General features: G+C 43.1%; 55 protein-coding genes (2 of these 55 running past the window's edge). 27 read left to right on the forward strand and 28 right to left on the reverse strand.

Annotated elements, in window-relative coordinates:
* Positions 1-257, forward strand: partial view of a LysE family translocator gene (locus F902_RS05425; protein ID WP_005201661.1) — the 3' end only. The gene continues 349 nt to the left of window position 1, outside the view; 257 of the gene's 606 nt are visible here — the last part of the coding sequence; the start codon falls outside the window, past its left edge; the stop codon is at positions 255-257.
* Here the strand turns inward: F902_RS05425 and F902_RS05430 are convergent.
* From F902_RS05430 to F902_RS05455, 6 genes are all read right to left on the reverse strand, one after another.
* On the reverse strand, positions 238-1134 hold the full coding sequence (locus F902_RS05430) for a LysR family transcriptional regulator (RefSeq protein ID WP_005201662.1): 897 nt from the start codon (positions 1132-1134) through the stop codon (positions 238-240). The two genes, F902_RS05425 and F902_RS05430, sit on opposite strands and share 20 nt — an antisense overlap.
* 357 nt (positions 1135-1491) lie before the next feature.
* The gene (gene asd, locus F902_RS05435) at positions 1492-2343 is read right to left on the reverse strand and encodes an archaetidylserine decarboxylase (RefSeq protein WP_005201664.1); all 852 of its coding nucleotides are present in this window, start codon (positions 2341-2343) and stop codon (positions 1492-1494) included.
* Positions 2340-3188, reverse strand: a complete 849-nt coding sequence (locus tag F902_RS05440; protein WP_005201665.1) for a sulfurtransferase — start codon at positions 3186-3188, stop codon at positions 2340-2342. The genes asd and F902_RS05440 overlap by 4 nt, the downstream gene beginning before the upstream one ends.
* 373 nt (positions 3189-3561) lie before the next feature.
* Positions 3562-4779, reverse strand: coding sequence for a nicotinate phosphoribosyltransferase (gene pncB / locus F902_RS05445; RefSeq protein WP_005201666.1), 1218 nt, complete (start codon positions 4777-4779; stop codon positions 3562-3564).
* A 125-nt stretch (positions 4780-4904) separates the two neighbouring features.
* Complete coding sequence (locus F902_RS05450; RefSeq protein ID WP_005201667.1) at positions 4905-5390, reverse strand: ankyrin repeat domain-containing protein; 486 nt, start codon at positions 5388-5390, stop codon at positions 4905-4907.
* 125 nt (positions 5391-5515) lie between these two features.
* A complete protein-coding gene (locus F902_RS05455; protein ID WP_005201668.1) occupies positions 5516-7039 on the reverse strand; it encodes a catalase in 1524 nt (507 codons plus the stop codon).
* Positions 7040-7236: 197 nt separating this feature from the next.
* Here F902_RS05455 and dtd point away from each other — a divergent pair, with 197 nt between their 5' ends.
* Positions 7237-7677 carry a D-aminoacyl-tRNA deacylase gene (gene dtd, locus F902_RS05460; protein WP_005201670.1) on the forward strand — a complete coding sequence of 147 codons (441 nt, stop codon included), beginning with the start codon at positions 7237-7239 and terminating at the stop codon, positions 7675-7677.
* A 46-nt stretch (positions 7678-7723) separates the two neighbouring features.
* Here the strand turns inward: dtd and F902_RS05465 are convergent, their stop codons facing one another.
* From F902_RS05465 to serB, 3 genes are all read right to left on the reverse strand, one after another.
* Positions 7724-8203 (reverse strand): hypothetical protein, encoded by a 480-nt coding sequence (locus F902_RS05465; protein ID WP_004657026.1) that lies wholly within the window; start codon positions 8201-8203, stop codon positions 7724-7726.
* Between the two features lie 148 nt (positions 8204-8351).
* A complete protein-coding gene (gene aciT, locus F902_RS05470; RefSeq protein ID WP_004803470.1) occupies positions 8352-8687 on the reverse strand; it encodes a ciprofloxacin tolerance protein AciT in 336 nt (111 codons plus the stop codon).
* Between the two features lie 405 nt (positions 8688-9092).
* Positions 9093-10313, reverse strand: coding sequence for a phosphoserine phosphatase SerB (serB, locus tag F902_RS05475; protein WP_004803468.1), 1221 nt, complete (start codon positions 10311-10313; stop codon positions 9093-9095).
* A gap of 61 nt (positions 10314-10374) precedes the next feature.
* Between serB and F902_RS05480 the strand changes: the two genes are divergently transcribed.
* From F902_RS05480 to glmS, 8 genes are all read left to right on the forward strand, one after another.
* A complete protein-coding gene (locus tag F902_RS05480; protein WP_171061100.1) occupies positions 10375-11670 on the forward strand; it encodes a hypothetical protein in 1296 nt (431 codons plus the stop codon).
* A gap of 283 nt (positions 11671-11953) precedes the next feature.
* Complete coding sequence (gene ribBA / locus F902_RS05485; RefSeq protein WP_005201673.1) at positions 11954-13075, forward strand: bifunctional 3,4-dihydroxy-2-butanone-4-phosphate synthase/GTP cyclohydrolase II; 1122 nt, start codon at positions 11954-11956, stop codon at positions 13073-13075.
* A gap of 11 nt (positions 13076-13086) precedes the next feature.
* Positions 13087-13557 (forward strand): 6,7-dimethyl-8-ribityllumazine synthase, encoded by a 471-nt coding sequence (gene ribH / locus F902_RS05490; protein ID WP_004803462.1) that lies wholly within the window; start codon positions 13087-13089, stop codon positions 13555-13557.
* 3 nt (positions 13558-13560) lie between these two features.
* Positions 13561-14010: a transcription antitermination factor NusB gene (gene nusB / locus F902_RS05495; RefSeq protein WP_004657014.1), complete on the forward strand. Its 450-nt coding sequence runs from the start codon at positions 13561-13563 to the stop codon at positions 14008-14010.
* A 14-nt stretch (positions 14011-14024) separates the two neighbouring features.
* Complete coding sequence (gene thiL / locus F902_RS05500; RefSeq protein WP_005201674.1) at positions 14025-14942, forward strand: thiamine-phosphate kinase; 918 nt, start codon at positions 14025-14027, stop codon at positions 14940-14942.
* The gene (locus tag F902_RS05505) at positions 14920-15441 is read left to right on the forward strand and encodes a phosphatidylglycerophosphatase A family protein (protein ID WP_005201676.1); all 522 of its coding nucleotides are present in this window, start codon (positions 14920-14922) and stop codon (positions 15439-15441) included. Before thiL ends, F902_RS05505 begins: the two co-directional genes overlap by 23 nt.
* Before the next feature lie 19 nt (positions 15442-15460).
* Positions 15461-16825: a bifunctional UDP-N-acetylglucosamine diphosphorylase/glucosamine-1-phosphate N-acetyltransferase GlmU gene (gene glmU, locus F902_RS05510; RefSeq protein ID WP_005201677.1), complete on the forward strand. Its 1365-nt coding sequence runs from the start codon at positions 15461-15463 to the stop codon at positions 16823-16825.
* A 12-nt stretch (positions 16826-16837) separates the two neighbouring features.
* A complete protein-coding gene (glmS, locus tag F902_RS05515; RefSeq protein WP_005201678.1) occupies positions 16838-18676 on the forward strand; it encodes a glutamine--fructose-6-phosphate transaminase (isomerizing) in 1839 nt (612 codons plus the stop codon).
* Between the two features lie 198 nt (positions 18677-18874).
* On the opposite strand, the gene F902_RS05520 is transcribed toward glmS, so the two are convergent.
* From F902_RS05520 to pncA, 3 genes are all read right to left on the reverse strand, one after another.
* Positions 18875-19513: a YitT family protein gene (locus F902_RS05520; protein WP_004656984.1), complete on the reverse strand. Its 639-nt coding sequence runs from the start codon at positions 19511-19513 to the stop codon at positions 18875-18877.
* A gap of 220 nt (positions 19514-19733) precedes the next feature.
* On the reverse strand, positions 19734-20198 hold the full coding sequence (locus tag F902_RS05525) for an Lrp/AsnC family transcriptional regulator (RefSeq protein ID WP_004803451.1): 465 nt from the start codon (positions 20196-20198) through the stop codon (positions 19734-19736).
* Positions 20199-20289: 91 nt separating this feature from the next.
* Complete coding sequence (gene pncA, locus F902_RS05530) at positions 20290-20922, reverse strand: bifunctional nicotinamidase/pyrazinamidase (RefSeq protein ID WP_005201679.1); 633 nt, start codon at positions 20920-20922, stop codon at positions 20290-20292.
* 291 nt (positions 20923-21213) lie between these two features.
* Here pncA and dapA point away from each other — a divergent pair, with 291 nt between their 5' ends.
* From dapA to F902_RS05550, 4 genes are all read left to right on the forward strand, one after another.
* Positions 21214-22107 carry a 4-hydroxy-tetrahydrodipicolinate synthase gene (dapA, locus tag F902_RS05535; RefSeq protein ID WP_005201680.1) on the forward strand — a complete coding sequence of 298 codons (894 nt, stop codon included), beginning with the start codon at positions 21214-21216 and terminating at the stop codon, positions 22105-22107.
* 15 nt (positions 22108-22122) lie between these two features.
* The gene (locus tag F902_RS05540) at positions 22123-22725 is read left to right on the forward strand and encodes a hypothetical protein (RefSeq protein WP_005201681.1); all 603 of its coding nucleotides are present in this window, start codon (positions 22123-22125) and stop codon (positions 22723-22725) included.
* A gap of 35 nt (positions 22726-22760) precedes the next feature.
* Positions 22761-23480, forward strand: coding sequence for a phosphoribosylaminoimidazolesuccinocarboxamide synthase (purC, locus tag F902_RS05545; protein WP_005201682.1), 720 nt, complete (start codon positions 22761-22763; stop codon positions 23478-23480).
* A gap of 241 nt (positions 23481-23721) precedes the next feature.
* The gene (locus tag F902_RS05550) at positions 23722-26130 is read left to right on the forward strand and encodes a TonB-dependent receptor plug domain-containing protein (RefSeq protein WP_005201683.1); all 2409 of its coding nucleotides are present in this window, start codon (positions 23722-23724) and stop codon (positions 26128-26130) included.
* A 36-nt stretch (positions 26131-26166) separates the two neighbouring features.
* Here F902_RS05550 and F902_RS05555 read toward each other — a convergent pair whose 3' ends face one another.
* The 7 genes from F902_RS05555 to F902_RS05585 all read right to left on the reverse strand — a co-directional run bounded on the left by F902_RS05555 (position 26167) and on the right by F902_RS05585 (position 34580).
* Entirely contained in the window at positions 26167-27906 is a 1740-nt protein-coding gene (locus tag F902_RS05555; RefSeq protein WP_005201684.1) for an amidohydrolase, read from the reverse strand.
* Between the two features lie 144 nt (positions 27907-28050).
* Positions 28051-29169, reverse strand: a complete 1119-nt coding sequence (locus F902_RS05560) for an acyltransferase family protein (RefSeq protein ID WP_005201686.1) — start codon at positions 29167-29169, stop codon at positions 28051-28053.
* A gap of 128 nt (positions 29170-29297) precedes the next feature.
* On the reverse strand, positions 29298-30182 hold the full coding sequence (yddG, locus tag F902_RS05565) for an aromatic amino acid DMT transporter YddG (protein ID WP_005201687.1): 885 nt from the start codon (positions 30180-30182) through the stop codon (positions 29298-29300).
* A gap of 104 nt (positions 30183-30286) precedes the next feature.
* Positions 30287-31561: a replication-associated recombination protein A gene (locus F902_RS05570; protein ID WP_017402174.1), complete on the reverse strand. Its 1275-nt coding sequence runs from the start codon at positions 31559-31561 to the stop codon at positions 30287-30289.
* An 82-nt stretch (positions 31562-31643) separates the two neighbouring features.
* Positions 31644-32831, reverse strand: a complete 1188-nt coding sequence (gene ampC / locus F902_RS05575; protein WP_005201690.1) for a class C beta-lactamase — start codon at positions 32829-32831, stop codon at positions 31644-31646.
* Between the two features lie 25 nt (positions 32832-32856).
* Positions 32857-34020 (reverse strand): PQQ-dependent sugar dehydrogenase, encoded by a 1164-nt coding sequence (locus tag F902_RS05580; RefSeq protein WP_005201694.1) that lies wholly within the window; start codon positions 34018-34020, stop codon positions 32857-32859.
* 107 nt (positions 34021-34127) lie between these two features.
* Positions 34128-34580: a YcgN family cysteine cluster protein gene (locus F902_RS05585; protein WP_005201695.1), complete on the reverse strand. Its 453-nt coding sequence runs from the start codon at positions 34578-34580 to the stop codon at positions 34128-34130.
* Between the two features lie 190 nt (positions 34581-34770).
* Here F902_RS05585 and F902_RS22030 point away from each other — a divergent pair, with 190 nt between their 5' ends.
* The 7 genes from F902_RS22030 (at position 34771) to ahr (ending at position 39554) form a co-directional block, all read left to right on the forward strand.
* Positions 34771-34929 carry a DUF1328 domain-containing protein gene (locus tag F902_RS22030; protein WP_004656956.1) on the forward strand — a complete coding sequence of 53 codons (159 nt, stop codon included), beginning with the start codon at positions 34771-34773 and terminating at the stop codon, positions 34927-34929.
* A gap of 166 nt (positions 34930-35095) precedes the next feature.
* Positions 35096-35833 carry a dienelactone hydrolase family protein gene (locus F902_RS05595; protein ID WP_005201697.1) on the forward strand — a complete coding sequence of 246 codons (738 nt, stop codon included), beginning with the start codon at positions 35096-35098 and terminating at the stop codon, positions 35831-35833.
* A 201-nt stretch (positions 35834-36034) separates the two neighbouring features.
* On the forward strand, positions 36035-37072 hold the full coding sequence (gene mutY, locus F902_RS05600; protein ID WP_005201699.1) for an A/G-specific adenine glycosylase: 1038 nt from the start codon (positions 36035-36037) through the stop codon (positions 37070-37072).
* Between the two features lie 76 nt (positions 37073-37148).
* Complete coding sequence (locus F902_RS05605; RefSeq protein WP_412781809.1) at positions 37149-37646, forward strand: M23 family metallopeptidase; 498 nt, start codon at positions 37149-37151, stop codon at positions 37644-37646.
* 9 nt (positions 37647-37655) lie between these two features.
* Positions 37656-37901, forward strand: a complete 246-nt coding sequence (locus tag F902_RS05610) for a hypothetical protein (RefSeq protein ID WP_005186132.1) — start codon at positions 37656-37658, stop codon at positions 37899-37901.
* Positions 37902-37937: 36 nt separating this feature from the next.
* Positions 37938-38492, forward strand: a complete 555-nt coding sequence (locus F902_RS05615) for a DNA-3-methyladenine glycosylase I (protein ID WP_005201701.1) — start codon at positions 37938-37940, stop codon at positions 38490-38492.
* Between the two features lie 36 nt (positions 38493-38528).
* The gene (ahr, locus tag F902_RS05620) at positions 38529-39554 is read left to right on the forward strand and encodes an NADPH-dependent aldehyde reductase Ahr (RefSeq protein ID WP_005201702.1); all 1026 of its coding nucleotides are present in this window, start codon (positions 38529-38531) and stop codon (positions 39552-39554) included.
* Here the strand turns inward: ahr and F902_RS05625 are convergent.
* Positions 39551-40966: an aminotransferase-like domain-containing protein gene (locus F902_RS05625; RefSeq protein WP_005201703.1), complete on the reverse strand. Its 1416-nt coding sequence runs from the start codon at positions 40964-40966 to the stop codon at positions 39551-39553. The genes ahr and F902_RS05625 overlap by 4 nt on opposite strands.
* A 90-nt stretch (positions 40967-41056) precedes the next feature.
* Between F902_RS05625 and F902_RS05630 the strand changes: the two genes are divergently transcribed.
* Complete coding sequence (locus F902_RS05630; protein WP_005201704.1) at positions 41057-41467, forward strand: hypothetical protein; 411 nt, start codon at positions 41057-41059, stop codon at positions 41465-41467.
* Here the strand turns inward: F902_RS05630 and F902_RS05635 are convergent.
* On the reverse strand, positions 41415-42317 hold the full coding sequence (locus F902_RS05635) for a LysR family transcriptional regulator (RefSeq protein ID WP_005201705.1): 903 nt from the start codon (positions 42315-42317) through the stop codon (positions 41415-41417). The genes F902_RS05630 and F902_RS05635 overlap by 53 nt on opposite strands.
* Positions 42318-42455: 138 nt before the next feature.
* On the opposite strand from F902_RS05635, the gene dkgB reads away from it, so the two are divergent.
* Positions 42456-43262, forward strand: coding sequence for a 2,5-didehydrogluconate reductase DkgB (gene dkgB / locus F902_RS05640; RefSeq protein ID WP_005201706.1), 807 nt, complete (start codon positions 42456-42458; stop codon positions 43260-43262).
* Position 43263: 1 nt separating this feature from the next.
* Positions 43264-44451: an MFS transporter gene (locus F902_RS05645; protein ID WP_005201707.1), complete on the forward strand. Its 1188-nt coding sequence runs from the start codon at positions 43264-43266 to the stop codon at positions 44449-44451.
* A 39-nt stretch (positions 44452-44490) separates the two neighbouring features.
* Here F902_RS05645 and F902_RS05650 read toward each other — a convergent pair whose 3' ends face one another.
* The 6 genes from F902_RS05650 to F902_RS05675 form a co-directional block, all read right to left on the reverse strand.
* Positions 44491-45141: an START domain-containing protein gene (locus F902_RS05650; RefSeq protein WP_004803420.1), complete on the reverse strand. Its 651-nt coding sequence runs from the start codon at positions 45139-45141 to the stop codon at positions 44491-44493.
* Between the two features lie 96 nt (positions 45142-45237).
* On the reverse strand, positions 45238-46059 hold the full coding sequence (gene dapB / locus F902_RS05655) for a 4-hydroxy-tetrahydrodipicolinate reductase (protein WP_005201708.1): 822 nt from the start codon (positions 46057-46059) through the stop codon (positions 45238-45240).
* A 114-nt stretch (positions 46060-46173) separates the two neighbouring features.
* Positions 46174-47286 carry a molecular chaperone DnaJ gene (dnaJ, locus tag F902_RS05660; protein ID WP_004803417.1) on the reverse strand — a complete coding sequence of 371 codons (1113 nt, stop codon included), beginning with the start codon at positions 47284-47286 and terminating at the stop codon, positions 46174-46176.
* Between the two features lie 144 nt (positions 47287-47430).
* Complete coding sequence (locus F902_RS05665; protein WP_004803416.1) at positions 47431-47808, reverse strand: hypothetical protein; 378 nt, start codon at positions 47806-47808, stop codon at positions 47431-47433.
* 132 nt (positions 47809-47940) lie between these two features.
* Positions 47941-51069 carry an efflux RND transporter permease subunit gene (locus F902_RS05670; RefSeq protein ID WP_005201710.1) on the reverse strand — a complete coding sequence of 1043 codons (3129 nt, stop codon included), beginning with the start codon at positions 51067-51069 and terminating at the stop codon, positions 47941-47943.
* 2 nt (positions 51070-51071) lie between these two features.
* Complete coding sequence (locus F902_RS05675) at positions 51072-52172, reverse strand: efflux RND transporter periplasmic adaptor subunit (RefSeq protein ID WP_005201711.1); 1101 nt, start codon at positions 52170-52172, stop codon at positions 51072-51074.
* A 151-nt stretch (positions 52173-52323) separates the two neighbouring features.
* Here F902_RS05675 and F902_RS05680 point away from each other — a divergent pair, with 151 nt between their 5' ends.
* From F902_RS05680 to F902_RS05690, 3 genes are all read left to right on the forward strand, one after another.
* The gene (locus F902_RS05680) at positions 52324-52947 is read left to right on the forward strand and encodes a TetR/AcrR family transcriptional regulator (RefSeq protein ID WP_005201713.1); all 624 of its coding nucleotides are present in this window, start codon (positions 52324-52326) and stop codon (positions 52945-52947) included.
* Between the two features lie 84 nt (positions 52948-53031).
* On the forward strand, positions 53032-55713 hold the full coding sequence (gene ppc, locus F902_RS05685; RefSeq protein ID WP_005201715.1) for a phosphoenolpyruvate carboxylase: 2682 nt from the start codon (positions 53032-53034) through the stop codon (positions 55711-55713).
* Between the two features lie 309 nt (positions 55714-56022).
* Positions 56023-57318, forward strand: coding sequence for a solute carrier family 23 protein (locus F902_RS05690; protein WP_004803411.1), 1296 nt, complete (start codon positions 56023-56025; stop codon positions 57316-57318).
* Positions 57319-57370: 52 nt separating this feature from the next.
* On the opposite strand, the gene F902_RS05695 is transcribed toward F902_RS05690, so the two are convergent.
* A protein-coding gene (locus tag F902_RS05695) for an SDR family oxidoreductase (RefSeq protein WP_005201717.1) crosses the window boundary here: on the reverse strand, positions 57371-57671 show its 3' portion. The gene runs 446 nt beyond the window's last position; the window shows 301 of its 747 coding nt (coding positions 447-747); its start codon lies beyond the right edge, outside the window; the stop codon is at positions 57371-57373.

Here is a 57671-nt window from a genome sequence, read left to right on the forward strand (position 1 = left end):
TCAATCCCAAAGCATGGATTGCCTGCCTCTCCGGTATCTCATTATTTTGCTCCCCCGTGAGTTATCATCCCTTTATTTTGTTTACTCTCATCTATTTCATTACCTGCTATATCTGTTTAATGCTTTGGGGCATTTCTGGGCATAAACTCGCCAAAATATTAACCAATTCACGCCAGCTCAAAATCCTGAATAACTTAATGGGTGGCTCATTAATCATCCTATCAATCTATATGCTCATCAAATTATTTTGGAGTTAAATGATTGATAAATTCGCTCAATCAAAGCATGTGCAATACTATTGATTGGAATATTGGCAGGCCAAACCGCATACACACTCAATGGCTCAAGTGTCCAATTCGGTAGAACTTTCACAATATTTTGCTGTTCAAGATCAGCTTGGATTAACTCATCAGGAGGTGCTGCCAACCCTGCATTTAATTTTGCCAATCGATACGCCGCTTCAACATTATTCACATAAATATGAGGCTGATAGGAAATTTCGACTTCCTCACCTGTGTGTTGATGCCGCAATATTCTTTTATTTTTTCTCATACTCAAACCAATCCATTTCATATTGATCAGCTCTTTAGGATGAGTAATGGGTTGCTGTTGGCTTAAAAATTCAGGTGTTGCAACAATACTTCGGGCTAAAGGAAATAAATAGCGAGCTTTAAATGAACTATCTGGAAGCTCACCAATTCGAACAGCAATATCCACATTCTCAGCGATCAAATCTGTCCGACTATCATCACAGGTGATATGCACAGTTAAGTCCTTATATGCCTCACAAAATGTCGTGATACAGCGCATCAACTCACTGTGAATAAAAACCGCTGGAATAGAAATATGCAGCTGTGTCTTTCTAAGAATAGAACGTTGCTTAAAATCTGAAATACCTAATTCATAGGTTTCCAACATGACTTGGGCTGTATCTAAAAGTTTTTGCCCATCATGAGTTAAGGTCATTTTCCGTGTATTTCGATAAAATAAGGCACACTCTAAATTCTTTTCTAACTTGGCTAAATGCAGACTGACGGTTGCGGTAGATAAGCCTAATGCTTTAGCACCTTTTGAAATTGAACCAAACTCAGCAATTTTTGCAAAAATAATTAAATATCTTATATCTTCAATCATATGTTTGATCTACCGAAGATGAGTCCATACACAGTTATCTTAATTAATCAGAAATAGCAGTATTTCTTTTATAACGGATATACAAATTTAAACTGGATAATATCCCTGCAAAAATACAATACAGTATAAAAACCGTCATATTGATCAATGATCGATCCAGAAAATAATTACTGAATATTGTTGCAAAAGTAAGTATTCCTAAAAATTCAAAAAATGAGAGTTGTGGTATTAAAAATTTCATCATTATTTGCCTTTATTTTAAATTATCTAAGACTATTTCACGTCATACAAAATATATAAGAATTAAACTCTAAATAAAAAGCCCCAATTTTGGAGCTTTTTAAAATCATATCTAAATTAAACCGAATGACCTAAACGCTCACCCATCACCACCGTCGAATTGGCTTTAAACTGCTCTTCCCAGACCATTTTATCTTTTTCAAATAAAACCACAGCGGTTGAGCCTAGGTAGAAACGACCTAACTCCGCACCTTTATCCAATTTCATTTGGTGATGCTGCAATTCAACTTTGCCAGATGGTTTTACTTTGCCTGTGGCAACCGTTTCAATCCCTGCCACAATCATGGCACCTACTAGAACCACCGCCATACGACCCAGCTCAGTATCAAACAAACACACCATACGCTCATTACGTGCAAACAGGCCTGGTACATTTTCAGCCGTGGTTTGATTGACTGAGAACAACTCACCCGGAATATATAAGGTTTCGGTCAATGTCCCCGCCAATGGCATATGGACGCGGTGATAATCTTTTGGCGATAAATACACGGTTGCAAATTGACCATCAATAAATGGTTTCGCCAACTGCGGATCACCAATCAATTTTTCAGCAGAAAAGCTTTGGCCTTTAGCTTGAAAAATATCACCTGCTTCGATTTTACCCAGTTGCGAAATCGCACCATCCGCTGGACAAACAATACTATCAGCTTGTTCATCAATACCACGGACACCCTCTTTTAACGCACGGGTAAAAAATTCATTAAATGACTTATATTGCAGTGCGTTGCTTTGCGCTGCAATGCTCATATCAATGCCATATTTTGCTTTGAATGCCTGAATTACAGCAGTTTTTACCAAGACATTTTCACTTGCGGCAACCTTACCAACAACACGGCTGAGTTGATGTTGCGGCACAAGATTCTGTGCTTTGATAAATAATTGTTTTTTTAAATCTGCTGCAAAACTCAAGACGGTGACTCCCCTGAAATAATAGGACTATCGAGGCGATTGCCCCATTCACTCCACGCACCATCGTAGGCTCTCACTTGCCAGTTGAGCAATCTTGCCAAAATATACGCCAAGCCGGAACGGTGATGAGACTGACAGTACACCACCACAGGTTGTTGTAAATTAAAGCCTAATTGTTCTAAACGTTGTTGTGTGCGTTCAAGCGGGTGTAATTTTAGATGATTTTCACGGTTTAGGGCAGTACTCCATTCAAAATGCAGTGCATTTGGGATGTGACCGCCGCGTCGCGCAGCGAGGCGTAAGCCTGTATATTCCTCGTTGGTACGGCAATCCCAAAGCTGAATATTGTCTTGTTCGACCTGTTGTAACAATTCATGATATTCAATTCGATGCTGTTGCACGGTGTCTAAATCGATCTGGAACAGATCGGCAACTGGTTTTACGGGATCAACTTCCGCGGTAGTCGGCAAACCTGCCCCCAACCAGCCATGAATGCCACCATTAATCAAACTGGTGCGGTTAAAACCAAGGCAATGTAAATTCCAGATTAAACGTCCAGCCCAAGCTCCACCTTCATCGTCATAGACCACGACATGATGCTGAGGTGAAATATTTAATTTTTCGATTAAGACTTGTAAACCTGCTAAATCAGGTAGTACCCCATTGGCTTGTTCTTGTTGTGCAACCAAGTATTTAGGTTGTAAATGAATCGCATGAGGAATATGCAATTGTTCATATACCGAAGCTCGGCTTAAATCGACAATACGAATCAACTCGCTACCTAAATAAGGCACCAGTTGTTCAGGTTCAATCAGTAAACCCAGTTTAAAATCTACGTCAGTCATGGTTATGCTGTTTTATCATCCGCATTGGGGATGATATTAACATAGCCGACTTTTTATCTTTGTCTGATTTTTTGCATTGATTTAGCAGAAAAGTAGATATACCGTCTGACGAATATCCATAATGCTTTTGAGATTTAATATAAACTATCACATGAAATTGGATACTCGAAAACGTCATCCACAACCTGCGAAATATCTACAAGGTATTGTTTCTGCGAAATATAAAATAGAAGAAAGAAATGAACAGGTTTTGTGGATGACAATGGTTTTGCCTACTTTTCCCGAAAGAAAAGTAGGTCGAACCGAAGGTTGAACCTAATATTTAAAAATGCCCAGTAAGATACCGCCATTACCATCCTCTAAACTTGTTTGCTTAGACGCTAACTTCGTTCTCTTCAATATCAAACACCTGACGCAAATACGCCAAGAAAGTATCATTATCCGTCATGGTCTTACCCGGACTATCCGAAATCTTCGCCACCGACTGACGATTACACTCCACCAATTTCAACACAATATTCAATGGTTTCTGCCCCATATCATTGGTCAAATTGGTGCCAATCCCAAAACTCACTTGGAAACGGTCTTTAAAATACTGATGCAATAACCATGCTTTTTCTAAATTCAAACCATCGCTAAAGGTTAACATTTTGGTTTTGGTATCAATCTTGAGTTTGCGATAATGCGCATATGCCTTATCACCCCATTCATACGGGTCGCCACTGTCATGACGCAAACCATCAAACAACTTGGCAAAATACAAATCGAAATCACGCAAAAAGGCATCCATTCCCACCACATCGGTCAAAGCAATACCTAAATCACCACGATACTCTTGTACCCATGCTTCCAAAGCAGCTTTCTGAAAATTACGCAAACGCACATCAAGTGCTTGAAAAGCCTGTAAGAATTCATGTGCCATAGTACCAATCGGGCTAATCCCCAATTGCTTTGCCAACAGCACATTACTGGTGCCTCGGAATACTTTAGGTGCAGCGGCCTGAAAGGCTTGCACCACATGCTTCTGCCATTCAAAACTATAACGACGACGCGTACCAAAATCAGAGACTAAAAATGGTGGCTCTTTATCTTGTTGTTCTTGGGCATAGTGCTGTAACTGTAGCAATTTCTGTTGCAGACGGCGTTCACCCTCAAGCAACACCTCATCAGTACGAATACGACGGAAATACAATTCATTGACGATGGCCAAGACAAAAATCTCAAACATCATCGCCTGAACCATCGGGCCTTCAATGCGAATATCTAAACGCCCAGCCTCATCCATACTGGCTTGGATAAAACGACGTTTGAGCTGGAACAATTCCAGATAATCAACGAAATCACTTTTAATAAAACGCAATGAACGCAGGTACTGTAATTCATCTTCAGCAAAACGCAGTTCACAGAGCAAATCCAGCTGCTGATTCAAGTCATCCAAAATATCAACTAAGGGATAAACCGTATCTTCTAAATTGCGGCAACGAAATAAATACACACTATGCGTTTGAGGAAACTGATGCAACACCACCTGTAACATGGTGAATTTATATAAGTCGGTATCCAGTAAAGATTGAATAATTGGTGTAGACATGACTGAATTAGGATCTATTCTATTTCAAGCATTAAAGCATACTTTTATCCAGAAATGAGACTGTCTACGACGATGGATATTTTTCTCAAAATCATCTGACTCGGTGTCTTTTTAAATTCAATAGCTTAGTGCGAGAGCTCAGCCTGAATCTGTTTTAAGCGTTGCTGTTGTCCGAATTGAATTGCAAACTGTTCAGCGCTGAGTTGACCCGTTTTTGCGGCATTAACATCACAATCGACCTGACGCAATTGTTTGGCAATGCTCCATTCGGCCTTAACAATCGCCCCCATTAAGGCGGTATGTCCACGCTTGTCTCGAAGACAGCGATTGGCACCTTGTTTGATCAACACATTGACCGCTTCTTTTTGCCCGTAATAACTCGCCATCATCAATGCGCTATAGCCGGAGCGATCCTGCACATCGATCGGAAAACCATGCTTCAAAAACTCTTGTAAAACTTCAACATTGCCTATCTTGGCCGCAGAGAAAAATAGCTCAACCACCTCTTCTGATCCGTTGTCTGCGGCAGATGAAGTGCCTGCATAAGCTGAGGCCGAAACACTGCCGCAGACTACGCCAATTGCAAATAATGCAGTTCTGAAGTGAATCATCACAATATCCTAAAATTGAATCAGGAGTGCCTGTAACACTCGCCCTAGGTGCAGGAAAGGCTATCGAGGTTACAGGACTTTCTGGGGGTAACATTCAGGCACCTGTTACCACATGCTAAAACTAGTTATTCGTCTTTCAATTGCGCTGCTTTCGCTTGAGCATTTTTAAGATTCACACCCACAGCCTTGGCAAGACGTGTCCCATAATCAGCATCGGCTTTATAGAAATAAGACACCATGATGGTCTTGGTCTCGATATCTTTGACTTGTCCAAGGTCTGCCGCAAGATTACGAATCAAGTCATTTTTTTCTAGCGCAGAATAGCTACGGTATAACTCACCTGCTTGCTTGAAGGGTTGCTGTTTCTGGATTGCCTGTTGTAAAACCGTTCCTTGCAACGGTGTTTGTACAGCTCTGGCAATCTCAGTAGATAGTTTAGGCTCAATCGTACTTGGCTCATAGTTAACCTGAGACTCGGTTTGCCCCATGTTCATAAAGCCTTCTTGGTTGTTGTTATTCACTGCAACCCGAGGACGATTCACTGGAATCTGCTGATGATTGGCGCCTAAACGATATAATTGCGTATCCGAATAAGAGAAGATACGACCTTGCAGTAAACGGTCTTCTGACGGTTCAATGCCTGGAATCAAGTTGCCTGGTGCAAAAGCCGATTGTTCCGTTTCTTGGAAGAAGTTCTTCGGCATACGATTCAGGGTCAAGGTTCCGACTTTGACTTCAGGCAGCAGATCAGTTGGCCAGATTTTGGTTGCATCTAATGGATTAAAATCAAATTTATCCAAATCTTTTGGATCAAGTACCTGAATATACAAATCCCATTTCGGATAGTTTCCAGCATAGACATTTTTGTACATATCATTGGTCAGATGATTCCAGTCACGACCTTGAACTTCACGTACCTGATCTAGATTCAACCCTTTCACGCCTTGTTTAGAACGCCAGTTGAACTTAACGTACTTATATTCACCTTTGTCGTTATAGAGTTTAAAAGCATGCACGCCAAAGCCATCTAGCGTGCGGTAGCTTTCTGGTGTGCCTAAATTTGAATAGACATAGGTCAACATATTGATTGACCACGGCTGGCTTTTTAAGAAATCAAAAATACGATTCGGATCTTGGACATTGGTGACTGGGTCAGGCTTCATGGCATGAACAAAATCAGGGAACTTGATTGCATCACGGATAAAGAATACAGGTAGATTATTGCCGACCAAATCCCAATTGCCCTGCTGTGTATAGAACTTCACGGCAAAACCATGCGGGTCACGTGCGGTTTCAGGCGAGCCTTTAGGATGGATGACTGTTGAGAAGCGAACAAAAACAGGGGTGGTTGTACCTGCCTTAAACATCGATGCGACCGTTAAATCAGACAAATCCTTACTTGCAACGAAATCACCATACACGCCTGTACCACGGGCATGCACCACACGTTCAGGGATACGTTCACGACCAAAACGTTGTAATTTTTGAATCAGCTGTACATCTTGTAGTAGCGTTGCGCCATTCGCACCTGCTGTCATTGAGTTTTGATTGTCACCTACAGGTGCACCGTTGTCTTTTGTTAAAGGCGCTGCATACGCGGTGCCAAGCGTTGCTGCCATTATCGTAAATAAAAATGTTCGCTTAAACATACTATTAAATCCAAAATCTAAATACCTTTCCTGCAACAGGACTATACAAAGATTTAAACAATAGATAAAAAAGATAATTTTAATAAAATAAATCGAAAAATAAGATCATAGTAAATCACCCATGTTGCAAGCTCGATGTAAAGCAGCCAAATCTGCTAGACTGCGGCATCTCTATACCCAACAGATCTTTAGTTTTTATGCGTGCATTAATTCAACGTGTCCTCGAAGCCAAAGTTGTGGTTGACGGGGAAACCACAGGCGAAATTCAACACGGCTTATTGGTGTTTTTAGGTCTAGGCAAAGAAGACACTTTAGAAAAAGGCCAAAAGCTGATTGATAAGATTTTAAAGTATCGTATTTTTGATGATGAACAAGGCAAAATGGGATGGAATGTCCGCCAAGCCAATGGTGGCATTTTATTGGTTTCACAATTTACCTTGATGGCACAAACCCAAAAAGGCTTACGTCCTGACTTTGGACCTGCCATGCCTCCAGCAGAAGCCAAAGCCTTGTATGAACAATTGGTTGAATATGCGCAACAACAATTCGACCACGTGCAAACAGGTATTTTTGCAGCGGATATGAAAGTTCATTTAATCAATGATGGACCAGTCACTTTCAATTTAGAGATTGAATAATTCTAGGCAATAAAAAACTCCCGATTTGGGAGTTTTTTATGTCCGCTTATTTGCCTGTTTTTTCTTTAATAAAGGCACGTGCTTGACGAATTTTTTCTTTAACAGGTTTTGGCACTTTAGGTGGAATCAATTTCGCCGCTTGGTTGAACCACACCAATAAGCTAAAGTCACCTTCCATCTTGATGCTGCCATCTTGCATACCCGTCATAAATGCGGTCGGGTCACCTTTTAGCAACGTTTTTACACCTTGCTCACTTGATGCAAACTGTAAAATAAAATCTGCTTTTTCTGGGCTACCTGCAACCGTATCAATCTTGCCACGATTCACAAGAATCTGACGGGCAAAACCTAAATCTGTACCAATCTGAATACGGAATTCACGGTCATGCACCAATTCAATAAACTTTGGGCTGGTACGTGCCAATTGCTTCATACGTAACGCCAAACCTGCCACTAATAAATCCAGTGGATCAGTGCTTACATCAACGATAGGTAACTTAACCACAGGTAAAGAAGAAAGCTTCATGACAATTATGCCTACAGTATTATGATGAAAATTAAGACAACCGTATCCTAGCACAATTGTATATAAGTCTGTAAAAGCTTTGTTGCAGAAAATTAGTACAAAAAAGGCATGCTGAGCATACCTTTGATGTTATTCAAATTATTATAATTTATCTGCTAGAACATTGCTGCTGGTCGTCCTTATATACAGGTGTATGTTCAATATACTGACGATTTGCCAGCTGTTTTTGTGCTTGTTTGTCTTCACGTAAAAGGATAAATGTAACCGTTATCATCGCAAGGCTCAACGCGGTCAAATAACTATAGGCGACGGACATCTCGAATATGGTTTGCGCACCAAAGCGCACCACTTCTAACAGTCCCCAGCACAGCATACCCGCCAACATAAAACCTAACCAACGACGATAAGGAGAAAAGAAAACAGCAATAACTGCGACAGCGATTAAGCCAAATCCAACCCACATGGTGAAATTCGCTGCTTCCATAGAAACCTCCGTCTTAAAAGGGGTGGTCTGTATTTAATTCAGACCTCTATCTTGTTCTGTAATCTCTAACAGTACTTCGTATTGCATTAACGTCTTTATGCATTATGGAGCGTTTTTTTTAGAAAAAAAGAGCCTGAAATTAACCTTACGACACAAGCTGTCGCAATATGCTTTTGTCATTACATTTTTAAAACATATAAAAGTCTTTAATGTCCATATAGCATCAATTACAGCGTGTCATTACAAAAAACTATGCCTCTTTTTTGCTGCAAAAAAACTTTTTTCGGAATTTTTTTATCGTTGTTTTTCTATACATTTAGACATAATTATGACGAATAAATGACGTACAAAAAATGAATAAGGCCGCAGTAAAAGCGGCCTTATTGAAACGCGATAAATGTTACTCTAAGCGCGGTTTAAATCCTTATCATGCATACCCAATAAGTACAGCACGCCATCTAAACCCACACTTGAAATTGCCTGATTGGCATTTTGGCGGACCAAAGGTTTAGCACGGAATGCAACGCCTAGACCTGCAATTGAAAGCATCGGTAAGTCATTGGCACCATCACCAACGGCCATCGCCTGCTCTAGCGAAATCCCCATTTTTTCAGCCAGTTGACGCAGTAACTCTGCTTTACGAGCACCATCAACAATCGCACCTTTCACTTCACCCGTTACAAAGCCATCTTCTACATCAAGAATATTGGCATGTACTTCATCAATCCCAAGTTTTGCTTGTAAATACTCAGCAAAGTACTGGAAACCACCTGATAAAATTGCGGTCTTATAACCCAAGGCTTTCAAGGTAGAGATCAAACGCTCTGCCCCTTCAGTCACCGTCAAACGTTCTGCAATTTTCGGCAATACAGAAGCATCCAAACCTTTTAATAAGGCAACACGGGCACGGAAACTTTGTTGGAAATCAAGTTCACCTAGCATGGCACGCTCAGTAATTTCAGCAACTTGAGCGCCAACGCCTGCTTCTAATGCCAGTTCATCAATTACTTCTTGCTCAATCAAGGTGGAGTCCATATCAAAGCAAACTAAACGACGATTACGGCGATATGCATTGTCTTCTTGCACAGCGACATCAATATTTAACTCGCCTGATAGGCTTAAACATGCTGCACGCATCGCTTGGGCATCCAACATTTGTCCACTGAGGCCAAACTGCACACAGGCACGACGAGGAAATTGGCTTTCTGCATCCAGATCTAAACGTCCCGATAAACGCGTGACTGTTTCAATATTAAAGCCTTGACTTGATACAATTTTAGTCACGGCTTGTAGATGTGCAGCGGTAAGTTCAGGTGCAAGCGCAGTCACGATATAGCGAGTTCGACCGCCTTCACTTACCCATTGATCATATTCTGCGTTGGAGATTGGTTTAAATCGCACAGTTAAGCCAATATCATGTGCTAAAATCAAAATCTCTTTCATTGCTAATGCAGTTGCAGTCTCATTATCCGATGCAACAACGATCCCAAGGGTCAGTTGATTATGGATAACTGCCTGCCCCACATCGAGTATTTGCAAAGAATGTACGGATAGTACCTGCATTAATCGAGTAAACTGATTCGGTTGATCTGGTCCTAGAAAGGATATAAGAATGATTTCTCGCATGAATTGACTCGTGGTTGAGCGACAACTATTGTAAGAATCATAACATAACCCATGAATCTATTTGCCTTGGAAATTTAACTTGAATGCGCCTCGCCAAGGGCTATTTGCTAGCCTACTGATCGTAAGTTTTGCATTGCATACCTTTTTATTGGTGATTGCAACGACACATCAACTCAATGAAAATCGCGCTAGCCAAGGACAACTGATGACCAGTCAGTTAGTGGCAGATAGTCTTGCTGAGTTGGAACCAGCCAATACCGTTTCGCTGGCATTGGTGGCGAATCGTTATGCAACCAACCCAAGTGTTGCATCCATTCGTATTTTAGATGCCAATAAACAAGTGCTTGCAACCAGTGGTATGGCTAAAACCCGCCAAGGTGAAGTGTTTGTTCGCGATGCGCTACAAAATGAAAAGAAAGTCGGTACCGTTGAAATTACCTTAATCCAACCGAGTATCGGTGAGATTTTACGGACCCAATGGTTAGCGATTTTAGTTTCACTGTTTATTCATGGCTTGATTTGGTTGGCCTATCGCGCCATCGCACGCCCAACACGCAGCGAATACTTGGCACGTATCAATCAAGAGAATCATCTCAAGCATGAGATTCAACGTTTAACCCAAGCGCTTGCCCTTGAAAAACAAAATACCGTGACTTTGGTTACTCAGGCACAACAGCAGGCAAAAGTTCAAGCCAAACCGCGTGTTGAAAAAAATCCAGCTGAATCCGTATCACTGGATGATCAAGCTTTGGCGCTCAATATTCAGTTTTATGATCCTAAGCAGTTATTGAGTAGTGTGAACCAGTCTGTTTCAGTCCCGTATTTCAAGCTATGCCAATTATTTTTAGATAAAAGTATTGCGCTCTGTGCCAAGCATTACCAGATCGACGCGGCTCAGATTCAGGTGGTTCAAGAATTCAATGCAGATGGTGCAAGCTTAGCCACGACGTCTGAAAACAGTCATGCCCTTGAATGTCTGATGATGGTCGGTGCTGTTTTCCAATTATTGGCTGATGTACTGTATAAACGTTACCGTGAAGATAAACGTTTTGCCTTGCAAACCCGTGGTGCAGTTGCTAGTGCAGTCGATGCAATGCAGCTCGATGCAGTTGAAGCCGCGAAACGATTGGCACAACATTTACATGCCAAAGAAGCAGCGTTGCATTTAAATCATGAGCAGCTCAAAACCATTCAAAACAGTTATGAATTAGTGGCAATGCCAAATCCAAGTAATATCATGACCCGTCATGCTTTTATGATTAATGGCATGAATGAAGAATGTACAACGTTGGCGCAAACGCTACGTACCGAAATTTTAATGGGTAAAAAAGCCAAAGCATCGACAGAGCTTGAATAAATAGCACAAAGGCTCCGCGAATAGAGTCATTCTAAACACAAGGCTTTGTCTAGATACAAAGCCTTGTGTTTTTTTGTTTAGCCCATAGATACAAAGCTTACAATCGCATCACACTGTCTTTTAAAGTGGCAAAGCTGGGCAGGATAATGTGTTGCAAGATAATTTGTTTAGTCTGACTTTTTATTGATAAAGAAGCACAGGCGAAATTTTTTAAAATGCGGTAAACTATGCCAGATTTATCGAATACTAGTGCCTAAAAAGGCAAGATAAAAGGTGAAAGCGAATGCCGCTGAGTCATGTTGAAGAGCTTGTTGCAGATATTCGTGCAGGCAAAATGGTCATCCTGATGGATGATGAAGATCGTGAAAATGAAGGTGACTTAGTCATCGCCGCAACGCATGTTCGCCCTGAAGATATTAACTTCATGATTACCCATGCACGTGGTTTGGTTTGCTTAACACTCAGTCGCGACCGCTGTAAACAACTCAACCTTCCATTGATGGTTGATCAAAACGGCGCGCAACACGCAACCAACTTCACGCTTTCGATTGAAGCCGCTGAAGGCATCAGCACAGGTATTTCAGCTGCGGAACGCGCGCATACTATTCGTACTGCGGTTGCGGCACATGCCAAACCAAGTGATATTGTTCAACCGGGTCATATTTTCCCCTTAATGGCACAACCAGGTGGTGTTTTACACCGTGCAGGCCATACCGAAGCAGGTTGTGATTTAACCCGTTTGGCTGGCCTTGAACCAGCATCAGTGATCTGTGAAATCATCAATGATGACGGTACAATGGCACGTCGCCCTGATTTAGAAGTATTTGCAGAAAAACACGGCTTAAAAATTGGCACCATCGCGGATCTGATCCATTACCGCATGACCAATGAACAAACCGTTGAACGTTTGTCTCAAGAAACCATTGAGACTGAATACGGAACGTTTGAACTGTACAAATATCGTGAAATCGGCAATCCTGATATTCATGTTGCCTTAGTTAAAGGTGAACCAAAACAAGGCGTCACTACGGTACGTGTTCATGGTTTCAGCCCGATTCGTGATTTATTAAAACTTAATAAAGCCGATGGCTCTCCTGCTTGGAACTTAGACCTTGCCATGAAAACCATTGCTGCAAGTGATCGCGGTGTACTGGTATGGATTGGTCAGGGTCAATTAGAAGATCTTGGTCCTGCATTGCAGAATTTAAATCAGCCAAAACCACTGAAATCCAATGCCGCACTGTCTCATCAATATCAAACCATTGGTGTGGGTGCACAGATTTTACGTGATTTAGGCGTTGAGAAAATGAAGTTGTTGAGTTCTCCACTTCGTTTCAATGCCTTATCCGGATTCAATTTAGAGGTAGTGGAATATATCACTGCCGATCAAATCACAGCAAAATAATCGAGGTTGCTATGGCAATTCGCCGAATTGAAGGTTTATTACATCTCGCAAGCGAAGGTCGTTATGCGATCTTAGTGGGTCGTTTCAACAGCTTCGTGGTTGAACATTTACTTGAAGGCGCAATCGACACTTTAAAACGCCATGGCGTTGCAGAAGAAGCGATTACTGTTATTCATGCACCAGGTGCATGGGAACTGCCGATTGTTGCGAAAAAATTAGCAGCTTCAAATAAATTTGATGCCATCATTGCATTAGGTGCAGTGATTCGTGGCAGCACACCTCACTTTGACTTTGTTGCAGGTGAATGTGCAAAAGGCTTAGGCGTAGTTGCTCTTGAAAGCACAATGCCTGTAATCAATGGTGTCTTAACGACAGACAGTATTGAACAAGCAATTGAACGTTCTGGTACGAAAGCAGGAAACAAAGGTAGCGAAGCTGCATTGACTGCAATCGAAATGGTTAACTTATTAAAGGCAATTTAAAGCATGTCGCAAACACTTCAGGCCGCTTATGCAGCGAAACGCAAAGCACGTCGTTTTGCTGTACAAGGGATTTATGAATGGCAAATGAGTCATAACCCAGTTCATGAAATTGAAGCACGCACGCGTGTTGAAAATGCCATGCACAAAGTTGACCTTAACTATTACCATGAATTGCTCACTCAAGTGGTTGCTCAACATGAAGCTTTAGATGAGTTACTCATCCCTGTACTTGACCGTGAGTTAAATGCCCTGGATGGCGTAGAACTTGCAACCTTACGACTGGGTGCGTATGAACTGCGAGATCACCTCGAAGTTCCGTATCGCGTTGTACTTGACGAAGCGATTGAGCTAGCTAAACACTTTGGTGGTGCAGACAGTCATAAATACATCAATGGTGTATTAGACCGTCTTTCATCAAAGCTGCGTGAAGCTGAAAAACAGCAAGCAAAATAATAGGCTTGTGTTAAATGGCTGAGTTTTCAATTATTGAGCATTACTTTAAACGCACATCCAATACGGATGTTAGTTTAGGCATCGGTGATGACTCAGCCATTATTACCCCACCTTCTTCACAACAACTAGTGATCTGTGCAGATACACTGGTTGCTGGTCGTCATTTTCCTCTAGACACCGCTGCCCGTGCTATCGGCTGGAAAAGCGTTGCAGTCAATTTATCTGACTTGGCAGCAATGGGGGCAAAACCTCATAGTATTTTACTCGCATTGAGCCTTCCCTCAGTTGATCACGACTGGCTGGCTGGATTTAGTCAGGGCCTGTTTGATTGCTGCGATCAGTTCGGTGTTAGCTTGATTGGCGGCGATACCACCCAAAGTACGCAGTTGACCATCAGTGTGACCGCCTTAGGCTGGATTGAACAGGGTCAGGCCATTACCCGTGCAGGTGCACAAGTTGGTGACTATATTTGTGTGAGTGGACAGATTGGCGATGCTGCGTTTGGATTACAGCATCTAGGGCATCCACTACAACAACGCTTAGATTATCCAACCCCACGTTGTCATTTGGGTCAACAGCTCAAAGGGCTGGCATCAAGTATGATTGATATTTCAGATGGATTGGCGCAAGACTTAGGTCATATTTTAAAAGCATCCAATGTCGGTGCAAAATTACAGCTTGAGCAACTTCCGTTAGATGCATCACTCAAACAACTTGATCTGCAACAAGCGTGGCATTATGCGCTTGCAGGTGGGGATGATTACGAATTATGCTTTACAATATCACCGCAAAATTTTGAAGAGCTATCGCGACAACAATTAGATGTTCCGCTTACAATAATCGGTGAAATTACCCAACAAACTGGATTGTTATTTGAGTATATGGGCAAAGCACACCCATTACATGTTCATGGATACCAACACTTTGCATAAGCCTCCCATTCTCTTTAGCCAAATGACTTGGTTTGACCGTTTTATCGTTTTTTGCGGTGTCGGTTTTGGTTCTGGTTTAGCACCCAAAGCCCCTGGAACATTCGGCTCTGTCTTTGCACTCTTATTTGTACCCCTATGGTTATATCTTGGCTTATCGGCCAGTATCATTGTGGTTACTTTTATGTCTTTGATTGGCATTTATGTTTGTGGACATACCGCAAAAGTCATCAATGTGCATGATGACGGGCGTATTGTTTGGGATGAGTTTGCAGGACAATCCATTACCCTCCTGCCTTTGCTCTATTTACAGCAAATGAATTGGTTGTGGGTCATTGTCGGATTCATCTTATTCCGTATATTTGATGTCTGGAAACCATTCCCAATTAGCTGGGCTGACCAAAAAGTGTCTGGCGGCTTAGGGATTATGCTAGATGACATCATTGCTGGCCTTTGGGCAGCACTCTGTATTCTTATTTTTCATTTTTATCTTTTGACTTAAGCCACTATTAGAGTTAGTTATGTCAACAACTGTTATTATTCTTGCAGCTGGGAAAGGAACGCGGATGCGTTCACAATTACCAAAAGTATTACAACCACTTGCAGGTCGTCCTCTGCTTGGACATGTGATTCAAACCGCAAAAAAACTCAATGCCCAAAACATTATTACCATATATGGACATGGCGGTGAACTAGTTAAACAAAGCTTTACAGCAGAACAGATTGAATGGGTTGAGCAGGCAGAACAATTAGGCACAGGCCATGCAGTACAAATGACCTTAGCTGTTTTACCACATGAAGGTGTTTCACTGATTTTATCAGGCGATGTACCTTGTATTCAGGCAGATACGCTACAAAAATTATTGGATGCATCCACTCAAACAGGCATTGGCTTAGTGACACTCACAGTCGATGATGCAACAGGTTATGGCCGGATTGTTCGCCAAGATGGTAAAATTCAGGCCATTGTTGAACATAAAGATGCCAACGAAGCACAACGCCAAATTAAAGAATTTAATACTGGCATTTATTGTGTCAGCAATGCAAAACTTCATGAATGGTTGCCTCGACTGTCCAATGAAAATGCGCAAGGTGAATATTACCTCACTGATATTGTCGCGATGGCAATTGCGGATGGCTTAGAAGTTGCCTCTGTTGAACCAGAGCTTGCGTTTGAGGTTGAAGGTGTGAATAACCGCTTACAACTTGCGACCTTGGAACGTCAGTTCCAACAGCAGCAAGCCAAAGAATTGATGCTACAAGGTGTTCACTTAATTGACCCAAATCGTTTTGATTTACGTGGTACCTTAAGCTGTGGGCAAGACGTACAAATTGATGTCAATGTTATCATCGAAGGCGACTGTGAACTGGGCGATAACGTACAACTCGGCGCAGGCTGTATTCTAAAAAATACCCGTATTGCGGCAGGTACAAAAGTTCAACCCTATAGTATTTTTGAGAATGCGATTGTCGGCGAAAACACCCAAATTGGGCCTTTCGCACGTTTACGTCCAGGTGCAAACCTTGCCAATAACGTACATATCGGCAACTTCGTTGAAGTAAAGAATACCAATATGGGTCTAGGCTCAAAAGCCAATCACTTTACTTATTTAGGTGATGCAGATATTGGTGCGGGCTGTAATATTGGTGCAGGTACCATTACCTGTAATTATGATGGTGCCAATAAACACCGTACCATTATTGAAGACAATGTATTCATTGGAACCAATAACTCCTTGGTTGCACCAATTAAAATTGGTCGAGGTGCTACAACAGGTGCAGGATCAACCCTCACTCGAGATGTAGCTGAGCATAGTTTGGCTGTCGAACGATCAAAACAGTTTGAAAAAGCAAATTATCAACGTCCCCAAAAGCTGAAAAAATAAGAGGATAAAATTATGTGTGGTATTGTTGGTGGCGTTGCTGAACGTTGTGTAACCGATATTCTGATTGAAGGACTAAAACGCCTTGAATACCGTGGCTATGACTCTGCTGGTTTAGCATTACTCAATAATCAGAAAATCTTACGTGAACGTCGTGTTGGTAAAGTTGCCAACTTGGCTGAAGCCGTGTCAGAACAGCACTTAACTGGAAATGTCGGGATTGCACACACACGTTGGGCAACTCACGGTAAACCGACAGAAAATAATGCACACCCACACGTTTCGGGTGATGTTGCAGTGGTTCATAACGGGATCATTGAAAACTACCAAGACCTTAAAGATGAATTACAAGCTTTAGGTTATGTGTTTACCTCGCAAACCGATACTGAAGTGGTTGCGCACCTCGTGAACGATGCGCTAAAGCAAACAGATAGCCTGTTGGAAGCGGTACAAAAGATTACACCACGCCTTAAGGGTGCTTATGCACTTGGGATTGTGCACACAGCACATCCCGATGAACTGATTACGGTTCGTGAAGGTTCGCCACTGGTGATTGGTGTCGGTATTGGTGAAAACTTTATCAGTTCCGACCAATTGGCTTTATTACCAGTCACCAATCGCTTCGTTTATCTAGAAGAAGGTGATATTGCGCGTTTAACCCGTACCAGTATTGAAGTTTTTGTCAACGGCGAGCTTGTACAACGTCCAGTCAAAGAGTTAGATGCAACGGTCAGCAATGCCTCTAAGGGCGAATATAAGCACTTCATGCTGAAAGAAATTTATGAGCAGCCTGAAGCGATTCAGCAAACCATTTCTCAAGCATTGAACGGCAATAGCTTACGTGAAGATTTCCTCAATCATGCCAATGCCGATTTTGACAAGATTCAGCAAATCCAGATCATTGCCTGTGGGACCAGCTACCATGCAGGGATGATTGCTAAATATTGGTTTGAACAACTGATTGGCGTCCCTTGCCAAGTTGAGATTGCAAGTGAGTTCCGTTACCGCACACCGGTGATTGTGGCAAATACGCTGTATATCTGTATTTCACAATCTGGTGAAACAGCCGATACCTTAGCCGCATTACGTGAAACCCAAAAACGTGCCAAGGCAAGCAATATTGACATCAGTACCATGACGATTTGTAACGTTGCAACCTCATCAATGGTTCGTGAAACAGATCATCATTTACTGACGCTTGCTGGTCCTGAAATTGGGGTGGCGTCAACAAAAGCCTTTACAACGCAACTTGCAGCATTGATGTTATTGATCTTAAAAATTGGTCAAGTCAAAAATCGCTTGTCTGATGCTCAATTGAATGAGATCACAACAGCACTTTGGCATTGTCCAAAAGTGATTTTAGACACCTTACAAGGTGATACTGAAATTCTGCGTTTATCTGCATTGTTCGTTGAGAAAAATCACTGTTTATTCTTGGGCCGTGGTACACACTTCCCGATCGCACTTGAAGGCGCATTGAAACTGAAAGAAATTTCATATATTCATGCGGAAGGTTATGCAGCAGGTGAATTGAAGCACGGACCATTGGCATTAGTGGATAATGAAATGCCTGTGGTCATCTTGGCACCACAAGATGACATGCTCGATAAACTCAAATCGAACATGGAAGAAGTACAAGCCCGTGGTGGTGAATTATTTGTCTTTGCAGATGAAAATAGCGGTATTCACGGTAAAGATCGTCAACACGTGGTTCATGTGCCAGCGGTAAATGAATGGTTAGCACCGATCGTTTACAGCGTGCCTGTACAACTGCTGTCTTATCATGTTGCCGTGTTACGTGGTACTGATGTCGATCAACCACGTAACCTCGCCAAGAGTGTTACGGTCGAGTAATTCGATACAGCTATCAGCGTTGTTTGTACGACCCTGACTATAAAAAAAGCGCCATAAAGAAATTCTTTATGGCGCTTTTTTTATGATTATGCTTGTTATGACTTCAGCCATTTCATAGGCTAGATCACATCTAGCGTCTCATGATCGATATAGCTTGTGTTCTGCAACAGTCAGGTTAATAGCAGAAATACGCATGCATCAAGCCACATAACGTGTGGTTTTATGATTTAATAAAATGATTGAATTCAAAATAATGACACCAAAAATCGAGATCAAAATCAGCTTCCAGTCCACAAACAACAATGAGGTTAATAAAATCACCACATCAATACCCATTTGCACTTTTCCTGCTGGAATTTTAAAGCGTTCCTGCAAATACAACGCCAGTAGGTTGATACCACCCAAGCTCGAACGATGTCTAAATAGAATCAAAAAACTCACACCCATCAAGACATTGGCAAAAATCGTAGCGTAGATTGGATTGACATCGGAGAGATGAAAAAACTGTGGAATAATTTCAGTAAATCCTGCCAATAATGCAACGGCAATAAAAGTTTTCACTACCAGTGCGATGCCCATCTTTTTATAGGCAAAATAATAAAATGGAATATTGATCAGGAAAAATAATACGCCGAACTTCAGATCGGTAATGTAGTGAATCAGCAAAGATAGACCTGCTGTCCCTCCCGTCATAATGCCTGCCTGCTGCAATAAAGTCATTGCAAAAGACAGAATGAATGTTCCGATCAACATTGCCAATGCATCTTCAATTTTAGAGTGCTGCTCAATCACAGGCATGACTGGACTTACCAGAGATACATTTTGCTCGGTATTCATAACGGTACAACTCAAATAGGAGAACAGCTAAAGGGAGAGAGATCTTTCAAAGAAAGACATGGCATATTTGATCATTTTTATTAAAATTTCGCAATTTATTCTTATATTTTTGCCATAAATGCAATTTATATTCAAAATAATCCATTTCGAATAGTCTATGCGCTTCGATCAGCTTTGTTCTAACTTTGTCTCAGATCAAACGATCTATAAAATCCTGTTTTTATTTAATCGCAATTCCGTTTTCTTTTAATTTTTCCAATACAATTGAAGTATTGAGATTACTGACACCAAAGTTCTTGGAAGATAAAATTCCAATCAATTTGACCATCTCATCCAGATTCTTAACTGCCACTTTAAGGGCAAAATCATAACTGCCCGTTAATTTATGAATATCTTTCACAGCAGGTTCGTGCATCAAGAATTCAACAAAACGATCATGCGTTGCATCACTATAATTCTGCAATTTCACTTCAATAATGCCCATGATCGGCGCAGGATCGGCACTCAATGCGATTTGGGCATAATAACCCGTGATAATTTTCTTCTGTTCAAGCTGAACCCGACGGCGTGAGCATTGCGAGGTCGATAAACCCACCAATTCAGCCAATTCCTGATTGGCCAAGCGTCCATTCATTTGTAAATGATGGATAATTTTTTGATCAAAATCATCAAGTTCGACGGTCATAAAACGCTCAGCTTAGGTTTAAGGCATAATTTAACTGATGCTGATACATCAGCTTGAGAAGTTTAACGCCTTTAGATCAATCAGCTCAAGCTTATGCCAAAATTGCAGCAGACTGAATCCGCTGAATCCCGTGTGCTGACATGCTTTGCCATGCGCTATGTAATGAACCATTCAAATCAATCGCTTTACAGGCATCTTCAATCACATAGGTTTTGAAACCCATCTGCGCGGCATCCAAGGCTGTCCATGCCACACAAAAATCAGTGGCAATCCCCACAATATAGACCGTATCAATTTGATGTTCTTGAAGATAGCCCTTTAATCCGGTCGGGGTTTTACGATCGGCTTCCATAAAGGCTGAATAGCTATCAATATTAACGTGAAAGCCTTTGCGGATAATCAATTGTGCCGTTGGAATATCCAAATCAGGGTGAAATTCGGCATCCTGTGTCCCCTGTACACAATGCTTTGGCCATAACACCTGCGTGCCATAAGGTAACTCAATGGTTTCAAAAGGCACTTTATGCGCATGATTGTCAGCGAAAGAAATATGTTGATCAGGATGCCAGTCTTGGGTCAGCACTACCGTTTCAAACTGATGTGCCAATTGATTAATCACAGGAATAATTTGATCGGCATCCGTGACTGCCAAGTTTCCACCCGGGGTAAACCCATTTTGCACATCGACAACAATTAATGCGCTGTGTTTTGAATCGTTTTGCATCTCATTATTCAACCTAGATTGCTCCTTGTACAATACGCTGCCTCTCAGTTTCTGACCAGCCAAACAGGCACAAACTTTTCATAAGATGAAAATCATTCAAGTAAAAGATGAATTAAAGTTTTCGGCTGTTTGACTAAAGCATATTGTTCTTATGCCGCCGATCAGTCATAATTTGCATAATTGTCATTCAATCGAATTCATTATTGAACGACGAATCAAAATACTGCAACCATCCAATATTTCGTTTCAACTAATTCAATCTCGGATGGGAAAATAGGATAGTTTTTTAAAATGACTCAGCTAGCACAGAATATTCAAGGCTCAATTGTCGCACTCGTCACCCCTATGTTTGAAGATGGTCGCGTAGATTGGAAGAGTCTTGAGAAGCTCGTTGAGTGGCACATCCAACAAGGTACACATAGTATTGTTGCTGTTGGCACAACGGGCGAAGCGTCTACATTAAGCATGGAAGAACACACACAGGTCATCAAAGAAGTGATTCGTGTAGCCAATAAACGTATTCCAATTATTGCGGGTACAGGTGCAAATTCGACTCACGAAGCAATTGAACTGACCAAAGCAGCAAAAGAACTCGGTGCAGATGCGGCATTGCTCGTGACGCCATATTATAATAAACCCACACAAGAAGGCTTATATCAACACTACAAAGCGATTGCTGAAGCAGTTGATATTCCACAAATTCTTTATAATGTCCCTGGTCGTACTGGCGTTGACATGCAAAACGAAACCGTCATTCGTCTTGCCGATGTTAAAAACATTGTTGGGATTAAAGATGCAACAGGCGATGTGCCACGTGGTCAAGCCCTCATCGAAGGTCTAAATGATAAAATCGCAGTTTATTCAGGCGATGATGAAACTGCTTGGGAATTAATTTTGCTTGGTGCAAAAGGTAATATTTCGGTTACTGCTAACGTTGCACCAAAACAAATGAGCGAAGTTTGTGAAGCAGCTTTAGCTGGCGATCAAGCCAAAGCACAAAGTTTGAATCAACAAATTGCAAATCTACACAATATTTTGTTTTGCGAATCAAACCCAATTCCTGTGAAATGGGCGTTGCATGAGATGGGATACATTAGTACAGGTCTACGCCTGCCTTTAACCGCTCTCGCAGAACAATATCGTGAACCGCTCCGCACAGATTTAAAAACTGCGGGCATTATTTAATACGAGCAATTTATGATGCAATTACGTCTTGGTGTTGTCCTTGTCATTTCAGCTTTAAGTTTGGCTGGTTGTGGTCGTTTTGCCCTCAATAATCATTCTTTAGATTATAAAAAAGCGCAAGCGCTTGAACCACTCAAATTCCCTGAGAATGCAACGGTAAGACCATTCACGCCATTGTATCCAGCACCGACGGTTGATCCACTAGCGATTCAACATGCGCCAACATTTGAGAACACAACTGGCAACCGTTATGCATTGCCTCGTCCAGAGTCAATGAAAACTGCAAGCAATACCACTGAAGCGGCAGCAACGACTTTAGGCCGTCCACAATTGGTGATGGATGGGAATAAAAACCCATTACTGAAAGTGGAAGGTCCAACAGCAACTGCTTGGCAATATGCCTTTGCAACCGTGAGCACCCTCAACTACAAAGTCATCTCTCAAGCAGATCATGGCTACGAAGCAACGATTAAGGTCGGTGAACAAAACTACCTGTTGAAGCTTTCTGCGGTTGGCTCAAGCAATACCATTGCCCTCTTCAAACTCGACACGACTTTTGCAGAACCGGCAGTTGCAACTGAAGTGTTAGCCCAGATTTACCAAAATTGGCCAGCCTAGTCGTTTACTAGGCATTTTTTTCAAAAGGTTCCTCCATGTTAAAACAAACCTTGCTCTATACTGGTAAAGCTAAATCTGTATACGAGACAGATAACGCTGATCACCTGATTTTGGTCTTTCGTGATGATGCTTCGGCATTCAATGGCGAAAAAATCGAGCAACTCGATCGTAAGGGCAAGGTCAACAACCGTTTTAACGCCTTTATCATGGACAAATTAGCTGCTGCAGGTATCGAAACGCATTTTGAAAAATTGCTTTCTCCAACTGAAGTGCTGGTTAAAAAACTTCAGATGATTCCTGTTGAATGTGTGATTCGTAACTATGCAGCGGGTTCATTGTGCCGTCGTTTAGGTGTTGAAGAAGGTAAGGAATTAACTCCGCCAACATTCGAATTATTCTTCAAAGATGATGCGCTTGGCGATCCTATGGTCAACGAATCTCAAGCAATTGCTTTAGGTTGGGCAACTGCAGAACAGCTTGAAAAAATGAAAGAACTCACTTACCAAGTGAATGATGTACTTAAAGCATTATTCGATGCAGGTAATATGATTCTGGTTGATTTCAAACTTGAATTTGGTGTGTTCCATGACCGTATCGTATTGGGCGATGAATTCTCTCCAGACGGTTGCCGTTTATGGGATAAAGACACCAAGAAAAAACTGGATAAAGACCGTTTCCGCCAAGGTTTAGGTGGTGTGGTTGAAGCTTATGAAGAAGTTGCTTCTCGTTTAGGTATTAACTTAGACGATATCTAAGCCTAGCTAAGCTGTTACTTCTAAATAAAAAACCAGCCCAATCGGGCTGGTTTTTTATTTTCCATTCAAAAAAACGAACATCATTTTAAATATCAATACCATATAAATCATCCACTTAAAATTCATCAATTGAGCTTTGCAAATTTTTTTCTAACCTTATGTTTTTATATTGTTTTTGAAAATATTTTGATGCTCCTACCATGTTCACAAATATTTACAGAACTTGAGTTAGAAGATCAAAATGAATACTCCTATTTTAAGAAATTTTCCTTTAAGTCTGAGTAGTAGTCTTATTCTGCTTGCCCTATATAGCAATGTTCATGCGGCTGAGAACAATCCAATAGAACCCGAACAAGTCAAAACACTCGCCACCATTGTGGTCACCGGCACCCGTGCCAACAATCGTTCCCAAACAGAGTCATTACAGCCGATTGATGTGATCAGTGCCAAAGAACTGACTGAACGCACCGGCTCCAATGAACTTGGCACAGCGCTATCTCGAATTATTCCTTCAATTAATTTTCCACGCCCAACCGTGGTGGATGGAACTGAACTGGTTCGTCCTGCCCAACTAAAAGGACTTGCACCTGATCAAGTACTGGTTTTGGTTAATGGTAAGCGTCGCCACACAGGTGCCTTTATTAACCTTGGCGGAACCATTGGTCGTGGCTCTGCCCCAACCGATTTAAATGCCATTCCAATCTCAGCGATTAGCCGTGTCGAAGTACTGCGTGAAGGCGCATCGGCTCGCTATGGTTCCGATGCAATTGCTGGGGTGATTAATATTATTCTGAAATCCAACCCTACACATGGCGAAGCTGGGATTAAATACGGGATTTATAACAAGGGTGATGGTGAACAGAAGCAATCCTTTGTTTCGGGTGGCACCAAACTGAATAATTATGGCTATGCGATCTTTTCAGGGGAATGGCAGGATAGTCAAGGCACCAATCGTGCTGGCCCTGACCTGCGTGATCCAAAATCAACCACTTATGGACAGCGCACTTTCCGTTTTGGTGATCCAGATTCCGATGAGGTAAAAGCAGCCTTGAATTTAGGTTATGACCTCAGTGATCATGCCGAGTTGTATTCTTTTGCGACCTATAGCCATCGTAATGCAGAAACTGCTGGATTCTATCGTTTAAGCAATGCCTCCAATAATATTCCTGCCCTGTTTCCCAATGGCTATCTGCCGATCATTCAGGGCCAACTCGATGATTTTGGCGCAGTTGCGGGGATCAAAGGCGATTGGTCTGCATGGCATTATGATGCCTCGGTGAATTATGGTTTAAATCGTTATGATGTCGATACCAAGACCATTAATGTCGATCTCTATAAAGACACCGCTACCACGCCTTTCGGCTTCCAAAATGGCACACTGAAAAATGCTCAGACGGTCGTGAATGTTGATCTCTCCCGTGAGTTTAATCTGGCCGCACTCGCCAGCCCGCTGAATGTTGCCTTTGGTACGCAATATTTGAATCAGAAATATCAGATCCAAGCAGGTGATCCAGCGTCCTATTATAAAAGCGGTTCTTCTGGATTAGCAGGCTTTCGCTCTGCCGATGCTGGTGAATGGTCACGCGACAGTTATGCGGCTTATCTGGATTTAGAGGCCAATTTAACTGAAAAACTCTCAGCATCTACAGCCTATCGCCATGAATATTACAATGATTTTGGTCACACCGATAATGCGTCATTGTCTTTACGTTATGCGATTCATCCAGCGATTGCGGTACGTGGTAGCGCCTCTACTGGTTTCCGCGCCCCAAGTCTTGCCCAACAATATTTCACCCAAACCTCTTCACAGCTGATCAATGGTCAATTTGCTGAAGCAGGTACCTTTCCCACCACGTCATACGTTGCTCAACTGCTTGGTGCCGAACAACTTAAGCCAGAGAAATCTAAAAACTATAGCGTGGGATTAGTCTTGACGCCTACAGATCAACTATATGTGACTCTAGATGCTTATCAAATCGACATTGATAACCGGATTAGCCTGTCCTCCAATATCAATGCCAGCAGTGCGACCGTTCGCCAATACCTGAATTCAAAAGGGATCACCGACACCAACTTCAACACAATTCGTTATTTCAACAATGCCAGCGATACCCGCACGCGTGGTGTTGACTTAGTTGCGACCTATAAATGGAATGCATTGCCTTATGGTGAACTGAATACCTCACTGGCCTACAACTATAATAAAAATAAAGTGACCCATGTGGATGGCAATCCAGCCATCTTAGATGCGTTGGGCATTAACCTTACGCGTCTGGATCGTCGAGAGCAATACGGTTTATTGGCTGGCAGTACTCCTGAACATAAATTCAGTTTAGCGAATGACTATAAGCTTGGAAACTTCACTGTGAATACCAATCTCACACGTTATGGTAGCTTTAAAACCTTTAGTAATTCTGGCGAAGCCAAAGACCAAAAATTCTCAGCCAAATGGTTACTCGATTTAGCGTTGTCGTATCAATATCAAAACTGGAACTTCACGGTTGGTGGCGACAATATTACCGATGTATATCCTGATAAAGATGTCTACGATATCAACCAACCCACAGGCGGCAGCTTGCCTTATAGCCAGTTCTCGCCTTTTGGCTTTAATGGTGCGTTCTATTACGGCAAGATCAATTATCGTTGGTAGTAATCAAAAACCGAGCCTTCTGGCTCGGTTTTCAGTTTAATTCTGCGCGTTCTGATAAATCAGTTTGCCTTCTTTATAGGTTGCCAGCACTTTAATGTTTTTAATCTCACGACTCGGTACAGTCAGCGGGTTCTGATTCAGAATCACCAAATCAGCCAATTTACCTTGGCTTAAAGTACCCTTGGTCTGATCCTCAAAGTACTGATACGCAGCCCAATCTGTCATCGACTTTAATGCCAGATAAGGGCTAATGCGCTCCTCTGCCCCCAAAACATAATTACTCCGTGTGACTCGGTTCACGGTCGCATCGAGCATCATCATACTACTCGGTGGGACCACAGGTGCATCATGATGCTCCGTAAAGATCAGATGCTTTTTTAAAGCCGTTGCGGTTGGCGAAATATGGGCAGCTCGAGTTTCGCCTAGCGTTTGCAGACGATGCCAGTCTCCCCAATAAAAGGTATGTAGCGAGAAGAATGAAGGAATAATATCTAAGGCTTTGAGCTGATCCAGCTGATCATCACGAATCGTTTGCGAATGGATCAATACACTTCGACGATCGGCCTTTCCTTGCTTCGCGGTCGCATCTTTTACCGCTCCGATAAATTGATCAATCGCAGCATCACCATTGGCATGGGCAAGCACCTGCCAACCTTGCTTAAAGGCTAAATTAATATAGTCCTTGACCTGCTGATCATTACTCATGGCTGGATAGCCCTTATACGTCTTATCTTTACCTTCAGGCGGCACAAGATAAGGCTGGGTCAGCCAAGCGGTTTTGCCTTGAGGTGAACCATCTAAACTGATTTTCACTCCACCAATACGAAAATGATGATCATACTGTCGCTGGCTGCCTTGCTTAAGCATATAGTCTTGGCTGGTGGTGATATCTGGATAAGACACCACATCAATTGGCAGTCGATTCTGCTTGGCTAAAGCGTGCCACATTTCAGTGGTCCCCTGATCCGCCCGCCCTTCTTGTACCGTGGTAAAACCATTTTTTACATAAGCATCAATCCCTTTTTCTGCAATTTGGAACATCACCGCAGGGGGTACATCTTTAAAAATTGAGCCAATTGCAGTAAATAAAGCGGACTCTTCTAATACGCCATTTGGGATATTTGAGTTGGCTTCACGGCGAATCACGCCACCTGCTGGGTTTGGGGTATTTTGATTGATCTTCAGCAGTTCCAGTGCTTTATGATTCACAGAGGCCAAATGCCCCGACTGATGCAAAATCATCACCGGTTGGTCTAGAGACACCCGATCTAGATCGGTTGCCGTCGGATGACGCTGCTCATTCAGTTGTGCGTCATCATAGCCATTACCCAAAATCCAGCCTCCCATGGTTTTAATCACAGCTGGATTTTGGACTTTCCAACTATTCAGCACATTCACCAAAGAGTTGATATCTGAGACCTGACCATCAGGCATTGGGTAGAGATTAGCCACCATTTGATGGAAACCGACCATATTCACATGACTATGCGCGTCAATAAAACTGGGCAATAAGGTTTTATTTTTTAGATCAATAGCTTGAACTCTTTTATCCGCTAAGCGTTCAGCCTGCTGCTTTGAGCCGACAAAAACAATTTTTCCATCCTTGACCAACAGGGCTTCTACATATTCAGGGGCGTTGCCCGACATGGTGAGAATCGGGCCACCATAAAACAGTTGTTCTGTTGCAGTGACAGGCACTGCCGTGGTTGCACAGCTTGCAACAGCCAGTGAAATAGAAGTAAATAAGGCACAGTGTTTGAGATGAGTACAGTTCATGAATTAAAACCCATATTTTTATTATGTGTTTTTGATTAAAGCTGATTCCACTTGTAATAGAAAGTATTCACTGATTATTTTTGTAATGTTTGGTCAAGTTCCGAGCAGCCCTACATAGGCTCTGCACACGACTTAGTGTGCGGTTCAAAACATCTTTGCCAGTTTATTTGAGACTTTGATCGAAAAATCATCGACATAATGGCTATAGGGGTGTGCCAACACAATGCTCAATAATACACTCAATAGGCTTGCCAATAATCCTGCATTTAAATAGGAGAACCCCCATTGCACATGCAATAGATTAAACAATGGAATCCCCAAAGCATAAAGCACAGCAAGATGAATTAAATAAATGGAAAATGAGATTTTGCCTAGAAATACCAAAACAGACCGATCAAAAAATTGTGCTAACCATTTGCCTTTGAGTACTGCATAAACAATGCAAAAACCACCGATAAAGTTGAGATAATCATAGCTCTGCTTCCCCAAAACTTGGATAACGAACTGATAACTAGCACTATTATTATGTACGCCGCAAAAATATAGCCCCAATAAAAATAGAAAGATCGAAATACGCGTTCCTAAGTCTGTGGCATAGAGAAATAAGCCCATCCCTAAAACAAAACTCAGAATTCCCAATACCATCATTGGGGATATCATATATGCAATTGCAATGCAAAAAATCAGAAATAAGCCAGATAAAATAGGATGTTTTCCATACAGATAGCAAGCCCAATAAACCACTAAGGAACCGAATAATTCAATTTGCATAGTCCACAGTACCCAGTTATAACTGGAATCACCAAATAAGAATGCACCAATACTGCCTTCATATAAGGCTGTGCCCAGTTGCGGATATGGGTTGGCGAGTGCTGCTCCCCATTCGGAAACATGCGACACATCCACAGGCACAAAACACACCAGATAAGCAATAATACAAGAGACAAAAGCTGGAATGGCCAAGCGTGGATAGCGCTTAATCAAGGAATTTTTCAATTGTGTTGCGGTATTGTGCTTTTTAAAACTGGAGAATGTCAGTACAAAGCCACTTAAAACAAAAAACACAAAAACCGCGCCTGTACCTGAATAAAAGAAGGCCAAGGGCGAGTGATGTAGCTGCGCAAAAAAATCATATTGCGGTACAGCACTGACATAAAAATTATGCAGTTGCGGAAAAAAGGTCAGTGATAAATGTGACAACACGACAGCGAGACATGCTAAGCCTCGGAGACTTTCCGCAGCATTAATTTTGTTTGTGGTCATGGTGGAGCTTGATCATCCTTGATAAGGGTGGATGATGCGACCTTTTATCTGTGGTGTCTAGAGATCACTTACAAAAATACCGTGACTGTTCAGCGCATCAACAAGACCAAGCTACATCAAGAAATGTTTTAGTGTTTTTTCTGCGTTGCGACCCAGCATAGAATTGAGCCTAAACACACCATAAATGCGCCATACCAGAAAGAAAGACCTAATGGCGTACTGAGTAAAATTGCCGAGAAAAATGCAGATAAAACTGGAATAAAATAGGATGCACCAGCCAATAACGTCACATTGCCATGCAAAATCCCAACATTCCAAGCGGCATAACCAAAGCCCATCGCTGCTGCCGCAAAAAATAATGAAATTGAAGAAGACCAATCAAAATCAAAACTGCCGCCCCCCATCAATGCATATTTAATCCATAGCACCACCGAGACCAGAATAAAAAATAGCGTGATGCCATTGGTTCCTTGCGCAATTCTCGCTGTGAGCGTGCAATAGGCAGCCCAGAGTAATGTTCCAATAAAGGCAAGCCCATAACTGAATGGATTGTGCTGGATGTTTTGCAGCATCCCTGCCAAATCAAAACCCTGCTCGCCACCGAGCACCCAACAAATACCCAAAATTGAAATGATAAAGCCAGGAATAATCAAAAAATTGGCTTTTTGCTGATTAAAAACAATGGCCGCCACCATGGTAAAGGTTGGCCATAAATAATTGACCATCCCCACTTCAATCGCCTGTCGATTATGACTGCTATAGCCAATCGAAAGTGATAAACAAATTTCATAGGCAACAAATAGAATACTGCCCCAGAGCAAATAGGTTTTGGGAAAGCTTTTGAGGCTGGTCCAACCAACCGAGAAAAACAGAAAAATTGAGGCCAGTGTATAAATCAGTGCTGCACCACCCACTGCGCCAAAATGACTACTGACATCCTTAATCAAGGCAACGATCAAACTCCAGAGCAAGATCGCGACCAATCCAATCAATGTTGCTTTTTTTGCGTTCATTTTTATACAAATAGCATATTAAGGCCAAAGCAAAATCTATCGATGCGATTCGGAATCTTGCTCTGGACAATTTTAAAATGATCAGTGAATTCACCGAGTTTTGATTACTGCTGCTGTTGTTCCTGTTGCCAACGGCGTTGCTGCAAACGCTCTCCTTCAACTTCACGCTTATTTAAGGCTCGCTCGTACAGTTTGGTACCGCGTAATTCTGGGGGCAAATAGTCCTGTAACACGAAGTGTTCAGGATAGTTGTGCGGATACAGATAATCCACCCCATAACCTTGCTGCTTCATCAACTTGGTTGGCGCATTACGTAAGTGCAAAGGCACAGGCAGGTTTGCGGTTTTTTCTGCCAGCTCCAAGGCTTTGTTAATCGCGAGATAGGTACTATTGCTTTTCGGGCTAGTGGCCAGATACACGGCACATTGCCCTAGGATAATGCGCGCTTCAGGCATCCCCACCGCTTGGACTGAACGGAAACACTCTCCCGCCAGCAACAAGGCATTTGGATTAGAATTGCCAATGTCTTCTGATGCCGCAATCAGCATACGACGCGCAATAAAGACTGGATCTTCACCACCTTTCAGCATGCGTGCCATCCAGTACAGGGTTGCATCTGGATCACTGCCGCGAATCGATTTAATAAAAGCCGAAACCAGATCGTAATGCTGCTCACCCGATTTGTCATAGCGTGCGATATTCTGCTGCGCGACTTTAACGACGATGGCATTGGTTACGAGATTCTCAATATCAGGCTCAAAGGTACTGGCAATCAAATCAATCAGATTGAGTGCCTTACGTGCATCACCTGCCGCAAACTGAATCAGCGCATCATATTCTTCAATCTGGATAAAACGTTCTTTTAAGAACTTGTCCGTTTGAATCGCTTTGTTCAGTAAGGTTTGAATCGCCTCAGCACTCAGATTATTCAGGGTATACACCTGACAGCGGGACAGCAAGGCACTATTCACTTCAAAAGAAGGATTCTCTGTGGTTGCCCCAATCAAGGTAATTTTGCCTTTCTCAACCGCATTGAGTAAGGCATCTTGCTGCGATTTATTGAAGCGATGAATCTCGTCAATAAACACCACAGGGGTCAACAAGTCCCCACTTTCCGCAATCACCTCACGGAGTTCTTTCACGCCTGTATTGAGTGCAGAAAGGCTGATAAAAGGACGATCTACCGCCTGCGCCAATAACAATGCAATCGTGGTTTTTCCAACCCCTGGAGGCCCCCAGAAAATAATCGAAGGCAGATGCCCTTGATCAATCATCTGACGTAAAGGGGCGTTTTCACCCAGCAAATGATCTTGTCCGATAATTTCGGACAAGTCACGAGGACGTAAACGTTCAGGTAAAGGAATATGCGTATCTGACATCATCACTGGCTTTATGATCTTTTACCCTAGTCTATTGTGTCTGGCTCAAATCTACAATTTGAATCTGCACTCACGCGACATTCTATTGCGCGCTGTTGCTCTGCACCAACTGTTGCATCACGCGATAGCTGGCTTTGATCCGCTCTTCATTGGGAAAATTGGTATTGGCTAACATGACAATTCCAATTTTTTGCTGCGGAATAAAGGCGGCATAAGCACCAAAACCATTACTTGAGCCTGTTTTATTAAAATAGGTCGCGGGTGTGGCTAGCTTCGGTTGTTTAATCGCTGTGATTGCATGACTTTCTAAAGCCATTTTGCTCGAGTTGCCCTGTAAAAGTGTTTCAAGTGATACTGGATAAGCATACTGTTCCCAGCCCAGACCTTGGGTCATTGCACCCACTTTAAAATAACCCACATGAGTATTTTCAATCGCCTTGCGAAGCGGTTGTTTAAACTGCTGAGGATTGATTTGCGCATCGAGGAATTTCAGCATATCCGCACTGCTACTTTTCAGCCCATAAGCTTCTGCATCAAACATACCTGGCGAAACACGCATGGCTTGATCGGCTTTGTATCCCCAAGCATATTGCGGCATGTGCTGCTCAGGTACTCGAATAAAACTTTGTGTCATCCCCAATTGCGGCAGCAAGGTTTTTTCAATCAGTTCGTTATATGGTTTTTTCATTGCCAAGGCGGTGACATAGCCCATCAAACCGATACTTGGATTGGAATATTGACGGGCAGCACCGATTTTGGTTTTTGCCTGCCAAGTCTGAAAATATTTCACCATATCCTGTTGCTGCACTACCTCATCAGGGAATTGCAACGGGAAGCCACCCGCACTATAAGTTCCGAGATTTAATAAAGTGGCACGATTGACAGCAGTATTTTTCAGTTCAGGGAAATATTTGGCAGGATGATCCGACAAAGATAGTTGCCCTTGTGCCTGTGCATAACCTGCTAAAGTCGCATTAAAGGTCTTACTGACCGAACCAAGTTCAAATAAAGTACTGTTACTCACTGCTTGCTGGTTTTGCTTAGAAGCAAGCCCATAATTCACGAAGTAATGTTGACCATTCAAGGTCACAGCAACAGCCATACCTGGAATTTTATATTGTGCCAATAAAGGCTTAAATTGCTGATCAACAATGGTTTGAACTTGTTGCTCGGTCAAATTTCCAGCCCAAAGCGCTGAACTGCAGGACAACAGTCCTGTAAGTACAAATAGTTTTTTTAAAGTCATAGAAAAGGCTTTCGGCTGATTCATGATGTGTATCACTTGAAGTAAAAATTTAATTGGCATGAAGTTTAAGTAGTTTAGCTTTCGGTCCATCTTCGATCACCCAGATTGAACCATCTTGCGCCTGATGTAGACCACGAATTCGTTGTTTCATCTCAAGTCGTTGAACTTCTTGGACAGGTTTGGCATTTAAATCCACCACGATAATTGCTTTGGATGATAAGCCACCAATCAACGCTTTGTGTTGCCACAAAGGAAATTGCTGACCTGAATAAATGATCAAGCTAGATGGTGAAATCACAGGTGTCCAATCGATTTCAGGGGCTTTAAATTCTGGACGGGTATGATGATCAGGAATAGGCAAGCCTGAATAATGGTCGCCATTCGAAACTGTTGGATAGCCATAGTTTTCCCCTTTCACAATACGGTTTAATTCATCACCACCTTTGGGGCCCATTTCAACCACCCACAGTTGCCCTTGCTGATCGAAAGCCATTCCCAATGGATTACGCTGACCCAGCGACCAAATCTCTGCCGTTACACCACCCTGCTGATAAAATGGATTGTCTTCCGCAGCAGTTCCATCTGCATTTAAACGCAAAACCTTACCTAAATTACTTTTTAAATCTTGAGCAGGATCAAATTTTTGGCGCTCACCCGAACTGACCCAAAGTTTGCCATCGGGACCAAACTGCATACGATGACCATAATGACCTTGCCCTGACACTTTCGGTACTTGTTGCCAGATGGTTTTTAAATCTGTGAGCTTGGGTTGCTTGGGATCGGATAAATCCAGTTTTGCATGTGCAATCTCTGCACCATAGCCACCCTGACCTTTGCTGGCGTAGCTTAAATATAATTCATGATTCTGCTGAAAATCAGGATGCAAAATGACATCGCCTAAACCACCTTGCCCGCCATAACTGACGGTTGGAACGCCAGCGACATTGATACTGCTCTTGGTTTGCGGATCAAATAATTTTAATTGCCCTTTGCGCTCAGTGATCAATAAACGTTGGTCTGGCAAACTTGCAATCGCCCACGGCTCATCAAATTCAGCAACGCTCTCAATCCGATACTTTTGTGCGATGCGCTGGCTTGACGCTTGTTGTGCTATATTTTGTTCTGGGGTTTTAGAGTTGCTTTCGTTGGCACCACAAGCAGCCAAAAATAAAATGCCGCTATAGAGCAAAGGTGTCATCAACAGTTTGTTCATGGCTTATCTCCCTCGTTTATTCTTCATCTTAGGGAACATCGCCAATAAAAATACTGCAAAAGTGTTGTTTTTATGATCATCATGTCTTATTGATTTGCTAAACGCGATTAACGAATCCAACGCACAATATAATCTTCAATTTGTTCTTCATCGATTTCAATTTCTGAAATACAACGCCCTGCAGCAGACTTTTTCGCCTTGATCACACTTTGACGTGAACCTGTATTGAGGTAATGCCATGAAGGTAAATTCTTGCCTTCACTTAAGCGACGGTAGGCACAGCTCGGTGGTAACCAAGAAATTGTGCTGAGCCGTTCAGGCGTCAGCTGGATACAATCAGGCACTTGCTGCTGACGGTTAGGATAATCGGAACAACGCGCGGTTTTACAGTCCAGTAATTTACATGCCACTTTGGTATACGCAACCTCTGCGATTTCTTCATCTTCTAACTTGATCAAACAACATAAACCACAGCCGTCGCACAATGCCTCCCACTCCGCATTGCTGAGCTGATCAAGCGGATAGTGTTTCCAAAAGTTGGGGCGCAGTTCGACGGACATACAGAGCTTTCAATATTAAAAAAAATGAACTTCTTATTATAGCATTCATCTTTGCTTTGCTGACTTCAATCTCTTTTAATTGATTTAACACTTCTTTAAGTATTAAACATTTAAACCACATAAACACCACATTTTGTGCAAAAAACACACGGTATAGTGGACACATAACGAAAAATTAGGAGGACACGACATGTTCCGTTGGGCCATTATTTTTGCAGTCATCGCACTCATTGCCAGTTTATTAGGTTTCGGTGGCGTGGCAGGTTTATCCAAAGATTTCGCAGTAATCTTATTGGTTGTTGCTGTCATCTTAGCAATCGTCGGCTTCTTATCCAGAGGCAAAGTCTAGTCGTTTTGACCTACCCAAAACATAAAAAGAAGAATCTTGGTATTCTTCTTTTTTCATTTTTGAGCATCGCTAAAACAAGCGTATTTATTATGTTTTTACGATGCCATCCATTTTATTTTTTATGTTTTAATCAATGCATTCTAAAAATACAGATCAGGATTATAGAATGAGCTTCCCGATTAACACACGTGAAATTGAATATACCGCGCCCGATGGTCAACGCCTCATTGGTTATTTCGCTGCACCTGCAATTGATATACCCGTTGCTGGGGTGATCGTTGCACCGGAATGGTGGGGTCGTAATGCGTATACCGAGCAACGTGCACGTGAACTTGCAGAACATGGTTTTGCCGCTTTAGCCATTGATATGTATGGTGATAAGAAAGTTACAACCAATGTGCCACAAGCCTCTGAATGGATGAATCAAACTTTTGAGCATGCTGACACCATTGTTGACCGTGCTCAAGCAGGCTTAAATGCTTTAGCGGCTCAAGCAGAAGTGAATGCCGACAAATTGGCAGCGGTTGGTTTCTGCTATGGCGGTAAAGTGGTGCTAGATTTGGCGCGTTCAGGTGCAGATATCAAAGCCGTTGCCACGTTCCATGCGATATTAAGTCCGAAAGCGCCTGCTGAGAAAGGCAAAGTTAAAGCCGAGATTTTAGTCCTACATGGTGAACTCGACAGCATGGTGACCTTGGATAATGTGGCAAGCTTCCGTCAGGAAATGCATGATGCTGCTGTGGATCATGAGGTAATTATTTTTGAAGATGCCAAGCATGGTTTTAGTAACCCGCTTGCAGATGAGCGTGCCAAGGCCAACAATGTTGACTTAGGCTATAACGCTGAAGCAGAACGCCAAAGTCTTGAAGCAATGTATGAGTTGTTAGATAAACATTTAAAGTGATTTGAAAAGACTATCTATGTGGAATTGAACAAATATATCGTTTGTTAAAACCCTAGATATTTTCTACTCGTGCAAGGCGACATGATGTCGCCTTTGTAAAAGCCAATCTTAATCAGCATTTAATAACGAATTTGTTTGTATACATCAACTCCTCTCCCTATTTCCGCTATACTACGCCTCTGCTTTTTACTGTTCTGATTCATGTCTGACTTCTCATTTTCTGATGCACTACTTACATGGTTCGACCAACACGGTCGTCACGATCTACCATGGCAAGTGGCCGATGATCCCTACAAAGTTTGGGTCTCAGAAATCATGCTGCAACAGACGCAAGTCAAAACTGTACTGCAATATTTCGACCGTTTTATTGAACGCTTCCCAAGCGTAGAAACCCTAGGAACAGCCAGTTGGGATGATGTCGCTCCTTATTGGGCAGGCCTCGGCTACTATGCCCGCGCACGCAATCTGCATAAAGCGGCAGGCATCGTCAGTCAACAAGGGAAATTTCCAGAAACACTCGAACAATGGATTGAGCTGCCAGGCATTGGCCGCTCCACCGCTGGTGCGCTCATGTCACTCGGCTTACGTCAGTATGGCGTGATTATGGATGGTAACGTAAAACGTGTACTGGCACGTTTCCTCGCCATCGAAGATGATCTATCCAAGCCACAACATGAACGAGCACTCTGGCAAATTGCAGAAAATCTCTGCCCAAAAGAGCGCAATCATGATTATACCCAAGCGATCATGGATTTAGGGGCAACCGTTTGTACACCCAAAAAACCGCTGTGTTTATACTGCCCAATGCAGCAACACTGTCAGGCCTATCAACAAGGCTTAGAACAGGAATTGCCCTTTAAAAAGGCCAAGAAACCTGTTCCCGTCAGAACAGCCAATGTGTTATTGATCCAATCTGGAGATGAATGGCTGTGGCAACAACGTGAAGCGCATGGCCTCTGGGGTGGATTGTATTGTCTTCCAATCATTGAACAAGCAACCGAATTACAACAGATTGAGCAATACTTCAAACTACAAGCTCAAGTATCATCATTGCAGATTAGCCATAGCTTTACTCACTTCACTTGGTTACTGCATGAAAAACTGTTCCACGTGGAACACGATCAAAAAGAACAGTTGAGTATCGAATTAAATGGCATATGGCTAAGTCCAGAAAATGCGATTGCCAAAGGCATTCCAACAGCCATGAAAAAACTGATTACAGCCAAACAAAAGGCTTAACGCCTAAAATGCTGTAGATCAAACGCAAGGAGTTTATGTGCGTCATTCGATTTCCTATACCGTTCTTGGCGTGTTGATGGTTTTACTATCAGCATGTGCCACCACCCCAAAGAAACCTAGCCCCTTACCCAATGCTCAGGTGAACAAGCTCAAGAGCATGCGTTTAGACAGCCGCCTCCCTGTGCCTGTCAAAGGTGTGAGTCGAAACGAATTACGGGATACTTGGGGCGCGGCACGAAGTCAGGGCCGTAGTCATGAAGGCATCGATATCATGGCAGAGCGTGGTACGAAAGTGTATAGTGCGACCGAAGGCTTAGTTGCTGATTTACGTAATAATAATTTAGGCGGCAAAGTGATCTGGATCATGGGGCCAGCAGGCTCTTGGCACTATTATGCACATCTGGATGGTCATAAGCGCGGCCTCAATGTTGGCGACTATGTGCGTAAAGGTGATCTGATCGGTTATGTGGGAAATACCGGCAATGCTCGTTATACCGCTCCGCATTTACACTACGGAATTTATTTAAATGGCAAAGGGCGTGGAGCAGTCAATCCATACCCGTATTTACGTTAGGAATCTACAATGTCAGAAGCATTGATTGAACGTCTGGTTGAATTTGCAGAGTCTGGAAATCAGCAAAAAATCATCATGGGTGGTACCAGCTATCAAGGTTGGATCATGGAAATTACCGAAGATGCTTTGTTGATTAGTACAGGCTTTGCCGATAAATCAGGTAAAGACTTTTGGCTTAAGTTTACTGATTTAAATAGCGCAGAACTGTATTATTGGGATACTCGCCCAAATGAATGGGTGGCATTCAAACTTTAAATTATACTGTTCAAATAACAACAAGGAGCATCAAATATGTCAACTCAACGCTGTGGCTGGTGCTCCGATGATCCCCTCTATATTGACTACCATGATCAAGAATGGGGCAAGCCGCAACATGATGAAAACCATTTGTTTGAGATGCTCTGTCTGGAAGGACAGCAAGCAGGACTTTCTTGGATCACGGTACTGAAAAAACGCGAACACTACCGCTCACATTTCTTTCAACATTCCATCGCAGACGTCGCAGCACTCACAGATGATCAACTCGAACTCAAACTCAGTGATGCAGGTTTAATTCGTCATATCGGCAAACTGAAAGCCATCCGCGACAATGCCATTGCTTGGCTCAAGCTTAAGGATGAAGTCGAAGATGTCCCTGCTTGGTTATGGAGCTTTGTCGATCATCAAACCGAAAATAATGATGTGGCGAATTACCGCGAAGCACCTGCACAAACTGAACTTAGCCTAAAACTATCCAAAACCCTAAAAAAGCGTGGCTTTAAATTTGTGGGCCCGACCACCTGTTATGCTTTTATGCAAGCGGTTGGTATGGTCAATGACCACGAAAATCATTGCCAATTTAAATAACAAATCATCATCGATTTTCCTTGAATGGGAGTTCCAATGAGCAATAATCAAATTCGCGCTTATGCTGCAATGCAAGCAGGCGAGCAAGTGGTACCGTACCAATTTGATGCGGGAGAATTACAAGCCCATCAAGTTGAAGTCAAAGTTGAATATTGTGGTCTGTGCCACTCCGATCTATCCGTGATTAATAATGAGTGGCAATCATCGGTTTACCCTGCGGTGGCTGGACATGAAATCATTGGTACTATCATTGCATTGGGATCAGAAGCCAAAGGACTACGCGTCGGTCAACGTGTTGGCATTGGCTGGACAGCTGAAACCTGTCAAGCCTGTGATCCATGTATTGGGGGTAATCAGGTCCTATGTACTGGTGAAAAAAAAGCAACCATCATTGGCCATGCAGGCGGTTTTGCCGATAAAGTCCGTGCAGGTTGGCAATGGGTCATTCCCCTTCCAGACGATTTAGATCCTGAAAGTGCTGGCCCGCTACTGTGTGGTGGCATCACGGTATTTGATCCTTTACTGAAACACAAAATCCAAGCCACACATCATGTGGGTGTGATTGGTATTGGTGGTTTAGGTCATATCGCGATTAAGTTACTCAAAGCATGGGGCTGCGAAGTGACCGCTTTCAGTTCTAATCCAGATAAAACTGAAGAACTCAAAGCCATGGGAGCCGATCACGTGGTCAATAGCCGTGATGCCCAAGCCATCAAAGCACAACGTGGCAAGTTTGATTTATTACTCAGTACGGTCAATGTCACCCTGAACTGGCAAGCCTATCTCAATACTTTGGCACCAAAAGGTAGTCTACATTTCCTAGGTGTGACTTTGGAACCGATCCCTGTTTCTGTCGGTGCCATCATGGGTGGTGCCAAATCTGTCACCTCATCACCAACGGGCTCACCGTTAGCCCTGCGCCAACTTTTACAATTCGCTGCGCGCAAAAATATCGCACCACAAGTTGAGTTATTTCCAATGTCACAGCTAAATGAGGCGATTGAACGACTGCATTCAGGCCAAGCTCGTTATCGCATCGTACTCAAAGCAGACTTCGACTAATTCATACTCTGCCGTACCCAATCCGCCAACTGTTGAATCGCTTGGCGGATTTCTGCTGTTAAAGCATGACCTGCATTTAAACGCAAAAAGTGTTGATAACGGCGGTCTTCACCGAATACTTCCCCTGGTACGATGTTGATCCCTTTACCTTGCGCCAAATAATAGAGCTCCAAACCGGTAATACTATTGGGTAGTTGCATCCATAAAGCATAGCCACCTTGTGACTGGCTTAATCCAATCGGAACCCCCTGAAACACGTCAAGAATATAAGCCCGATACTGTTCAACTTGCTGCATCAGTTTAGGTCTTAATTGATCCAAATGTTCTCGATAACCACGACTGTAAATAAAATCGGCTAAACCAAGTTGCAAAGGCGTATTCACCCCCACATTGTTGGCCAATAATTGTGGTCTTAAATATTGCAGCTGTTGACCTAAGCAAAACCAACCGACGCGATAGGCGGTTGATAATGACTTGGAGACCGAGCCACACCAGATTACATAGCCTTCCTGATCCCAATAGCGAATGGGTAAAGGTCGTTCCTTTTGAAAGCTGCATTCGCCATAAATATCATCTTCCAAAATAAAACATTGATATTTTTGTGCCAGTTGAGCAATGTGCTGTTTCTGTTCATTGCTGAGACAATAGCCCAAAGGATTCTGAAAATTGGCAGTGAGCAAACACAGTTTGGCATCACCCTGTTTCATAAAAAATTCTAAGCGCTCTAGATCAATGCCACGGTGATCCGCTGGAATCTCAATAATCTTGCGTTTCAGGCTAGCCAGCATTTGCAGCTGACCATTAAAAGTGGGCGTCGGTACTAGAATACTATCCCCCTCTTTGCTGATCTGTTGAATCAGTAGCGATAAGGCAGGCATACAGCCGTTGGTAATAAAAATATCATCGGTCGCAACATAGATACCATCCTCACGCCAATGATCAGATAAGGCTTTACGAAGTTGCTGATGTCCCTGTTTATTACAATATAAAAAATCTTCAGGCTGGCAATGTTTCAAAGCACGTTGTAAAGAACGACGCAATCCATCGACAGGAATCAAATGCGGAGACAGTTGGATCGCACCCAACGGGGTTAAATGATGCTGGATCGAGGCAGTTTGAATTTGGTTTTGCAGATCTAAATTTGAAACCTGACGGGCTTTGGACTCAAAGTTGGGACTGTCTGGTACGGCACTTTGATATTGTCTTGAATTGACAAAATAGCCTGATTTGGCTTTTACATAGATCAGCCCTTTTGCTTCCAGCAATTCATAGCATTGCTGTGCCGTACTTAAACTAATACTTTGCTGACGTGCAAATTCCCTTAAAGAACTCAACTTTTGTTGAGGCTGTAACTCATGCTGATAAATCTTGTGAGCCAATTGTTCTGCCAAGCGCTGATAGTGAAAAGTCATATCTGTACTGCTTTTTTATAAATTTCTGTATCTGTATTGGTTCATACAACACCTTTAAGCTATAAAAATCAACAGCCAAAGGATAAGACCATGAAAAATAATATCTTATTTATATTAAGCGCCGTTTTATTTACAGGCTGCAATCTGACTGACCAAGCCACCTACCAGCAACAACAAGTGTGTAAATCGCTTTCTCAGGGCTACCTGCAAATTCAAAACCAACCGACCTATGAGCTATGGAAAATGGAGAAAAGTGAGGCGCCAGAGCAGACTCGTATCATCAAAATGACCTATAAGAAACCCAATGAAAATGGTTTGATACTCTCAAGCAACTTTCTGCCAACGGTCGAACTTGAATGCAAGCTAAAACAGCAACATATTGTTGTGTCAGTGATACAAAAAACAGGCCCATCAATTCCGGTGCTGAATGTACAACTGCAAAATGATGCTATTGGCAAACCGAGAAGCCCTGACTTAGTTGCTCAGTCAAAAACTCAATAAATAAACGGACACGTTTCGGCAAGTGCTCTTGTTGATAATAAACAGCATGGATGCTTTGATAAGAGTGCTCTATCTGATCTTCAAATAGAGCCTCAAGACGCCCTTCTCGAATGTCCTGCCAGATTTCAAATTCAGATAACCGAGCAATACCCTGCCCACGTAAACACAGTTGTCGGACGGTTTCTCCACTGGATGCTCTCACTTTAGGTTGCGCTTGAAAATACTCCCCCTCAATTTTAATCGGCCAAGTGTTGATATAGGTTGGACGGGTAAAACCAATCACATCATGTTCAGGTAATGCTTGAGGCTGTAAAGGCGTGCCCTTGCGTTGTAAATATTCGGGACTGGCAACAATATAGATACGACTTTTACACACCAATTTAGCGTGTAAGCTGGAATCATGTAATTCACCAAAACGAAACGCCACATCGGTTTTATGTTCCAATAGATCAATCACCAAATCATTACTATTCAACTCGATTTCAATATTGGGATAACACTGCCGAAACTGATGTACCAATGGCGTAATCACATGCAGAATAAAAGGTGTGGCTGAGTCAATCCGAATCACCCCCGAAGTATCTTGATCTGATTTTTGTAATGCTTCTTCGGCGGCATTCAAATCACTCAGGATTTTACGGGCCTGTTGTAAAAACTGCTGGCCTTCTTGGGTGAGTTTTAATTTTCGCGTGGTTCGTTCTAGTAAAGTGACTTCGAGCTTGGACTCTAAACGGCTGAGCGAGCGACTGAGCCCAGATGCCGTCTGTCCCAGTCGTTCAGCAGCGGCAATAAATGAACCTGTATCGACGATGGTCATAAAAGCAAGCAGTTCTTCTACCGTAGATTTCATTACCACCCTCTCAATTATTGATATTTAGTCAACTGTATTTTGCAAATTCATCTATGTTTTAGCAACAATAATCATCGCAAAATAACAGCCATCCACAAAACAGCTCTTTTGAGCATGAAAAAAGATTAGGTGAAAAATATGCGTATCCCTCAATTCGGTTTAGGTACTTTCCGTCTTAAAGATCAAGCAGTCATTGACTCAGTTAAAACCGCCCTGGAAGTGGGTTATCGTGCCATTGATACCGCACAGGTTTATGAAAATGAAGCAGCAGTGGGTCAAGCCATTGCTGAAAGTGGTGTAGCTCGTCAAGACCTGTTCCTCACTACAAAAATCTGGGTCGACAATTTTGCTGAAGATAAATTCATTCCCAGCTTAAAAGACAGTCTGCAAAAACTACGTACTGATGCCGTTGATCTCACCTTGATCCACTGGCCAGCTCCAGCACTGGGTGTCTCCATCCCAAGCGTGATGCAATTGTTATTAGAGGCGAAACAACAGGGTTTGACTAAACAAATCGGGATTTCAAACTTTAATATCGCCTTGACCCAACAAGCGATTGATAGCATTGGTATCGAACACATTGCCACCAACCAGATTGAACTCAGTCCTTATTTGCAGAACCGCACCTTGGTCAATTTTTTACGTGAGCAAAATATTGATGTGACTTCATACATGACTCTGGCTTATGGCAAAGTACTGCAGGACCCAACCTTAATTGAGATTGCTGCACAGCATCAGGCAACCACCGCACAAGTCGCTTTGGCTTGGGCCTTACAAAATGGTTTTGCGGTGATTCCATCATCAACTAAACGTGAAAATCTGATCAGCAACTTAAAAGCACAAGACTTAACTTTAAGTGCAGAAGAAATGCAGCTGATCGCTCAACTTGAACGTAATGGTCGAGAAGTCAGTCCTGAACCATTTGCGCCTGAATGGGACAAATAACATGAGCAGCCGCATCAACCTTCCTTTGCTGGCACTGGCGATTGGTGCATTTGCAATTGGAACAACAGAGTTCTCTCCAATGGGGCTGTTGCCCAATATTGCCAATGATCTCGGGGTATCGATTCCAAGTGCGGGCATGTTGATTACAGGTTATGCACTTGGCGTGATGCTCGGTGCACCGATCATGACCTTATGGTTTGGTGGCTTTGCCCGTCGTAATGCCCTGATTCTACTCATGGCAATCTTCACCATCGGGAATCTGATCGCAGCCTTTGCACCCAATTACATGAGTTTAATGGGTGCTCGATTAATTACCAGCTTAAACCACGGTGCTTTCTTCGGGATTGGTTCTGTGGTGGCAGCCAGTGTTGTTCCAGCAAATAAACAGGCCAGTGCGGTTGCCACCATGTTTATGGGCTTAACCATCGCCAATATTGGTGGTGTACCACTCGCAACATGGGTGGGGCAAAACATTGGTTGGAGAATGTCTTTCCTTGCGATTTCAGCCCTCGGTGTCATCACCATGCTGTCACTTTGGAAGGCCCTTCCGGTCGGATCGGTTGGACAAAAGCCAAATGTAAAAATGGAGTTAAGTGTTCTCACTCGTCTCCCCGTGGTATTGGCATTGCTCACAACCGTATTTGGTGCCTCAGCGATGTTTACCTTGTATACCTATATCGCACCAAGTCTGGTTGAGTTCACCCACGCCTCTCCGACCTTTATCACCATGATGCTGGTCTTGATCGGAATTGGTTTTTCAATCGGGAACCATTTCGGTGGAAAGTTTGCAGACTTATCGATTGATAAAACCTTGATTGGTTTCTTGGTCTTGTTGATCGCGTTGATGGTCATCTTCCCAATCCTTGCCCAAAGCCAATTGGGTGCAGCAATCGGTTTGGTGATCTGGGGTGCAGCAGCCTTTGCGATCGTTCCGCCATTACAAATGCGCGTGATGTCGGTGGCACATGAAGCCTCGGGTCTTGCTTCTTCAGTGAATATTGGCGCATTTAACTTAGGCAATGCCATTGGTGCCGCAGCAGGCGGTGCCGTCTTAAGCTTCGGTTTAAACTATGCGGCAGTCTCCATGATTGGTGCCGTACTGGCAGCTATTGGTTTAATCTTGGTTTTCATTCAAATGAAATTAGCAAGCAAACCAGAGACGCCATTACAACAATGTCCTCAAGCTTAAGCTCAAATAAAAAAGTCTGATTTAAATCAGGCTTTTTTATTATTTCAATAAATCTGGTAACTTCGGTTGCGCATATAAAGGATTATTCACCTCTTTTTTCATTTTCATCAGCATTTGATAAGGTTGTTGCTGCACAAACATATTCACAAAGCTCAATGGAATTGCCCCTGCTGGATCGGCATAGCCACTCGTTGTCACTTTTACTTTGTTATTTGCCAACCGCTGGAACGTCCAGTCACCTGCGTATTTGCTTAACCGCACCACATCAGGCTGCTCAGGGTAATTATTCTGAATAGCATTGTTTTTAATACTGATGCTGCCATCCGCATTCTTAGTCATTTTGCCTTTAATCACCACATCACGGTCTTTTAAAGGAAATGGGAAGTCCAGAACCATATACAAGGTGAATTCACCTTTCTTATCATCACGTGACAGCATTTGTGCCTTGCCCACATACGGCACCCATTGCGGTGTACGTTCTACATCCAGTACTACTGCTACAGCACGTTCTAAAGGCACATCAAATGTGGTTTCAGCTTTATATTGGATAATCGGATTGTTTTCTGTTTGGTACGTCCAAACCTTAATATTGTTCCGATGCAAACTGAGTTTGGCTGTATCTGTTGCTGCAGTCACTGCAAAGCTGCTGAGACTGAGCAATGTGGCAAGAACGATATGTTTTTTATTCATGTCATGCTCAATTGTTGTAATAAGGGCGAGAGCTTGTTTCACTCCTCTCGGAAAGAAAGCTCAACAAGCTCTTTTATAGTACAAAAAAGGAACGTTTTAAACGTCAATCTCGTTAAAGCCTAAAACATCTTTCATATCATATTTACGCGCTTCACGGCCAACCACCCACGCCGCTGCACGGACTGCACCTGAAGCAAAGTTCATCCGGTTGGTGGCTTTGTGTGTCACTTCCACACGCTCACCTTCACCAATAAACATCACTGTATGTTCACCGACAATATCGCCACCACGAATGGTTTCAAAACCAATAGTCTGGCGATCACGAGGACCGGTATAACCTTCACGTCCATAAACCGCCACTTCTTTCAAGTTACGACCTAAGGTATCGGCAATCGCCTCACCCATCATAAAGGCAGTACCTGATGGTGCATCCACTTTATGGCGGTGATGTGCTTCAATGATTTCGATATCCACCGTATCGCCAAATACTTTCGCTGCGAGTTCCAATAATTTAATCGAAACGTTCACCCCAACTGAATAATTGGCAGCGTACACCACAGGTGTCTGTGTTGCTGTTTCATCAAGGAATGCCTTTTGCTCATCTGACATTCCCGTGGTTCCAATCACCATGGCCACACCCGCTTCACGGCATAATTTTAAGTGCTGTTCAGTTGCAACTGGTGCAGTAAAATCAATCACCACATCACAGTCTTTCAGCACTTCACTCAAACTTCCCACGATCTTGACACCGATGTTGCCAATCCCTGCAAGTTCCCCTGCATCTGCACCCACCAAGCTGCTTTCAGGACGCTCAACAGCTGCTGCTAGTTGGTAGCCTGCTTGTTGTACCGCTTGAATCAGAATACGCCCCATGCGTCCGCCTGCACCCAAGATTCCAATGCGTGGAGAAGATGACATAATTTTTCCCAGTCTTTTATTTAAACAATTCAGCTACTATAGCAAAACTCTGTGCTTGCGCTAAAAATTTCCCATAAAAAAACCTGCCGCAGCAGGTTTTTTTATCAATACCGATTAATCAAATAAGCGGTCAAAGAACGATTTTTTCTTTGGAGAGGCAGCATGTCCATCACCATCAAAAGACGCTTGTAATTCTTTCAATAATTCGCGCTGACGACTGTTTAAATTCACAGGCGTTTCCACCACAATACGGCAGAGTAAATCACCGACCATACTGCTACGTACAGGGCGAACACCCTTAGCACGCAAGCGGAATAATTTACCGGTTTGTGTACCTTCTGGAATTTTTAAGCTGACACGACCATCAAGGGTCGGGATTTCAATTTCTTTACCTAAAGCTGCATCTGCAATGCTAACAGGTACATCCATATAAAGATCTGCGCCATCACGTTGGAAGATTTCGTGTTCACGAACCACGACTTCAACGTATAAATCGCCAGCTTGACCATCACGAATCGCTTCACCTTTACCAGTTAAGCGTACGCGATCACCATTGTCCACACCTGCTGGAATAGTAACTTCAAGGGTTTGCTGACGATCTGCAACACCTGAACCATGACAGCTATTACATGGATTCTTGATGATTTTACCTTGACCACGACAGGTACTACAGGTTTGCTGAACGGAGAAGAAACCTTGTTGCATACGTACTTGACCTGCACCATGACAGGTACGACAAGTTTCAACATCGTTTGGATTTTTTGACCCTTTTCCATCACAGGTTTCACATGGCGCTGGCGCAGTGAAGGTAATGGTTTTTTTCACGCCTTTTACAGCTTCTTCTAGTGTGAGTTCCATGACATAACGAAGGTCTGAACCACGGCGTTGACGTTGTTGACGGCCACCGCCACCAAACGCACCACCAAAGATATCGCCAAACTGACTAAAAATATCTTCTGCACTAAAGCCGCCGAAACCGCCACCTGCACCACCGAAGCCACCTTCAAAAGCACTATGTCCAGCACGATCATACATGCTGCGCTTTTCTTCATCAGAAAGGACTTCATAGGCTTCCGCAGCTTCTTTGAACTTTTCTTCTGCTTCAGCGTTGTCAGGGTTACGGTCTGGATGATACTTCATCGCCAACTTACGATAGGCTTTTTTGATCTCATCATCACTTGCGGTTTTCGAAACGCCTAAAACCTCATAATAATCACGTTTAGCCATGGTTGGCGATGCTCCTCACGGAATTTATTTAAATCTAAAAAAACAAATAGGCTCTGCCGACTTTCAAAATAAAAAGTCAACAGAGCCTTAATAGGGACTGTACGATAAATTTACAAGGGTTATTGCAATAAAAAAGCGATAATTTTAGAAAACGGCTTTATTCTTGAAGTACTTCGCAATACCTTTCAACCAAGCATTCAATAAAAATAACCATGCAATTGAACTAAATACCACACCTGCGACCGTCATTGCAGTCACCCAGAGTGCACTATCCCAAGCAAAAAAGAACAGTGGAATAAACCATAACGCTGCAAAGAAAGCCATCAGTACAAACAACATCACATTACGCATAATCCAGAGTGCATGCGCATGTATCCATACTTCGGCATTATCCACAATCGCAACTTTTCGTGCTAATAGGTACGCAAATACAGCAAACACTATCGTAAATAATGCAAGAAACATGAACACATAAGAAATCGCCACATAGCGGCGATGCTGCTCAATACCGTCTTGCCCCATGCTCTCTATCACCTCATTCACAGCATTATGCAAAATTTGTCATGCTATGAAATTCAATTATTTTTTGGTCTTAAAATATAGGTGCTACTATATTGAAATTTTCAATCTTTCGCACCTTTATTCACAAAATAATTACGATAGTTGTGTTGTTTTCTTCACCTTAAACCATGCCGCATACAGTGCAGGCAGGAAAAATAAGGTTAATAAGGTGGCAACAATCAAGCCACCCATGATAGCAACCGCCATCGGACCAAAGAAAATACTGCGTGATAAAGGGATCATCGCCAGCACCGCCGCCAGTGCGGTCAACACAATTGGACGGAAACGACGCATGGTTGCACCAATCACCGCCTCCCATGGTGTATGCCCCACATCAATATCTTGCTCAATCTGATCAATCAGAATCAGCGAGTTCCGCATAATCATCCCAGACAGGGCAATGGTGCCAAGCATCGCCACAAAACCGAAGGGTTTATTGAATAACAGTAAGAACGCAACGACACCAATCAAACCCAATGGTGCTGTCAGTAACACAATGGTTGCCCGTGACATGCTACGCAGCTGGATCATCAACAAGGTCATCACCACAGCCAAGAACAATGGCATACCTGCATTCACCGAATTTTGCCCCTTAGCCGATTCCTCAACCGTCCCCCCTACTTCCAGTAGATAACCACTTGGTAGATCAGCGCGTAAGCTCTGCATCTGATCAGCTAACTGTTGTACCACAGTTGCAGGTTGTAAATGGGTACGAATATCGGCACGCACAGTAATGGTCGGCAGGCGATTACGATGCCAAATTAAACCTTCTTCAAAGCGGGATTCAATATTGGCAATTTGCGCCAACGGAACTGTTGTGCCTTTACTGGTTGGCACCGCCAAACTTGCTAAAGATGCGACTTCAACACGTTCAGATTTATCACCACGTAACCGAATTTCAATCAATTCACGTTTTTCGCGATATTGATTCATGACCGCACCCGTCACCGAAGCATTGAGGAAATTGGCTAAATCCACACTGGAAACACCCATCTGACGTGCGCGATCTTGGTCAATTTCGATTGCAATGATTTTACTCGGTTCACCCCAGTCCAAATGCACATTGGTGGTATTTGGATCTTCGCTCAGGACTTTGGCCACTTTCTGTGCCCATTGACGTACTGTGCCGAGGTCTTCACCCGATACACGATACTGCAATGGATAACCCACAGGTGGACCATTTTCCAATAACGATACCCTTGTCCGCACTTGAGGCAATAACTGCTTAATCTGTTTGTCTAAAGAGCGACGGATTTCATCACGGTCATCAAGAGACGAGGCCAATACCACAAATTGAGCAAAACTGGCTTGTGGTAATTGCTGATCTAGCGGTAAGTAGAACCGCGGTGAACCTGTTCCCACATAGGCCACATAGTTATCAATGCCCTTTTGCTTGGACAGGAACTGCTCCACCTTGTGTACCGCCTGTTCAGTTGCGGTCAGTGATGCCCCCTCTTCAAGTTTTAAATCCACCAAAATTTCTGCACGATTCGATGGCGGGAAGAATTGTTGCGGCACTAACTTAAACATCGCCACCGACAACACAAAGATGCCTACTGTCACCGCAATCACGGTTTTACGATAGGTAATACAGATTTCAACCACACGGCCGAAGGCCTGATAAAACTTGGATTGATATGGATCGTGATGCTGAGCATGTGCTTCTACCACAGGTGCAGGTTGCTTACGCAGTCGCGCCCATAAACGTAGATACCATGCCGCCTGCTGATTCTGTTTGCTAAAATCGGGTAATAGCTTTTCACCTAAATAAGGCACAAATAAAACTGCCGCAATCCATGACACAATCAACGCAATGGTCACCACTTGGAAAATAGAACGGGTATATTCCCCTGTTCCAGATTGGGCAGTTGCAATCGGCAAAAAGCCTGCAGCGGTAATCAAAGTTCCCGTCAACATTGGAAAAGCGGTGGTTTGCCACGCAAAACCTGCCGCTTTCAAGCGGCTATAGCCCTGCTCCATTTTAATCGCCATCATTTCAACAGCGATAATGGCATCATCGACCAGCAACCCTAAGGCCAGAATCAATGCCCCCAAGGAAATCTTATGCAGCCCTACATCAAATAGATTCATGCCTGCAAAAGTCATCGCCAATACCAGTGGAATAGACAGCGCCACCACCAAACCGGTACGGAAACCCAGCGAGAAGAAGCTCACCAATAAAACGATGATCACGGCTTCAGCCAAGACTTTTAAAAACTCTTGAATACTACGTTGTACCGCCACAGGCTGATCAGAAACTTTTTGCAGTTTCATACCCAAAGGTAAGGTTTTTTGTAGACGATTGAACTCAGTTTCAAGGTTTTTACCCAGCGCAATGATGTCGCCACCTTTACGCATCGAAACCGAAATACCAATCCCATTTTCGCCCATAAAACGCATACGTGGCTGGGCAGGTTCACTAAAGCCTCGATAGACCTCAGCCACATCACCCAGTTGAATGGTTTTATCACCGACCAACAACGGCATTTTTTTCAGGTCTTCGACACTATGCAAATGTCCACTAACTCTGATTTGAATACGATCTGTACCTGTTTCAAAGAACCCCGCACCCGCCATGTCATTTTGTTTTTGAATGGCTTCTTGAATGGCTGTAACTGGTACACCCAGTTGTACCGCTTTGGTATTTGATAATTCAATCCAGATTTTTTGATCTTGCAGACCGACCAGATTGACCTTGTTCACATCCTTAACCCGCTGCAATTGTAGTTGCAAACGGTCGGCATATTCTTTCAGCACCGCATAGTCAAAGTCTTTGCCTGTCAGCACATAGATATTGCCGAAAGTGTCTCCAAACTCATCATTGAAAAAGGGTCCTTGTACACCGCTCGGCAACTGCGAACGGATGTCGTTGACCTTCTTGCGCACGTTATACCAAACATCAGGAATAGCACTGGACGGCAAACTGTCTTTCGCCACAAAGGTCACCAAAGACTCACCCGGCCGTGAATAGGCCATGATGCGGTCATACTGCCCCGTAGTCATCAACTCTTTTTCGATTCGGTCCGTCACCAGTGTTGATACTTCTTTTGCGGTGGCCCCAGGCCAATAAGTCTGTACCACCATCACCTTAAAGGTAAACGGCGGATCTTCACTTTGCGAAAGCTTTGAATAAGACATGATGCCCACGATGCCGAGCAACAGCATAAAATAAAGGATAATGCCCTTATTTTTGAGTGCCCATTCTGAAAGGTTAAATTTCATGTTTACCCCCCCGCTTTTACAGTGACTTCACGATTATCACGGTCAACTGGATGAATTTTTTGCTGGTCACGCAGTAAATGTACACCACCGACCACAACCCAATCCGTTGCTTTTAAACCTGACACAACTGGCACACTATCTCGACCATAAGTACCTAAAGTCACAGGTACTTTGCGTATGCTTTGATTGGCATTCACCACCCAAACATAGGCTTGTTGATCATTGGCGGTCACACTAGATAACGGTACGCTCAACACGTTATTTTCATTTGCGACAAAGAATACTCGTGCACTCTGCCCGAGTTGAATCGTCGACTGCCCTTCAAGTAAAGAAACTTTCACAGTAAAGGTTCGAGATTGGTCAGCCGCAGGTGAAACTTCGCGGACTTTGGCTGCAAAACGCGCATCTGGTTGCGACCATAAAGTCACCCATACCGGTTGCCCGACCTTGATGGTACTGACCGCCTGTTCAGGCACACCAAACACCACTTCACGTTCACCATCAATCGCCAACTGATAAACAGCTTGTCCTGCTGCAATCACCTGTCCAATCTCAATTTGACGTTGGGTAATCACGCCATTTTTATTGGAAACTAACTGGTTATAGCCAGTTTGATTAGATGACACTTCATAGTTTGAACGTGCTTGTTGCAGGCTTGCTTGTGCAGATTCATATTGATTCTTGACTGCATCAAATTGCGAACGACTGACCGCATTGACTGGTAAAAGTTGCTGATAACGCTGATATTCTTCAGCCGCAATCTTTGCCGCTGCCTGCGCGCTGTCTAATTGGGCTTTGGCTGCATTCATCTGCAACTGCGCATCTTTTACATCTAATTTTGCCAGCACCTGTCCCACTTTGACCCGATCACCAACATCGACATAACGTTCGGTAATCTGCCCCCCGACACGGAAGGCCAAAGCAGTTTGCTGTCTCGCCTGTACATCCCCTGCATAGCTTTTTTGATCGACATGATTGCGACTTGGTTGTGTCACCATGACATAGGGAATTTCCTCAGTCTTTGGCACCTCTTTTTGACATGCGCTGAGGAGTACACTACTGACAATGAGTAAGCCCAATATGATACGATTGATCTGATTCATCTCTTTGCGCTCTTATTCAAATTGATTTTTAAGGCGTGATATGAGCATTATCATAGATTGTTTATTTTTTAATTAATATACCCACGAGTACACTAATTAAAAATTAAAGCTAGAATTTTGATTTTTAAATTAATTAAAAGAGAACGATAACGTGCAAATCAACAGTGGTCGCCCTAAAGATTTAGAAAAAAGAGCCAAGATTTTACAGGCTGCAAAATCTATATTTTTAAAAATGGGCTATCACGCCACCAATATGAATCAGATTGCCAAAGAAGCGGGTGTGACCAAACTCACGGTGTATAACCACTTCCAAGATAAGGGCAATCTGTTTATCTGTGCGATTGAAGAAAGCTGTGAAGAATCAATTCGAACCAAACAGATTGAACTGACCGCAGATGCTGATTTTAAACAGGCACTGGTGCTCATGTGTCAGCGTGCATTAAGTATTATTTATCTGCCTGAAGCGCTAAAGCTGGATTGCCTGCTATTTGAATTAGCCGCAGAACAAAGCCCCTTAACCAAGCAATTTTTTGATGCATCACATACCCGCATGTGCAATGTCTGGTGTGATTTCTTTGAACAGGCCATCGCCTTTAAATTTATTCGCGCAGATGAACCGCTTAAGCAAACTGAGCTGATTATCTCGCTGATGTTGGGTATCCGTCATCAGCAGGTTTTACTCGGTTTAGCCCCTGTGCCGACCACAACTGAAATCAATCAGATGATTGAACAGGCAATCGAAATTTTTATGCTTAAATATCAATCAATAAATTAGAGAAAATTCACATTTTTTTACGTTCTGCTCTTGGAATGTCTCTCAATCGCGCTATAGTCGAATGAGAACAACAGGAGAATTAGAATGATTCAGCAAATCACTGCTCCATTACGTGAAGATGTCCGCTTACTGGGCAATTTACTTGGAGAGACCTTAAAGCAACATGCTGGGCAAGATTTGTTTAATCAGATTGAGCAAATTCGCGCATTAGCCAAAGGTGCACGTGACGGCCAGATCGAAGCAGAAAAACAGCTCGAACAATTGTTTCTCGGTTTAAAAGATGAAGAGATTCTGCCGCTGACCCGCGCATTCTCACATTTTCTTAACTTCGCCAATATTGCTGAACAATATCATGTGGTGCGTAGCCGTCGTCAGGCCGAGTTCGATGAGCACGCGCCTAGCCCAAACCCACTGCCACATTTATTCGAAAAATTTAAAACCCAACAAATCAATGCACAGCAATTATTCCAACAGATCTGTGATTTAAAAATTGAACTGGTACTGACCGCACACCCAACCGAGGTCAGCCGCCGTACTCTGATTCAAAAATATGATGATATTACCGACTGTCTTTCACAGTTAGATCAACAAAAACTGACACCAAGAGAACGCCAACAGACCATCTCGACACTGAAGCAATTGGTCAGCTCAGCATGGCAAACCGATGAGATTCGTCAACATCGCCCAACCCCTGTCGATGAAGCCAAATGGGGCTTTGCCACTATTGAGCAATCGCTTTGGAATGCAGTACCGAAATTCGTACGTGAACTAAATGAACTCACGCAGCAGCATTGTGAGCATGCCTTACCATTGAACATTGCACCAATCCGTTTTGCTTCATGGATGGGCGGTGACCGCGATGGCAATCCGAATGTCACCCATCAAGTCACCCAAGAAGTGCTGTGGCTATCACGTTGGCAAGCTGCTGATTTATATTTGCGTGATATTGAAAATCTGCGTTGGGAACTGTCAATTCAAAGTTGTTCTGAGGAACTGACTCAAGCATTGGGCTATGAACACCCTGAACCGTATCGAGAATATCTGCGCGACACCCGTGAACGTTTAAAAGCTACCCGCTATTGGTTGGGGCAACGCTTACAAGGGGCTGAAGCCGATGACAGCAATATCATCAAAGATAAAGATGAACTATTAGCGCCACTGCTCCTCTGTTATCGTTCATTAATCGACAGTAACTTAGCCGAAATCGCCAATGGACAATTGCTGGATTTCATTTATCGGGTCAACTGTTTCGGTATTGAACTGCTCAAGCTGGATATTCGTCAAGAATCGGGCCGTCACCGTCAGGCCATTTCTGCCATTACTGAATATCTAGGCCTAGGCAATTTTGAATCATGGACTGAACAAGCACGTCAAAATTTCCTGATCCAAGAGCTGCAAAGCAAACGTCCATTATTACCGAAGTTCTTCAATGAACCTGAAGGCAGCCTGATTCAACACCCTGATGTACTGGAAGTGTTTGCCACTATGCGTACCTTGGCGGAACAGCCGACCGAGAGCTTGGGTGCTTATATTATTTCGATGGCAGAATACCCAAGTGATGTGCTCGCGGTTTTATTGCTGCAAAAGGAAGCTGGGATTCAGCATCCGTTACGCGTGGTGCCGCTGTTTGAAACCTTGAAAGATCTGGATGGCGCAGCCAAAACCATGACCACCTTGTTCAATATGCATTGGTATAAACAGCATATTCAAGGCAAACATGAGGTGATGATTGGCTATTCAGATTCAGCCAAAGATGCAGGCTTTATGTCCGCCAACTGGGCGCAATACCGCGCCCAAGAAGAATTGACTGCGATTGCCAAACAGCATGGTGTGCAATTGACCTTGTTCCATGGTCGTGGTGGTTCAATCAGCCGCGGTGGTGCACCAACACAACAAGCCCTGTTCTCACAACCCCCAGGTTCGATTTCAGGTGCAATTCGAGTCACTGAACAAGGTGAGATGATTCGCTTCAAATTCGGTCTAGAAGGTATTGCACTGCAAAATCTGGAAATCTATACCGCTGCAACTTTAGAAGCGACCTTGCTCCCACCACCGGAACCGAAAAAACAGTGGCGTGATCTGATGAATCAAATGACTGATTTATCGGTCAAAGTCTATCGTCAAACCGTGCGTGAAAATCCAAACTTTGTCAGCTATCTGCGGACGGTTACGCCAGAGCTGGAATTACAAATGTTACCATTAGGTTCACGCCCAGCCAAACGTAAAGTCAGTGGTGGTATTGAATCACTGCGTGCCATTCCATGGGTATTTGCATGGACGCAGATCCGTTTAATGCTGCCTGCTTGGTTAGGTACAGGTACGGCGATTAATCAGGTGCATGAACAGCATAAAAACACCTTGAATGAGATGCTGGAACAATGGCCTTATTTCCAGACCCTGATTGATATGTTGGAAATGGTATTGTCTAAATCTGATGCCGATATTGCCCTGTACTATGAGTCACATCTGACCCAAGATCAGGACTTAAAGGTGCTTGGGGTGGAATTACGCCAGCGTCTGCAAAATGCGGTGGATACCCTGCTGAGCTTAAAGGGTGAATCTAAACTGCTCAGTAATAATGAGGTTTTAGATCAATCCATGCAGGTGCGTAAGCCGTATTTATTGCCACTGCATTTATTACAAGCGGAGTTGATGAAACGTCGTCGTCTATATCTGTCGGAACACCAAACCGAACACAGCCCTGTCGATCATGCCTTGATGGTCAGTATTGCGGGGATTGCCGCAGGTCTGCGTAATACAGGTTAAGCACTAAACTCGACTTTGCCATCAATAGGAACTCTGCCTATTGATGGCAAGACTGGCAAAATATGCCATCTAAATTTAAAAAACAGAAAAAATTCAAAAAATATTTTGAAAATAAAAGAGTTAAATTTTCAAAGCATCAGCAAAAAAATAAATAATAAAACCGCTAGCTTATTTTGAAACAAATTTTACCAAAAGGTAAAAATACAACCCACAATGCCTGTTCTGGCAATATTCTCAATGGCTTATAGGTGAAAGCTCGTTTTAAGACAGGGTATCATACGCGCTGATATCACATAATGAGTCTAATTTATGTCAAGTTGGTTTCCAAAATGGCAGCCGTATCAGGGGAAGATCGATCATCGCCCTGTTGCGACAAATGAATATTTACCGCCCTTACAAAGTGCGGTGCTCGGGGTTCAACACGCATTTGCAATGTTTGGTGCAACGGTTCTTGCACCCTTATTAATGGGCTTTAGCCCAAACCTTGCCATCTTAATGTCAGGGATTTGTACCATTATTTTCTTCCTGATCACTGGTGGACGCGTACCAAGCTATTTAGGTTCAAGTTTTGCCTTTATCGGTGTAGTTGCGGCGGCAACAGGACATATCACGGGCTCTGGGGCCAATCCTAACCTTTCGGTTGCACTTGGCGGGATCGTCGCCTGTGGTATTTTTTATGCCTTGATCGGTTTTGCGGTGATGCTGACGGGTACACGCTGGATTGAAAAACTGATGCCACCCGTTGTGACTGGCGCGATCGTGATGATCATTGGTCTCAACCTTGCACCTGTCACCATTAAAGGGGTTGCTGGTCAACCGTTTGAGATGTGGATGGCACTCATCACGGTATTGAGTATGGGCATCATTGCAGTCTTTACCAAAGGGCTATTACAGCGTTTATTGTTACTCGTTGGCCTACTGATTGCCTATGCGCTTTATGCCATTGCCACCAATGTTTTAGGCTATGGCAAACCGATTGATTTCTCCCAAATCGCAGCAGCGCCATGGTTTGGTATCCCAAGCTTTTCACATCCAACTTTTGATTTAAATGCGATTCTGATTATTGCCCCTGTGGCCCTGATTTTAGTGGCAGAGAATCTGGGACATATCAAAGCGGTGGGTGCAATGACTGGCGAAAACCTGACCCCGCAATTGGGCAAAGCTTTTGTTGCCGACGGTTTAGCCACCACTTTATCGGGTAGTGTCGGTGCACCGGGTATGACCACTTATGGTGAAAATATCGGGGTGATGGCAGTGACCCGCGTCTATTCAACGATTGTGTTTGTGATCGCTGGTGTGTTTGCTATTTTCTTGGGGCTTTCACCTAAGTTTGGTGCAGTGATTAGCACGATTCCAACCGCAGTTCTGACAGGTGCTTCAATTGTGGTGTTTGGTTTGATTACCATTGCCGGTGCGAAAATCTGGATCGAAAACAAAGTCGATTTCTCTAATAATAAAAATCTGATTATTGCCTCTGTCACCATTATTTTAGGTGCAGGCAACTTTGAATTGTTATTTGGTAGCTTTAATTTAGGTGGTATTGGAACCGCAACTTTTGCTGCAATTTTCCTGAACCTGTTATTCAGTTTAAAAGATAAAAACTAAAACCTTGAAGGCAGCGTAAGCTGCCTTTTTTATTTTGGGAAAGATGCCACGACTAGATAATGCCACCATTGGCTCTAATCACCTGTGCATTGATCCAGTTACTGGCATCACTCACGGCAAAATCAAGCACCGCAGCAATATCTTCCACTGTGCCTAAACGTTCTAACGGGGCTGCTTTGGCCAACTGTGCAATCAATGCCTCGCTCTTGCCCTCAAAAAATAGCTCCGTCGCTGTTGGCCCAGGTGCAATTGCATTAACAGTAATATTTTTGCCTCTTAATTCTTTGGCAAGAATAACCGTCAAAGCTTCGATGGCTGCTTTAGAAGCGGTATAAATGCCATACCCTTCCAGC

The organism is Acinetobacter higginsii (assembly GCF_000369525.1).
Lineage (GTDB): Bacteria > Pseudomonadota > Gammaproteobacteria > Pseudomonadales > Moraxellaceae > Acinetobacter > Acinetobacter higginsii.

Bases quoted from the DNA above. Each gene is read 5' to 3' on its own strand.
- F902_RS05430 (WP_005201662.1), bottom strand. From the start codon at position 1,134: ATGATTGAAGATATAAGATATTTAATTATTTTTGCAAAAATTGCTGAG.
- F902_RS05440 (WP_005201665.1), bottom strand. From the start codon at position 3,188: ATGACTGACGTAGATTTTAAACTGGGTTTACTGATTGAACCTGAACAA.
- pncB (WP_005201666.1), bottom strand. From the start codon at position 4,779: ATGTCTACACCAATTATTCAATCTTTACTGGATACCGACTTATATAAA.
- F902_RS05450 (WP_005201667.1), bottom strand. From the start codon at position 5,390: ATGATTCACTTCAGAACTGCATTATTTGCAATTGGCGTAGTCTGCGGC.
- F902_RS05455 (WP_005201668.1), bottom strand. From the start codon at position 7,039: ATGTTTAAGCGAACATTTTTATTTACGATAATGGCAGCAACGCTTGGC.
- dtd (WP_005201670.1), top strand. From the start codon at position 7,237: ATGCGTGCATTAATTCAACGTGTCCTCGAAGCCAAAGTTGTGGTTGAC.
- F902_RS05465 (WP_004657026.1), bottom strand. From the start codon at position 8,203: ATGAAGCTTTCTTCTTTACCTGTGGTTAAGTTACCTATCGTTGATGTA.
- aciT (WP_004803470.1), bottom strand. From the start codon at position 8,687: ATGGAAGCAGCGAATTTCACCATGTGGGTTGGATTTGGCTTAATCGCT.
- serB (WP_004803468.1), bottom strand. From the start codon at position 10,313: ATGCGAGAAATCATTCTTATATCCTTTCTAGGACCAGATCAACCGAAT.
- ribBA (WP_005201673.1), top strand. From the start codon at position 11,954: ATGCCGCTGAGTCATGTTGAAGAGCTTGTTGCAGATATTCGTGCAGGC.
- ribH (WP_004803462.1), top strand. From the start codon at position 13,087: ATGGCAATTCGCCGAATTGAAGGTTTATTACATCTCGCAAGCGAAGGT.
- nusB (WP_004657014.1), top strand. From the start codon at position 13,561: ATGTCGCAAACACTTCAGGCCGCTTATGCAGCGAAACGCAAAGCACGT.
- thiL (WP_005201674.1), top strand. From the start codon at position 14,025: ATGGCTGAGTTTTCAATTATTGAGCATTACTTTAAACGCACATCCAAT.
- F902_RS05505 (WP_005201676.1), top strand. From the start codon at position 14,920: ATGGATACCAACACTTTGCATAAGCCTCCCATTCTCTTTAGCCAAATG.
- glmU (WP_005201677.1), top strand. From the start codon at position 15,461: ATGTCAACAACTGTTATTATTCTTGCAGCTGGGAAAGGAACGCGGATG.
- glmS (WP_005201678.1), top strand. From the start codon at position 16,838: ATGTGTGGTATTGTTGGTGGCGTTGCTGAACGTTGTGTAACCGATATT.
- F902_RS05520 (WP_004656984.1), bottom strand. From the start codon at position 19,513: ATGAATACCGAGCAAAATGTATCTCTGGTAAGTCCAGTCATGCCTGTG.
- F902_RS05525 (WP_004803451.1), bottom strand. From the start codon at position 20,198: ATGACCGTCGAACTTGATGATTTTGATCAAAAAATTATCCATCATTTA.
- pncA (WP_005201679.1), bottom strand. From the start codon at position 20,922: ATGCAAAACGATTCAAAACACAGCGCATTAATTGTTGTCGATGTGCAA.
- dapA (WP_005201680.1), top strand. From the start codon at position 21,214: ATGACTCAGCTAGCACAGAATATTCAAGGCTCAATTGTCGCACTCGTC.
- F902_RS05540 (WP_005201681.1), top strand. From the start codon at position 22,123: ATGCAATTACGTCTTGGTGTTGTCCTTGTCATTTCAGCTTTAAGTTTG.
- purC (WP_005201682.1), top strand. From the start codon at position 22,761: ATGTTAAAACAAACCTTGCTCTATACTGGTAAAGCTAAATCTGTATAC.
- F902_RS05550 (WP_005201683.1), top strand. From the start codon at position 23,722: ATGAATACTCCTATTTTAAGAAATTTTCCTTTAAGTCTGAGTAGTAGT.
- F902_RS05555 (WP_005201684.1), bottom strand. From the start codon at position 27,906: ATGAACTGTACTCATCTCAAACACTGTGCCTTATTTACTTCTATTTCA.
- F902_RS05560 (WP_005201686.1), bottom strand. From the start codon at position 29,169: ATGACCACAAACAAAATTAATGCTGCGGAAAGTCTCCGAGGCTTAGCA.
- yddG (WP_005201687.1), bottom strand. From the start codon at position 30,182: ATGAACGCAAAAAAAGCAACATTGATTGGATTGGTCGCGATCTTGCTC.
- F902_RS05570 (WP_017402174.1), bottom strand. From the start codon at position 31,561: ATGTCAGATACGCATATTCCTTTACCTGAACGTTTACGTCCTCGTGAC.
- ampC (WP_005201690.1), bottom strand. From the start codon at position 32,831: ATGAATCAGCCGAAAGCCTTTTCTATGACTTTAAAAAAACTATTTGTA.
- F902_RS05580 (WP_005201694.1), bottom strand. From the start codon at position 34,020: ATGAACAAACTGTTGATGACACCTTTGCTCTATAGCGGCATTTTATTT.
- F902_RS05585 (WP_005201695.1), bottom strand. From the start codon at position 34,580: ATGTCCGTCGAACTGCGCCCCAACTTTTGGAAACACTATCCGCTTGAT.
- F902_RS22030 (WP_004656956.1), top strand. From the start codon at position 34,771: ATGTTCCGTTGGGCCATTATTTTTGCAGTCATCGCACTCATTGCCAGT.
- F902_RS05595 (WP_005201697.1), top strand. From the start codon at position 35,096: ATGAGCTTCCCGATTAACACACGTGAAATTGAATATACCGCGCCCGAT.
- mutY (WP_005201699.1), top strand. From the start codon at position 36,035: ATGTCTGACTTCTCATTTTCTGATGCACTACTTACATGGTTCGACCAA.
- F902_RS05605 (WP_412781809.1), top strand. From the start codon at position 37,149: ATGGTTTTACTATCAGCATGTGCCACCACCCCAAAGAAACCTAGCCCC.
- F902_RS05610 (WP_005186132.1), top strand. From the start codon at position 37,656: ATGTCAGAAGCATTGATTGAACGTCTGGTTGAATTTGCAGAGTCTGGA.
- F902_RS05615 (WP_005201701.1), top strand. From the start codon at position 37,938: ATGTCAACTCAACGCTGTGGCTGGTGCTCCGATGATCCCCTCTATATT.
- ahr (WP_005201702.1), top strand. From the start codon at position 38,529: ATGAGCAATAATCAAATTCGCGCTTATGCTGCAATGCAAGCAGGCGAG.
- F902_RS05625 (WP_005201703.1), bottom strand. From the start codon at position 40,966: ATGACTTTTCACTATCAGCGCTTGGCAGAACAATTGGCTCACAAGATT.
- F902_RS05630 (WP_005201704.1), top strand. From the start codon at position 41,057: ATGAAAAATAATATCTTATTTATATTAAGCGCCGTTTTATTTACAGGC.
- F902_RS05635 (WP_005201705.1), bottom strand. From the start codon at position 42,317: ATGAAATCTACGGTAGAAGAACTGCTTGCTTTTATGACCATCGTCGAT.
- dkgB (WP_005201706.1), top strand. From the start codon at position 42,456: ATGCGTATCCCTCAATTCGGTTTAGGTACTTTCCGTCTTAAAGATCAA.
- F902_RS05645 (WP_005201707.1), top strand. From the start codon at position 43,264: ATGAGCAGCCGCATCAACCTTCCTTTGCTGGCACTGGCGATTGGTGCA.
- F902_RS05650 (WP_004803420.1), bottom strand. From the start codon at position 45,141: ATGAATAAAAAACATATCGTTCTTGCCACATTGCTCAGTCTCAGCAGC.
- dapB (WP_005201708.1), bottom strand. From the start codon at position 46,059: ATGTCATCTTCTCCACGCATTGGAATCTTGGGTGCAGGCGGACGCATG.
- dnaJ (WP_004803417.1), bottom strand. From the start codon at position 47,286: ATGGCTAAACGTGATTATTATGAGGTTTTAGGCGTTTCGAAAACCGCA.
- F902_RS05665 (WP_004803416.1), bottom strand. From the start codon at position 47,808: ATGGGGCAAGACGGTATTGAGCAGCATCGCCGCTATGTGGCGATTTCT.
- F902_RS05670 (WP_005201710.1), bottom strand. From the start codon at position 51,069: ATGAAATTTAACCTTTCAGAATGGGCACTCAAAAATAAGGGCATTATC.
- F902_RS05675 (WP_005201711.1), bottom strand. From the start codon at position 52,172: ATGAATCAGATCAATCGTATCATATTGGGCTTACTCATTGTCAGTAGT.
- ppc (WP_005201715.1), top strand. From the start codon at position 53,032: ATGATTCAGCAAATCACTGCTCCATTACGTGAAGATGTCCGCTTACTG.
- F902_RS05690 (WP_004803411.1), top strand. From the start codon at position 56,023: ATGTCAAGTTGGTTTCCAAAATGGCAGCCGTATCAGGGGAAGATCGAT.